This is a genomic window from Pseudoalteromonas sp. SWN166 (assembly GCF_015864485.1).
Classification (GTDB): domain Bacteria; phylum Pseudomonadota; class Gammaproteobacteria; order Enterobacterales; family Alteromonadaceae; genus Pseudoalteromonas.
Map to the genome: position 1 here is coordinate 1 of NZ_JADYXB010000031.1, position 47,822 is coordinate 47,822.

Sequence of the window (47,822 nt, forward strand, 5' to 3'; positions counted from 1 at the left end):
TTGTTTGCCTCGCTACCTAAGTAGGTTGGCTGTTAGAACTCAATCTGTACGAGTGCCCACACAGATGATTGCTTTATATTGTTAAAGAACGTTTTGAGTCGCTTTAGCGTCTCAAGGGATGAGAATAATACACCCTTTATTTCTCGAGTCAACACTTAGTTTTAAACTTTCTTTCGACAATTTAAAACCGAAGTTTTATTTAACTCTCTGAGTAGTTCGTGCCTCGCTATGCGTTGGCGTTTCCCGTCTCAGTGGGGTCGCATTATAGGGAGATTCGAGCGGGGGTCAATGTTTTATTTCAGCTTTTTGACAATTAAATGAATTTAGTATGAAAGCTATACAAATAAAGGGNAATTTAGTATGAAAGCTATACAAATAAAGGGCTGCAGGATACTTTTAGTTTAAAAAACACTCATAATTTATGTATCCATTGATGATGTATTAGTAAGGTTTAAACTAAGCTGTATGTTAAACAAACAACACACAGCTTTATTTAAAATTTAAGCCTTATTTAGGTGCTATTTCCCATACGGCAATAGAGCCTGATAGTTCATTTCCAACAATTAAGAGTGGGTTTCCTGTAGCACTTTGCTCTGCTGGAACGAATACCATTCCTTCAGGCGCTAAATCGCCTGTAATATTAGCTCCTTTAATTAAGCCTCTATTATAGAAGTAGTCTTCAAATTGCACATTGTATGGATTAGTAATGTCGTAAGCCATAATACCGCCCATACGTTCTAATCCAACAAAAGCAAATGTACGATCGTCAATTTTACCAATAGTCAGCGCTTCAGGCTCTGCGCCTTTATCATCTGAACGTGAGTCACCTTTGTTTTCATCTTCATTATTGTTAAATGATTCACCATGCACAGATGCTGTTATACGTGCTATATCATCACCTGAATCAAAAACCACCAGCCCATTACTGTCCCAAATGGTAAACGAACGTGCACCATAACCATAAAGTGATTCGTATTGGCCATCGTTATTAGTATCGCCTTTTATTGTTGTTACTTTTAAGCGACCAATATCGTTATCGTCGTTATTTAAGTAATCAAAATTAGCAGCAAGCGCTAAGTCTTCAACGCGGCTCTCATCTATATAAGCTAAGCAACCATCGTCTTTATCGTAATCAAGTCCGCCCTTTGCTATACAGTCTGCTTCATCTGTAGTATCAAAAAAGTATTCTCTTGCGTCACCTTCGTTGGCAGTGACTATAAAATTAGCGCCTTTCCAACTAAAGCTTGAGATAGTATCGGGCTGGTACATACCATAGAGCCCTGGGTATGATTTAAAATTAACGCCGCCATCTTTATCTGAGGCATCAAGTTGTAAGCTTGACCAATCTTTAAAGCCTAAGCCTTTTAGCTCAAGGCTGTTGTCCTCTAAGTTAACAATTGCGAGTGCATTGTTTTCTTGAATAGATACATAGGCGTATTTGTTATTTTTAGAAATACTGACGTATTCAGGCTCTAAGTCCATAGCCACGGTGGTATTTATTAGGTTGCCATTAATAGTACGCCCATTTGGGTTAGCAAAAACTATCCCTTGTGCCTCTAGTTCAATTTGTTTGTTGTTATAGGCCTTAAAATCAATATTTATTGCTGTATCGGCTATTACATTATTTGTTATATCGATAATACTAATAGAACCTTCAGGATCTACGCTGTAGTCGTCACTTGGTTCGCCTTCGTTAGCAACCACTACTTTTGCACCATTGTGGGTGAACGTCACCATGTCTGGTAAAAAACCGACCGTTACGTTTTTAATAAATACAGGTGAGTCGCCACTTATGTCGTAAAACGCAATTTGCCCTGTATCACCCGTGCTTTCAGCAGCCATTGCCACTGCAAGTAGATTGTTATTTTCATCAATAGCAATGCTGTTTGCATCGCCTTGGGTGTGCTCGCTTAAAGACAACGTAATGGCCGAGGTTAAGTTAGTAACGTTTATAACCCCTTCGTTATCTTTAACTAGAGCTGCGGTATCAAAGGTGTCGGCGGGTAGAATATTAACAACAGCGTCATCGCCTGAACTGTTAATAGCGTAAATCCATTTTTTAGACGCTTGATATGCAACTATTTCAGCCGCTCCTTCTGGGCTTTGTGCATTTAGTACACCTCTACCCGCAAGGCTAATATTTAATGCTGAGTTTGCATTTATACCATTTAGCCCATTAGTTCCATCTGTGCCTTGCTCTCCCTGTAATCCTTGAGAGCCGTTTTGACCATCGTCACCATCAAATGAGCAGGCAGTAAGAACAGATATAAGTGACAGCGCAATAATTGATTTTTTAAACATGTGATTTTCCTTAGTATTGTATTTGCTAAATATCAACACACAGGCATGACAAGATTATGGCAGTTTTAATACAGCCCTTAGCCTAAGTAATTAGCTTATACGCTAGCGGAGTTATTAAAATTAAAGCGGCCGTATAGCCAATCGTTTTTACAGTCGAGGAATACTCTTGTTTAATTGCAACCCCTAGCAAAGGTCTAAGTACATCAATACGTGTAATACCCCATGTAAAAACACCACAGAAAAACCAAGTCCCTAAAATAATGATGAATGGTTCAACAACAGCCCCTAAACTTAAAGGCTGTAGTAAAAAACACAAAATAATCAAAATGCTTTGATGCAATAAATAAAAGGGAAACACCCATACATTGAGCTGTTTTAAATAGTAAGTATTAAAATTTAAAAATCGGTGAGCGAACGCGAGTACAAAAAATACACCTACAACACGTTGAATATTGTAGCTAGCGCTTAAAATAAAATGAGGAAGAGTAAACACCTTCTGATAACTTAATATTATAAGTACAAACAAAACCGCAAAACTCAAAGCTAGTAATACCAAGTTTTTATTTAAGCAGTTCCAAAAGTAAGTGTTTTTGGCAAGTATGTATCCTGCGAGTAGCAGTATTAAGCCGTTAGTCTCTCTGATTGAATCGCCAGTTAAGTAATGGCTTGTAAATAGTACGGCAATAGTGAGCAAGGTAATTAAAAGCCCAAATGACATATCCCCTTTAACAAATGTTTTTAAAGGCGTAAGAAAAAGCAGGCGTGCAAAAAGAGTTAAAACGATAATGATCAGCATAAATTGCCACAACGAGCGCAAATACCATAAGTGATTTACATCCACATTCGGCCACACTCCAGACTGATAATTAATAAAAAGCGTATTGTTTGTCTCTATAAAAGCTAAATAAAATTGCCAATAGCTAATATCAATAACACCGTGCTGCGACATTTCTGCAAACAGCTGTAAAGGCACTATTAGCCATAGTTCCACCAGCAAGGGTAATAGTAAAAAAATAGAACGGTATAAGGTGAAATGTAACCAAGATTTCAAGCTGCTTACTTTATCAATCATAAAACGCAGTGCTACGCCCGAAATAAACCAAATGAGCAACATGCGCCAAGGTGAAAACACCAACATTAAATATTCAACATACTGTGATGTATAATTACTTTTAAAATGAAATCCCCAGTTTTCGCTATACAACATGCCAATGTGATAAAAAATTAGCGACGCAAATGCGATTACCCTAAGCCAATCAAGATAATATTTACGCGAATTAACTAATAAAGGGTGTTGTGTTTGAGCGCTCATGCTTTTACTACTTAATAAATGTTATGCGCTATTGATACCTAAAGCTCTCGCTAAAACTATCGATAAGTGCTTATATTACAAGCAATAGTGATAAAAGGTGGTATACAGGGATAAGCGTGCCACATCAGCAATAAGCATACATTTATGAACCTACAGCACTTTCAACGTTTTCAAAGCATTTACGCATCAGTATTACTGTGTGCTTACGTATTAATTAATAATACAGTAAACGCTACAACCCAAATAATGGAAGCCCAAAGAGAAGGGGCTTTAACTTTTTTAATGTGGGAGCCATTTGTTTGGGAGTATTCAAGTGCCTTGAGTACTTTGCTTATATTCCCTATTTTAATTTGGTTTTTAAGACACTTATCTTTTAATTGGCAAAATATTACGGCTTCATTAGGTATGTACTTTGGTGCCTCTATTATATTTAGCGTGTTACACGTTGGTATTATGGTAGGGGTTCGTAAATTCATATATTTGTTGAATGATGGGTCTTACAACTTTGGACTTAGCTGGTTTGAGCTTATTTATGAATACCAGAAAGACGCTATAAGCTTTGTCTTTTTCATCGTACTTATCAAAGTATATCAATATGTGGTGCAGCAGTTACTAGGTGAAGCCTCTTCAATTGAAGAAAGTGAGCAGCAAACAACATCGACCATAAACCGCCTATTAGTTAAAAAGCTCGGAAAAGAATTCATTATAAAAATAGAGGATGTTGATTGGCTTGAATCGTCGGGTAATTATGTAAACCTACATATAGGCTCACGCATATATCCGTTAAGGGCAACGCTTACAGCATTGAGCAAACAACTTGAAGTACAGGGATTTTGTAGAATTCACCGCAGCCATGGCGTAAAACTCGATAAAGTGGAGTCCATTACAGCACTCCCCAGTGGCGACAGTGAAATAAAACTAACAACAGGTAAAGTACTTAACTTGTCTAGACGCTATAAAGAGCAATTTAAACTTCAACTAAAATAAAAAAGGCTACCTAAGTAGCCTCTATTGTTATTTTTTAACTGGGCGTTTCCAACCCGTTAAATTACGCTGTTTAGAGCGTGCAATTGCTAATTGGTCATCTTCAACGGTACTGGTGATCACAGAGCCTGCACCAATTGTTGCAGTTGCGCCTATATTTACTGGGGCAACGAGTGATGAATTAGAACCAATAAAGGCATTATCGCCAATAATAGTTTTTGCTTTGTTAACACCATCGTAGTTACAGGTAATAGTGCCAGCGCCAATATTCACTTTTTCGCCAATTTCAGCATCACCTAAATAACTTAAGTGGTTGGCTTTAGAGCCTTTACCTAGTCGGGTTTTTTTCATCTCAACAAAGTTACCAATGTGTGAGTCTTCTTCCATTACAGCGCCTGGGCGAAGGCGAGCATAAGGACCCAGCGTACACTTATCTGCAACTGTGGCATCGTCAATCAGTGTATTAGCTTTAATGACAACGTTATCGCCAATGCTACAGTTTTTAAGTACGCAGTTTGGACCTATTTGTACATTGTTACCAAGCGTGACTGTGCCTTCAAAAATAACATTTATGTCGATAAGTACATCTTCACCGGTGGTCACTGTTCCACGCACATCAATACGCGCAGGGTCGGCAAGTGTTGCACCATTTAACATTAGCTCTTCTGCTTGCCATGCTTGGTAAGCACGCTCTAAGCCTGCAAGTTGTACGCGGTTGTTTGCGCCTTCAACTTCCATTGCATGGTCTGGCTGAGCTGAAGTAATTTCTACGCCTTCACTATGAGCCATTGCAACTATATCTGTAAGGTAGTATTCGCCTTGTGCATTATTGTTAGATAAGTTGCCTAACCATGTTTTTAATAGCTTACCGTTAACAGCCATAATGCCTGTATTTACTTCGTTAATTAGTAACTGCTCTGAGCTTGCATCTTTTTGCTCAACAATACCGACTAACTTACCACCGGCACGAAGCATGCGACCATAGCCATTTGGGTTTACCAAATTTACCGTTAATACAGCTAAACCATTTTTAGGTGTTGCAGCTAATAAACGCTCTAACGTTGATTGTTTTGTTAGTGGTACATCGCCGTATAAAATTAATACCGTGTCTTCATCATTAACATGAGAGTTAGCTTGTGCTACTGCGTGGCCAGTACCAAGTTGTTCTGCTTGAAGTACCCAATTTACATTGTTATCGGCAAGTTGTTGTTGTAATAGTTCGCCGCCGTGTCCGTAAACTAGGTTTGTAGTAGTTGCACCTAATGCCATCGCATTATCAATAACGTGCTGTACCATTGGTTTACCTGCAACGTTGTGCAGAACTTTAGGCAGAGCAGAGCGCATACGAGTACCTTTACCCGCAGCAAGAATAACAGTTGTTAGAGCCATTAAAACAATTTCCTTTTTTCGTTGTTTTAGCTAAATAAGTTTTATGTTTGATCAGAAGATTACGTAAACCACTTCTTGTGCAAATACTCAGTAGCTTATTTTACTAGCACTGAATCTTGACTGAAAAAATAGACTTAATTGAATGGCGTTATTGTAGCGAGGATTGGTTAAGGATATAAGTGTAAATGTGTAGATAATAATCGGACTATGGTATTTAGTGTAAATACAAAAGTAACAGGCACAAAAAAGCCCACTTAAAGTGGGCTTTTTAAAAACCGGATAGGCTTACTTGTGACGTAATTGCTGAATTACGCGTAACTGAGCAACTGCTTCTGCCAGTCGCGTAGCCGCTTGCTGATAATCAAACTCAACAGCTGACGAATTCGCCATATGTTCTTCAGCTTCACGTTTAGCTTTTTGTACAGAATCTTCATCTAAATCTTCACCACGAACTGCAGTATCTGCAAGAATCGTGATGTGATTTGGTTGAACTTCTAATGTACCGCCAGCAACATATATCACATCTTCGTGACCAAATTGCTTAACTAAACGTACCATACCAGGTTTAAGGGCAGTTAGTAGTGGAGCATGACCTAGGTTTACACCCAGCTCGCCTTCACTACCAGATACTTGAATCGATTCAACAAGACCAGAGAACAAACTCTGTTCTGCGCTTACTACGTCAAGATGTACAGTCATCGCTGTCATACTACCCTCCTAGTTACATGCCTTTGGCTTTTTCTTGAGCTTCTTCGATAGAGCCAACCATGTAGAACGCTTGCTCTGGAAGGTCATCAAACTCGCCGTTTAAAATGCCTTTAAAGCCAGCAATTGTATCTTTTAGTGATACGTATTTACCAGACGCGCCTGTAAACACCTCTGCCACGAAGAATGGCTGAGATAGGAAACGTTGGATTTTACGTGCACGAGATACAAGTTGCTTATCTTCGTCAGAAAGCTCGTCCATACCTAGGATTGCAATGATGTCTTTAAGTTCTTTATAACGCTGAAGAACTGTTTGAACGCCACGTGCAATACCATAGTGCTCTTCACCAATTACTTGTGGATCAAGCTGACGTGAAGATGAATCAAGTGGGTCTACCGCTGGGTAGATACCAAGTGACGCGATATCACGTGAAAGTACTACTGTTGCATCTAAGTGAGCAAAGGTAGTTGCTGGAGATGGATCTGTTAAATCATCCGCAGGTACGTATACCGCTTGGATTGAAGTAATTGAACCCGTCTTAGTAGACGCGATACGCTCTTGAAGCACACCCATTTCTTCAGCAAGTGTAGGCTGGTAACCTACCGCTGATGGCATACGACCAAGTAGTGCAGATACTTCTGTACCAGCAAGTGTATAACGGTAGATGTTATCTACGAAGAAAAGTACATCGCGACCTTCATCACGGAACTTTTCAGCCATAGTAAGACCTGTTAACGCTACGCGTAAACGGTTACCTGGAGGCTCGTTCATCTGACCGTATACAAGCGATACTTTATCAAGTACGTTTGAATCGTTCATCTCATGGTAGAAATCGTTACCTTCACGTGTACGCTCACCAACACCTGCGAATACTGAGTAGCCGCTGTGCTCGATTGCGATGTTACGGATAAGTTCCATCATGTTTACGGTTTTACCAACACCGGCACCACCGAATAAACCAACCTTACCACCTTTAGCAAACGGACATACAAGGTCGATAACCTTGATACCAGTTTCTAAAAGTTCAACTGAACTTGATTGCTCTTCGTAAGAAGGCGCTGCACGGTGAATAGACATACGGTCTTCTTCGCCGATTGGACCCGCTTCATCGATTGGCTCACCAAGTACGTTCATGATACGACCAAGTGTTGCAGTACCAACTGGAACTTGAATCGATTCACCTGTATTCATAACTAAAGCACTACGACGTAAACCATCAGTAGTACCCATAGCGATAGTACGCACTACACCGCCACCTAGCTGTTGTTGGACTTCTAAAGTCAAACCAGCTAAATCGCCATCTGTAACTCTTAGTGCGTGGTATACCGCTGGCACGCTATCTTGTGGAAATTCAATATCCACAACGGCGCCGATAATTTGGACGACCTTACCTAAACTCATGTCTATTCCTCTCGTTAATCTTTACCCGAAGCATTAAACTGCTGCTGAGCCAGAACAAATCTCACTAATTTCTTGTGTGATTGCTGCTTGGCGAGCCTTGTTATAAACAAGCTGTAGCTCATCCATAAGGTCACCTGCGTTATCAGTTGCAGCTTTCATTGCAACCATACGAGCAGCTTGTTCAGAGGCAGCATTTTCTACTACACCTTGGTATGCTTGAGACTCAATAAAGCGTACTAACAAAGACTCTAAAATAGCCTCTGGATTTGGCTCGTATAAGTAATCCCATGTGTGAGCAGATACTTCTTCTTCAGCTTTTGGCAAAGGGAGTAACTGATCTATAATTGGCTCTTGCTTCATGGTATTAACGAACTTGTTATATACCAAGAATAAACGGTCTATTTTGCCTTCAGAAAATGCATCAAGCATTATTTTTACAGGACCAATAACGTCTTGTACTGAAGGTTTATCTCCTAGGCCCGCTTTTTTAGCGAGTAGTTGACCACCAAAACGTTGGAAGAAACCAGCTGCTTTACTACCTAAAGTAGCAAACTCAGCATCAACACCTTTTTCTTTCCACGCTTTAACATCAAGTGCAACTTTCTTAAACTCGTTTGAGTTTAGGCCGCCACACAGACCACGGTCTGTAGAGATAACAATATAACCAACTCGTTTTACTTCACGATCTTTTAAGAACGGGTGAGTAAAATCAAGATTTGCTTGAGCAACACGACCAATTACTTCACGTAATTTGTCAGCGTATGGACGGCTTGAAGCAACGCGTTCTTGCGCCCTTTTCATTTTAGACGCAGCAACCATTTCCATTGCGCTAGTGATCTTTTGAGTATTTTTAATACTCCCGATCTTGCTTTTAATCTCTTTTCCGCTGGCCATGACTCTCTCTCCGAATCAAGGTGTGCTTTAGTTTCCTAAAGCGCACCATTAATAACTAAATTACCAAGTTTGCGTAGACTTGAACTTCGTTAGAAGTTCTTTAAGCTGCGCTTCGATCTCGGCATTTAAGTTACCAGTTTCATTGATTTGAGCCACAAGCTCTGCGTATGTGCTACTTGCATAAGAAAGTAAAGCAGCTTCAAAGTCACCGATTTTCGCGATTTCGATATCTTTAAGGTAGCCTTTTTCAGCAGCAAATAACGACAAAGACATATCAGCAACAGACATTGGCGCGTACTGTTTCTGCTTCATTAGCTCTGTTACACGCTCACCATGCTCAAGTTGAGCACGAGTTGCATCATCAAGGTCAGACGCGAACTGCGAGAACGCAGCTAATTCACGGTACTGAGCTAGGGCTAGACGAATACCGCCACCTAGTTTCTTAACGATTTTAGTTTGTGCAGCACCACCAACACGCGATACCGAAATACCAGCATTTACTGCCGGACGGATACCTGAGTTGAATAAGTCAGTTTCTAAGAAGATCTGACCATCGGTGATAGAGATAACGTTAGTCGGTACGAACGCAGAAACGTCGCCGCCTTGAGTTTCAATGATTGGCAATGCCGTCAATGAACCAGTTTTACCTTTCACTTCACCATTAGTGAACTTTTCAACGTAATCTGCGTTTACACGCGATGCACGTTCTAAAAGACGAGAGTGAAGGTAGAATACGTCACCTGGGTATGCTTCACGGCCTGGTGGACGCTTAAGTAGTAATGAAATTTGACGGTAAGCAACTGCTTGCTTAGACAAATCATCATATACGATTAATGCGTTTTCACCACGGTCACGGAAGTATTCACCCATAGTACAGCCCGCGAACGGTGCTAAGTACTGAAGTGCCGCAGATTCAGAAGCAGATGCAACAACTACGATAGTATTTGCTAGTGCACCATGCTCTTCTAATTTACGAACTACGTTTGCAATAGTAGATGCTTTTTGACCAATCGCAACGTACACACACTTAACGCCTGTGTCTTTTTGATTGATGATTGCATCGATTGCTAGTGCAGTTTTACCTGTTTGGCGGTCACCAATGATAAGTTCACGTTGACCACGACCAACTGGAATCATCGCATCAATAGATTTATAACCAGTTTGAACTGGCTCATCTACAGATTTACGCTCGATTACACCTGGTGCAATTTTTTCTACAGGTTCAAACCCGTCGTTATCTAGAGCGCCTTTACCATCGATTGGTGCACCTAGTGTGTTTACAACACGACCAAGTAGACCAGGACCAACAGGAACTTCTAAAATACGACCAGTTGTATATACTTTTACGCCTTCAGTAAGGTCAGCGTACGGACCCATTACTACTGCACCAATTGAGTCGCGCTCAAGGTTTAGTGCGATAGCATAACGGCTGCCAGGAAGCTCAATCATTTCACCTTGCATACAGTCAGCAAGACCGTGGATGCGGATGATACCGTCAGTAACAGATACAATAGTACCTTCGTTACGAGCTTCACTTACAACTTCGAACTTCTCAATACGTTGTTTGATCAGATCTGAAATTTCAGTGGAATTAAGTTGCATGCTCTTTTTCCCAATTACGATTGTAGTGTTGTAGCTAAGCGGTTTAATTTACCGCGAATAGTACCGTCGATTACAGTGTCGCCAGACCTAATAATAAGTCCACCAACCACTGACGCGTCTTCACTACAATTCAGCTTAACTTTGCGTGCGAAACGTTTTTCAAGTGCCGCTACCAATGACTCTTGTTGCGCAGCAACAAGAGGAGTTGCAGAAATCACATCTACTTCGATTTCTTTATCGTATTCTGCTTTAAAATCAGCAAATAACTGTGCAACTTCAGGTAGAGCTGTCAAACGTCCATTTTCAGCCATCACCTTAACTAGGTTCTGACCTTGTTCGTTGAGCTGCTCAGCACAAAGTTGAATAAATAATTCAGCTTGTGCAGTAGCTGTAGGCATACCTGCTAAAGCAGATGATGCTTGTTCATTGCTGGCTACGTGGCCTGCAAAGAACAACATATCGTTCCAGCTTTCAAGAGTGCCTTTCTCAACGGCAAGTTCAAAAGCCGCTTTAGCGTATGGGCGAGCGATAGTAGTCAAATTAGACATGCTCATACCCTCCTAATTACAGCTCAGCGACAAGTTTTTCAACGATGTCACTATGTGCGGCTTGATTAATTTCACGCTCTAAAATACGTTCTGCACCAATCACTGCCAGAGTTGCTACTTGCTTACGTAGCTCTTCTGTTATGCGATTACGTTCAGACTCAACTTCAGAGTGCCCTTGAGCAATGATACTTTCACGCTCTTGCTGACCACGAAGTGTTTCTTCGTCAACAATTAGCACTGCACGCTTTTTAGCTTGATCAATGATATCAGCCGCTTGAGCTTTTGCATCTTTAAGCTGTTCAGCAGCTTTCTTTTGCGCAAGTTCTAAGTCTTTTTCGGCTCTATCAGAGGCAGCTAAACCATCTTCGATTTTTTTCTGGCGAGCTTCAATTGCACCGTTTAGTGGTGGCCATACGTATTTCATACAAAATAATACGAACACCGTAAACGCAATCAATTCACCGATAAGAGTGGCGTTTAAATTCACAACCGCTCCTCCTTAAATAGTAAGCTGTTCAAAAAATAAAATTAAAGTACGAACAACAATACCATAGCGATACCAACACCAATCATTGCTACAGCATCGATTAGACCAGCAAGGATAAACATTTTAACTTGTAGCGAAGGTGCAAGCTCAGGTTGACGCGCACATGCTTCAAGGAATTTACCGCCCATGTTACCAAAACCGATTGCTGTGCCGATTGCACCAAAACCAATTAGTAAAGCTACTGCGATGTACTTAATTGCTTCAGGCATTGATAATACTTGTTCCATTTTTTTCTCCAAAGTTTCAATTGTAAATTAAAGTTAAATATTAAAAGTTATAAAAATTAAAGTTGTAAATTAGTGATTATCTGAGCTTGCCATGCTTAGGTATACAATCGTTAGCATCATAAATAAGAATGCTTGTAATGTAATAACTAAGATGTGGAATACTGCCCAAACAAAATGCAATGGTAATTGCATAAAACCGATAGCGCCGATCAAGATGAAAATCAACTCACCCGCATATAAGTTACCAAACAAACGTAATGCTAATGAAAACGGTTTAGAAACGAGTGCAATCAGTTCAAGTAATAAGTTAAATGGTATCAAAATAATTTGAACAAACATGTTATTTGAGCTGAACGGATGAAGCGTTAACTCTTTAATAAACCCGCCAATGCCTTTTATTTTGATTGAGTAACCAATCATCAAAATAAATACACCTAGCGCTAGCGCTGAAGTCATATTGATATCAGTAGTAGGTACAATTTTCATGTACACATCGTGTGAATCCATACCAAATGCAGTTTCACCAACGAAACCTGCAAATGCTGGTAAAAAGTCAACTGGGATTAAATCCATTAAGTTCATTAAGAACACCCAAACGAAAATCGTTAAGGCTAATGGTGCAATAAGCTTGCTTCTACCATGGAAAGTATCGCGTACGTTATCACCAACGAATTCTACGATTATTTCAATAAAACACTGAAACTTACCAGGTACACCTAGTGTTGATTTTTTAGCGGCACTACGGAAGATCCATAAAAATAATAGACCTAATCCGATAGACCATGCGAGGGTATCTATATGCCATGTCCAGAAACCACTATCCGTACATGCTTTGTTGAAGGCGAGACCTGTATCGGTCGAACACATCTTAGCATTGGTCAAATGGTGCTGGATATGGCCAGATAGAGTAACTTCTTCTGCTGCCATGTTATATCCCAAAAGTTAATGTTTAAAAAAAACGGGGGCGAACAATCCAGTAAATAGCGCCAGTATATAAGTACTAAAAAAAGGTAATAAAATTACCGGAAAATGCTTCAGTACTAGCGCAAACAATACGATTGTTAGCATAAACTTTAATCCGTTGCCGCGTTTCAACGAGGCATACGCTTGATTTGCTCGGCTTGCACCCATATATCTGAATGCATAAAGCGCAAATACAAAGTGCGGAAGTACTGCTACAGCTCCACCAACAAGTGATGAAAGCCCTGCATTGACTCCCGAACTAAAAAAAATAATTACAGCAGCAACTAATGCTACAACACCCTGAAGGAAAATTAACTTTAATACGGCAAGTCGATATGGACTTGCTAACTTGTCAGTCACGTTTAGTTAACCTTTATTGCGTTCTAATTGTTAGGGTGTGAAAACTGGCGAAATTATACTTAATCCTGCCAGTTTTGCAACTTGAGTAGACGCTTTGTAACACGAAATAGCTACAAATGTCCCTTTTCAGACATGTAATAAATTAATGGTGGGTATTGTCGTGATTGATATGATTTAAAATGCCGTCAAGTTCATCTAAATTAGTATAAGAAATAACAAGCTTACCTTTGCCTTTTTTATTGTAGTTAATCTCAACTTTGGCACCTAGGTTTTCAGCGAGTTGTTGCTCTAACTGCTTAACATCAGGATCTTTTTCGGTTACTTCTTTAGCAGGTACAGGCTCTAAGATAGAACGTACGAGCTTTTCAGTTTCTCGAACGGTTAGTGCTTTAGCAACCGCTAAACGAGCAGCATCTGACTGCGCTTCACCTTCAAGAGCTAACAGACAACGAGCATGGCCCATTTCGATATCGCCATGTTCTAACAGAATTTTTACATCGTTATTTAAATTATTTAAACGCAGTAAATTAGTTACTGTTGTACGTGATTTACCAACGGCATCGGCTACTTGCTGATGTGTTAGTTCAAATTCTATAAGTAAACGATTAAGTGCAACCGCTTCTTCCATAGCATTTAAATCTTCACGCTGAATATTTTCTATCAGTGCAATCGCAACGGCAGCTTCATCAGGTACATCTTTAATAATACAAGGCACTGTTTCAAGCTTAGCTATTTGCGCAGCGCGCCAACGACGCTCACCAGCAATAATTTCGAAGCTATTGTGTGCAATAGGGCGCACAACAATGGGTTGAATAATACCTTGTGAGCGAATAGAACTAGCAAGCTCTTCTAACGCCTCTTCAGACATGTCTTTACGAGGTTGGTATTTACCCGAGTGTAAAAACTCTATTGGGAGTTTTTGTAATTCACTATTATTAGCCGCAGCATTTTGCACAGCCTCAGAAACGTTTGATGTGTCTTGTTCCTTGCTTGGGCTTGGTGCAGGCTTTGACGAACTTAAAAGTGCATCGAGTCCTCGGCCTAAACCTCGTTTTTTAGCAGACATGTTATTTTTTTACCTCAAAGTTAGGCGACAACGGACGCTGTTTTTTCTTTTCTGCGTAACATTTCACCAGCGAGTGCTAAATATGCTTTAGCACCACTTGATGCCCGGTCATAGTACATAGCAGGAGTACCAAAACTAGGTGCCTCCGCTAAACGAACATTACGCGGGATCACCGTACGGTACACCTTATCGCCAAAATGTTGTTTTAATTGTTCTGATACATCATTTGCCAAACGGTTACGCGGGTCGTACATAGTACGAAGTATACCTTCAATTTGTAAGCTAGGATTCACTAACTTAGCAAGTTGCGTAATCGTATCCATTAATGCGGTTAACCCTTCTAGTGCATAATACTCACACTGCATTGGCACTAAAATAGAATCAGCTGCGGCCATTGCGTTAACAGTTAACATATTTAGAGAGGGCGGACAGTCGATAAAAATAAATTCGTACTGGTCCTGAATTTTTTCAAGTGCGTTACGTAAACGCACTTCACGGGCAAATAATTCCATAAGTTTAACTTCTGCAGCGGTAACATCACCGTTTGCAGCAATCATATGGTATTCACCAGACGTTTCTTTGATGATAACGTCTTCTATAGGTTTATCTTCAATAAGTAAGTCGTAAATAGTTGGCACGTCGCCATACTTATCTACGCCACTACCCATAGTCGCATTACCTTGCGGATCGAGATCAATTAACAGCACTTTACGTTTCGTTGCAGCCATAGACGCAGCGAGGTTAACAGCGGTTGTAGTTTTACCCACTCCACCTTTTTGATTTGCTAATGCGATGACTTTTGCCACGGTGTCTCTGATCCCTAGTCTTTAGAAAGAATAATTAAATGTCGTTGTGCATCTAAATTAGGTACTTCTAATGCAATTTTTTGCTCAAACTTAACGCCTGCAGGTAGTGACTCTAGCTCTTCGCTAGGGAACACGCCTTTAAGTGCTATAAATTTACCCGAATGATCGATTAAGTGCGAACACCAGTCAACCATATCTTGTAATGAAGCAAAAGCACGACTTAGTACGCCGTCTAATTTAACACTTGGTTGATATTCTTCAACTCTTGACTGAACCGGGGTTACATTATCAAGACCAAGCTCATGTTTAACATGCATTAAAAATCGTACACGTTTACCTAAGCTATCTAATAACACAAAATGTGTATTAGGCAATGCAATTGCTAATACGATACCCGGTAAGCCTGGACCCGTTCCAACATCAATATAATGATGACCGGGTAAGTGAGGCGCAACTACTAAGCTATCCATAATATGCTTAATCATCATTTCTTCAGGTAAGCGTACTGAGGTTAAGTTATAAGCCTTATTCCACTTATTCAATAACTCGACGTAACGAACTAGCTGTTGCTGTTGTTTTTCTGTTAGCGCAATATCAGTTTGCGCTAACAATGTAGTTAATTGTTGCTGTAACACTATGTACCCTTACCGTTACGCGGATTTGCGTAATAAGCCTTGCTTCTTCAGATACACTAATAATAGCGAAATCGCCGCTGGGGTGATACCAGAAATACGCGATGCTTGACCAATAGTGTCAGGACGCGACTCAATAAGCTTGGCAACTACCTCATTTGACAAACCAGATACGGTTTTATAATCAAACTCTTTTGGTAAAATTGTTTGCTCATGACGAAGCTGTTTGTTGATCTCATCTTGTTGACGCGCAATGTAACCTGCGTACTTAGTATGGATCTCAACTTGTTCAAGTGCTGCTTTGTTTGTAAATTCAGATCCTAATCCTTCTATAGCCATAAGATCGTTATAACGAATCTCTGGGCGACGAAGTAATTCTTCTAAACTTGCTTCACGTGTAAGCGCTGTTTTCAGTAATGCATTTACTTGATCTACAACGGCGTGATCTTTATGAATCCACGTATCTTTAATGCGTTGCTTCTCTTTTTCGATTACTTCCATTTTTTCGTTAAATGCCTGCCAGCGCTCGTCATTAACTAAACCTAATTCACGGCCTTTTTCAGTTAAACGAATATCTGCATTATCTTCACGAAGTAATAAACGGTATTCGGCACGACTGGTAAACATGCGGTATGGTTCTTTTGTACCCAGTGTTGCTAAGTCGTCGATTAATACGCCAACGTAAGCTTCATCACGACGTGGTGTCCAAGAATCTTTGCCTTGCACTTTTAGTGCAGCATTCATCCCTGCAATTAAGCCTTGTGCACCGGCTTCTTCATAACCAGTTGTACCGTTAATTTGACCCGCAAAAAATAAACCTTCAATAAATTTAGTTTCTAAAGATTGTTTTAAATCACGTGGATCAAAGTAATCATATTCAATTGCGTAACCAGGTCGACAAATATGTGCATTTTCAAAACCTGTAATCGATTGCACAATTTCAAGTTGTACATCAAACGGTAAACTAGTCGAAATACCATTTGGGTATAATTCGTATGATGTTAAACCTTCAGGCTCAACAAATATTTGATGTTTATCTTTATCTGCAAAACGAACAATTTTATCTTCAATTGAAGGGCAGTATCGTGGACCAATACCTTCAATAACACCTGAGTACATAGGTGAGCGATGTAAGTTTTTACGAATAACATCATGTGTTTTTTCGTTTGTGTAAGTTATGTAACACGGTATCTGTTGTGGGTGATCTGATTGTTTACCCATAAACGAAAACACAGGAGTTGGTGTATCACCTGGCTGTGCTTCCATTTTTGTAAAATCAACAGTACGTGCATCAATACGTGGAGGTGTACCTGTTTTTAAACGATCCACTCTAAATGGATGTTCACGTAAGCGATCAGCTAAAGCGATTGAAGGAGGATCGCCTGCACGACCGCCTTTATAATTTTCTAAACCAATATGAATTAAGCCGCCTAAAAAAGTACCCACGGTTAAAACAACACTTGGTGCACTAAAACGTAAACCCATTTGAGTTACTACGCCAGTAACACGATCGTTTTCAACAATAAGATCATCACATGATTGTTGAAAAATCTTAAGGTTATCTTGGTTTTGTAATGTTGTTTGAATAGCCGCTTTGTACAAAGCGCGATCTGCTTGTGCTCGAGTAGCACGAACAGCAGGTCCTTTTGAAGAATTTAGTGTACGAAATTGGATCCCGCCTTTATCAATGGCCTGTGCCATTGCACCACCAAGAGCGTCGATCTCTTTTACCAAATGACCTTTGCCAATCCCACCAATTGCTGGGTTGCAAGACATTTGACCAAGGGTATCCATATTGTGAGTCAGTAGCAGGGTATTCATCCCCATACGGGCAGCTGCTAATGCGGCTTCAGTGCCAGCATGTCCACCACCTACTACGATAACGTCAAAATTTTCGTGAAAAATCATTAATGGGATCCTACTTAAATCAAACCGGTAAACTTCAAAAGGGAGCGTATTCTACCTAGAAATTGGCAGAAGATAAATGATTAAACAAAGGGCAAGATCTAAGTATGTGATCTCTAATAATATAAAGGATCTTTTAAAGAGATCTTTTATTACTATTACTACTACTGATCGACTTTTCTGTTGATAAGGTTTAGATCTTCATTTAAAACATGAAATTAGATCAGATCTAAAGGTGTTAATATGATCGGATCATCCAGCAAATAAGCTCTGATCAAAAAGGCACTTTATGCACAGGGTTGAATCAGTTGGATCTTATCCAATGGATAAGCATGCTTTAAAACGCAGTTTATTCAATCTTTATCCACAAAACCTAGTAAATTATTAGTAAATTGTGGGTAACTTTATATATAACTTTTTACTTGATCTATCTATTTTATGCCTGTTTGAGCTATCCAAGAGTCTAACCATGTTAATGCAGTGTCTTCTGGTAGTGCTTCATCGAGAATATTAAGCTCTAAACGTTCTGCTACTTTTATAGCGCCTTTTTGAGTTAATAAGGCATCTATATTACGTCCTGCTAGGTTATAAGTGTCATAACTAGTGTCGCCTAAAGCTATTACTGAATATTTTAATTCAGATAAATCATCTGCTTGAGTTACATCTTCAACAAAATTAATAAGATTTTCAGGGTAATCACCTGCACCATAAGTTGATGTGCAGATTAACCAAATGGTATTTTGCTGATCAATATCGCTAAATTCAGGTTGATCATGTAGTTGCGTAGTAATACCAAGGTTATTAAGCGCGTCGCTTAATTGCTCTGCAACATACTCGGCTGATCCCATTTGGCTGCCGACAATAAGATTTACTGAACTCATGAATATTAGTGATCACATTGGTTTTAATTGCCGCCTATGATAACTGAGTGAGGATAACAGTAAAGTTAAGAGTGCTTTTTTGTATAACTATTTTTGCGGTAATTTTACACTCATTCAGAATTGTGTCTTTAAGTTGTTGATAATATAGTGTTTAACAAATTATCTTTAAATGTAATCTTCTTATCAAGTTGTTGATAACGGTGGGGAAAGCTCTGCTTAAACTGGTTTTTAGGTTGTTTTATATTCGCTAAGTTATTGATATTACTTGTCAGTAAAGAATTAAATTGTAAATATCTCAATTAAAAATACATGTTGATCATAATGTGGATATAAAGCCTGTTGATAACCTTAAATTTAGATCGAAAATAATTTTTAAAAATGATCTAATAAAGGGGATCTAATGAAATTAATTAAAAATAAGTTCATAAATAGATAAATTACAATTGATCATGAGGTTTTTGCAGCTGATTTACCTAGTTTTGGTATTTATTTGAGCTGAAAATTAGGTATTGTGGATAAGTGATCTCGGTATTTTTAATTTTATGCGAATTTAGAGCTGCTATTTTTATTAATTTTGCTGGTGGAGTAAGCAGATCAAAAGTTTTGAATACTTAGCAGTTGAGTTATTTTATTTAAAAATCACAGTGATTATCAAATTATATGTTGTCAAAAGTAAGCTTTTTAGAGTACTAATCAGTGTTTTTTAGCTCTTTAATTGAGCGAATAGCATCATCTTTTGCGTGTATGAGGTGTGTTTTAGTGCATTTTTGTGAGCCAAAGTAAGTATAAGGAAGCCATTTATAACTACTTTTTGTATGACATATAACGCTATTAAAGCGCGCGGTTGTTTGAAAAGGCATTGGTTTTAGTCTTAATAATAGGTGTAATTTGTGCTATTAATTCCCCCAATAAGCACTCTCAGTATTGCCTACTCTATATAATCTGACCTCTCTTAGCACGTAACAAAGGTAGTTTTGGATATGATTTTATTGGCAGTAATTTGCAGGCATCAGGTGTATAAATACATATTTTACAGCAGAATATTTTACATAAAAAAGAGCACCTAAGTGCTCTTATAATAAAAATATATCTGTAATAGGGTGTTTATTTACCAATACAAAACGAGCTAAATATTTTGCCAAGTAGGTCATCTGAGGTAAATTCGCCTGTAATTTCATTTAAATGCTGTTGTGTTAAACGCAGTTCTTCAGCGAGTATTTCACCAGCAATGTGCATTTCTAACTGTGTTTTACCCGTTTCTAAATGATACGCAGCACTTTCTAGTGCATCTAAATGACGACGGCGCGCCATAAAGCCACCTTCTGTTGCGCCTTGAAAGCCTATACACGCTTTTAAATGCTCGCGAACAAGTTCAATACCGTCAGCATTTTTAGCACTTAAGCTGATTACCGGGTATTGTTGCTCTTGCTCCATTCCGACTATGTCGCCCGATAAATCAGCTTTATTTCTGATGACCGTAACTCCCATACCTTCTGGTAATTTTGCCATAAATTCAGGCCAAATTTTGTGCGGGTCAGTATCTATAGTGTCAGTGCCATCAAGCATAAATAAAACGCGGTCGGCTTGGTTTATTTCATCCCATGCACGCTCAATACCTATTTGTTCTACTCTGTCTGGGCTTTCACGTAGGCCTGCTGTATCTATAATATGCAGTGGCATACCATCTATATGTATATGCTCTCTTAGTACGTCGCGAGTGGTACCGGCTATTTCTGTTACGATTGCGGCTTCACGACCGGCTAGAGCGTTAAGCAGGCTTGATTTACCCGCATTAGGGCGACCTGCAATAACAACACGCATACCTTCGCGCATGATGCTACCTTGCTTGGCTTGGTTGGTTACAGTGTTAAGCTGAGTAATAATCGCGTCTAAGTCGCCTGACACTTTACCATCTGATAAAAAATCAATTTCTTCATCAGGAAAATCTATTGCCGCTTCTACATACATGCGTAAGTGAATTACTTTTTCTACGAGTGTTTCTATGTGCTTAGAAAATTCACCTTGGAGAGACTGTAGGGCGCTTTTAGCGGCTTGCTCGCTCGTAGCATTAATTAAGTCGGCGATGGCTTCAGCTTGTGTTAAATCAAGCTTGTCGTTCATAAATGCGCGCTCAGAAAACTCACCAGGCTTTGCTAAACGAACGCCCTCTATTTTACTAATTTCTTTAAGTAACATATCCAGTACTACAGGACCGCCGTGGCCTTGTAATTCAAGTACGTCTTCACCAGTAAATGAGTTAGGACCTGCAAAGTAAATGGCAATACCTTGATCAAGTTGCTCGCCAGCAAGGCTTTTAAATGGCACATAATCCGCGTAGCGAACTTTAGGTATTTTACCTACTACTTTTTCGGCGACACTTTTAGCAAGGCTACCTGAAACGCGAATAATACCAACACCACCACGTCCAGGTGCTGTTGCTTGTGCTGCAATTGTATCTTGATTGATCATGCTATTAATTTGCCAACGATGAGTAACTTTATGCCCGTATTGTAACCTATCGATTTATTTGTAGCGAATAGCTGTGGTGAAAAACAGGCAATAAAAAAGGCGCCCGAAGTCGCCTTTATATAAGTAGGAGCTTAGTTAGCCTCTTACTTTAATTCCTTTCTTTTCCATGCCACGGTAGATGATTAACATCTGGACAATAGAAATAAGGTTAGACACTAACCAGTAAAGAACTAAACCAGATGGGAACCATAAGAAGAATACAGAGAAGATAACCGGCATAAAGGTCATCATTTTTTGCTGCATTGGATCAGTAACCGTCATAGGTTGTAGCTTTTGCGTCACAAACATACTCGCACCAAATAATATTGGTAGTACGTAGTACGGGTCTTGTGCAGAAAGGTCATTTAACCAAAAAATAAATTCAGCATGGCGAAGTTCAGTAGACTCTAAGAATACGTAAAACAAGGCTAAGAAAATTGGCATTTGTAGCAAAATAGGGAAACAGCCACCCATTGGGTTAACTTTTTCTTTTTTGTACATTTCCATAGTTGCTTGGCCGAACTTTTGACGGTCATCACCAAACTTTTCTTTAAGTGCTGCCATTTTAGGCTGTAGGGCACGCATTTTTGCCATTGAAGTGTATTGCGCTTTTGTAAGTGGGTACATTAACGATTTAACGATAATAGTGATGGCAATAATTGCTACACCCCAGTTACCTAAAATGCTGTGTAGCCATTTTAGCAATACAAATAAAGGTTGCGAAATAAACCATAACCAACCGTAATCTACAGTTAGGTCTAGGTCTGGGTGAATAGCTTCAAGAATATCTGACTCTTTAGGGCCCATATAATAAGTAGCAGTTAGTGTTTTTTCACTACCAGCTTGAATATTAACAGCAGGGTCTTTAGCACCAATAATAGCGGCATTACTTTTTGTAATTAAGCTATAAATTGTATTTGATTGATCTTGCATTGGAACCCAAGCACTTACAAAGTAATGCTGAATAAAGGCAACATAACCACCTTGTGTACTTTTATTTAGGTTTTTGTCAGCCATATCAGAAAAACTATACTTTTCGTAAGGTTCTTCATCAGTACCGTATGCAGCACCTAAATAGTTTTGATCAACCATGCTGCCTTTTTCTTGTACGGTACGCTTAATTTGCGTGTATAGCTGTACTTGAAGTGGTGTGCTTGTTGTATTGTTAACTTTGTATTCTAAACCAACATCATATTGACCTTTTTTGAATACGTACGTCTTAGTAAAGTTAACACCATTACTATCAGTAAACTGAAGTGGAACGCGAAGCTCATCACCCGTTAAGGTATATGTTTTTTGTTCGGTACTATAAGTAGGGCGACCATTAGCTGATGCATCAGGGCCATTTAAGCCAATTAAGCCACTTTGTGAAAAGTATTGTCTACCTTCAATAAGCTCACCAAGAAGCATATAAGGTGTGTCGCTACCTTTGGTATCTTCATACTGAAGAAGATCTGCTTCAACAATATCACCGCCTTTGGTGTCAATTTTAACTTTAAAAACGTCAGTAGTGATATTAATTACAGAACGTTTAGCTAAAGTTGCTGAAGCGGGTAAACCTGAATCTGACGATGAAGGAATATAATCATCTGACTCTGGTGAATTTGCTTGTAGTGTTTGTGTTGTGGCACTTGGATCGACTTTAGGCTTGTTGTAATCATTATCCCATTCTTGGAACAATAAAAACGACACTAGCATTAGGCCAATTAATAAAAACGTGCGTTGCGATTCCATAACAGCTCTTATTTCTCGTGTTGGTGGTTAATATGGGTTAATTTTTCAGGAACGGGGTCGTCTCCGCCTGAATGTAAAGGATGGCATTTTAATATGCGTTTTAAAGCTAACCAACTACCTTTTACCGATCCATGCAATTTAATTGCTTGAATAGCATAACTAGAACAGGTTGGATTAAAACGACAATGCGGACCTAACAGCGGGCTAATCCACTTTTGATAACCGCGGATAAATAACACTAAACAAAAAGTTGGTAAAGCAACAAGTGGTTTAAGTAACCTCATGATGTTTATGCCCCTACTTAAGTTTAGTGAGATAGATATCATGTATTTAAAGACTCAATTAGAAATTTTAAATGCATGATTAAAAGGTGAGCTAAAGATACATTAATTAACCCTGCAATTCTATTGCAATTAGGGTTGTTTGTTAGATTTAGCTGATTTGTTTGGGCGTTTCTTAAAAGGTGGCGGTTTTGGTGCACCTGGTTTACAGCGTTCGTTAATTTTTCGCCATAATTTAGTAAGTTGTTTGGTTATTTCTTCATTAGACTGCTCATCAATACCATTTTTAACCATAAGCACAATATCAATATTATCGATGCTGTGTTGATTTAAACGAAAACTTTCGCGAGCGAGACGTTTAATACGGTTTCGTTGGCATGCCTTTTTTACACGTTTTTTAGCAACAGTAAGACCTAACCGAGGTTTTTCTTGGTCATTTGGTTTAGCTAATAGAGTAAAGAAAGGAGTTGCAGCCCGAGCGGGTTCATTAAATATGCGAGAGTAATGCGAGGGAGTTAACAGACGTAACTCCCTGCCAAAGCTAAAGTCTTCCACTTATAAATTAAGCAGAAAGAACTTTGCGGCCTTTAGCGCGGCGACGTGCTAATACTTTACGGCCATTTACAGTTGCCATGCGAGCACGGAAGCCGTGTGCACGTTTGCGTTTTAAAACGCTAGGTTGAAAAGTTCTTTTCATAACAATCTCATCCGATCGGTTAAAGTTAAAACATCCTATACAGGTCGCGATCCTGGCATAGGTGCCATTGCGAGCGCGAGATATTATAGAGTAAGTAATGTAAAGTCAATCATAATTACGTTAAGGGTATATAACCCACCTACTACTATATAAGAGATCATATAAGGCGATCTGTTAGGATCATCATAAATAAGAAGTTTTCCACAGCCCCTGTATAAAAAGTGAATAAAAGCAGGGGAAAAGTAAATTGGATCGTAAATTTGGTTCGCGATCTTGGTGTTATTTTGTTATGATCTCCTCTCAGGATCTAAAATAAAAACTGTTTTAAATCAGCTTGTTAATGATTTTATACATCGATATCAACAATTTTATAAAAATCAATCTTTTACTTGTGGATAAAGTGTCTTCATAATACGCGGTCTTGGGTCGCTTATTGGACCATTTGAACGCAATAAATGTATGATTTATAATCATTAATGATGTGCGGGAATAAAAATTATATCTCTGGGAGTTTAACTGTGTATCTGTCGGTTTGGCAAAGTTGTTTATATGTATTGCAAGATGAGCTGCCTTCGCAGCAATTCAGTATGTGGGTAAGACCGCTACAAGCAGAAAGTACCGAAGATACCTTGACGATTTATGCACCTAATCGCTTTGTGCTTGATTGGGTGAGAGAAAAGTACCTAAATAGAATTAACGAATTATTAGTAGAGATTTGTGGTGTTGAAGCACCAAAACTACGTTTTGATGTAGGTAGTAAACCTTTATTAAATGCACAAGCTGCACCGGTTATAGAAACTCAATCGGCACCAAGTGCACACGCTTCTGCAAAACAACAGCCTCGCGAGCAAAAGCCAGTTGTTGAACCTGCACCTAAGTCAGGTTACAAATCTAACATTAAAGAAAATTATACTTTTGACAGCTTTGTTGAAGGTAAATCTAACCAATTAGCAAAAGCTGCGGCCACACAAGTTGCCGACAATCCTGGCTCTGCTTTTAACCCTGTATTTATATACGGCGGTACTGGTTTAGGTAAAACTCATTTATTACATGCGGTAGGTAATGGCATTATGGCAAATAAGCCAGATGCTAAAATTGTTTACATGCATTCAGAACGCTTTGTCCAAGACATGGTAAAGGCACTACAAAATAATGCGATAGAAGAATTTAAGCGTTATTACCGCAGTGTTGATGCATTAATGATTGATGATATTCAATTTTTTGCTAACAAAGAGCGTTCACAAGAAGAGTTTTTTCATACCTTTAATGCATTGCTCGAAGGTAACCAACAAATCATTTTAACCTCTGACCGTTATCCTAAAGAGATTGAAGGCGTTGAAGATAGGCTTAAATCACGTTTTGGTTGGGGATTAACAATCGCGATAGAGCCACCAGAGCTTGAAACGCGCGTTGCTATTTTGATGAAAAAAGCCCAGCAAAGTAAGATTAACTTACCACACGAAGTTGCTTTTTTTATTGCCAAAAAATTACGCTCGAACGTACGTGAATTAGAAGGTGCACTTAACCGTGTAATTGCTAACGCTAACTTTACCGGTCGTCCAATTTCTATCGATTTTGTAAAAGAAGCGCTTCGCGATTTACTTGCCTTGCAAGATAAACTGGTTACCATAGACAATATTCAGCGCACCGTTGCTGAGTACTATCGAATTCGTATATCAGATCTGTTATCTAAGCGCCGCAGCCGCTCTATAGCGAGGCCGCGCCAAGTAGCTATGGCATTATCTAAAGAATTAACTAATCACAGCTTACCTGAGATTGGTGACGCATTTGGTGGACGCGATCATACGACCGTATTACATGCATGTCGTAAGATAAAATCACTACGTGACGAAAGCCACGAAATTAAAGAAGATTACCAAAACTTAATAAGAACATTGTCATCTTAGGGCTGACTTTATTATGCAAATAACAATATCAAGACAACAATTTTTAAAGCCATTGGTGCAAGTGTCGGGCGCAATAGAGCGCAAACACACGTTGCCAATTTTATCTAACGTTTTGTTAGTGGTAGAAAACGGACAACTTTCAATGACGGGTACTGACCTTGAAATTGAATTAGTTTCTGGCGTATTTGTAGGTGATGATATTGCCGATACAAAACTAACGTTACCCGCTAAAAAGTTACTCGATATTTGTAAAAGTCTACCAGATGGTTCGGACATTACTTTAAGCTTGCAAGAGCACCAATTACTTTTAACTAGTGGTAAAAGCCGTTTTTCATTAACGACTTTATCTGCTGATGATTTTCCAAATTTAGAAGAGTGGGATGGAGAAGTTGAATTTCAACTTACTCGTTTAGAGTTACGTAAGTTACTCGAAAGCACGCATTTTTCAATGGCCAATCAGGACGTACGTTATTACCTAAATGGTATGTCGTTTGAAGTAGATAATACCGATATAAAAACAGTAGCAACAGATGGTCACCGTTTAGCTATAGCGCAAAAGCAATTAACGCAATCGCTTAATACTCAACGCCAATTAATTATACCTCGCAAAGGTGTGCAAGAAATTATGCGTCTTATGGTCGCTGATGATGAATTGGTAACAATTCAGTTTGGTGCCAACCATATTCGTATTATCGATCTTGAGTTTACATTTACAAGTAAACTAGTTGATGGACGTTTTCCTGATTACCGTCGTGTATTACCGCGCGGTGGCGACAAAGTAATTACAGCTAACCGCGAATGGTTACGAAATGCGTTTCAACGTGTGTCTATTTTATCTAATGAAAAGTTTCGTGGTGTACGCTTAAACTTATCAAACGGCTTATTAAAAATTACGGCTAACAACCCAGAGCAAGAACAAGCTGAAGAAGTTGTTGAAGTAAGTTACGAAGGCGCAGACCTAGAAATAGGGTTTAACGTGTCTTACGTATTAGACGTACTTAACACTCTAAAAACAGAAGACGTACTATTTACATTAGCCGACTCAAATAGCAGTGCCTTAATTGAAGGCGCTGGTGATGAAGAAGCAATGTATGTTGTTATGCCTATGCGTTTATAAGATTATAAATACATAATGAGCTTAAGTCATTTGAGCCTCAAATATTTTCGTAATATTGAGGCGCTGACGTTAGAACCAGTCAACGGCGTTAATATAATTTATGGTGAAAATGGCAGCGGAAAAACCAGCCTTTTAGAGGCTATTTATTACCTTTCTCACGGCAAATCTTTTCGTACTCCAAAACACAAATGTATTATTGCGCATCAGCAAGAGCAGTTTGTAATTCACGGACGAAAAACGATACACGACTTATCTATTCCAATTGGTATTAGTAAAACCCAAACGGGTGAAACTAATTTAAAAATTCAAGGTAAGGCGAGCCGTAAAATATCTGAGCTAGCTCAGCTTATGCCTGTACAAATTATCACACCAGAGAGTTACTCCTTATTTTTTGGTGGGCCGAAAGAGCGCAGAAAGTTTTTAGATTTAGGTTTGTTCCACGTGGAACATGAGTTCTTTTTTTTATGGCAGTCATTTAATAAAGTACTTAAACAACGCAATGCGTTGTTAAAAACTAAGCCAAAGAATTATTTTGACCAAATTAAGTTTTGGGACAAAGAATTTGTTAGACTGGCTGAAGAAATAAATAAATTAAGATTGGCGTATATAAGTAGGTTTAAGCAGCAATTTTTTGATAAAATGTGTGCAGAATTAACGCTTGTACGTGATTTAGAAATGACCTTTAACGCAGGTTGGAAAGAGACTGAATCTCTTGCAGATGCGTTAGAGCAAAACTTTGAGCGAGATGCTCGCCAAGGGTTTACAAGTAAAGGCCCTCATAAGGCTGATTTTAGTTTTAGTGTCGCTGGCAACAGTGTAGAGAATACGTTCTCACGCGGTCAATTAAAGTTACTATTGTATGCGTTAAAAGTTACGCAAAATAGCTTAATTGAGTCAGAGACAGATAAGCAATCTATATTGCTAATAGATGATCTACCTTCAGAGTTAGGCGAAGATACAAAAGAGAAAGTGGGTCAATTACTTGCTCACTGCAGTTCTCAAATTTTTATCTCTTCAATTTTGTCTGAAAGTATTTCTGCTGTGGTGGAACCCATGCAACGAGAACTACAAATGTTCCACGTGAAACATGGCAACCTAATAACAAGATAAGTGGGATTAACCATGTCTGAGAATTATGACTCGTCGAGTATTAAAGTACTTAAAGGATTAGACGCAGTAAGAAAGCGTCCTGGAATGTATATTGGGGACACCGATGATGGCACAGGCTTACACCACATGGTGTTTGAGGTCGTTGATAACTCGATCGATGAAGCCTTAGCAGGTCATTGTGATGATATTTACGTAACGATTCACTTAGACGGTTCTGTCTCAGTACGAGATAACGGTCGTGGTATTCCAACTTCTATCCATGAAGAAGAAGGCGTATCAGCAGCCGAAGTTATTATGACGGTACTTCATGCCGGTGGTAAGTTTGATGATAACTCTTATAAAGTATCAGGTGGCTTACACGGTGTTGGTGTTTCTGTTGTAAATGCACTTTCAGAAAAGCTAAAACTTACAGTTCGCCGTGAAGGTAAACTTCATGAGCAGTTTTACACTATGGGCGTTCCAGATGCACCTCTAGCTGTTATTGGTGAATCGGACACGACTGGTACAGAACTACGTTTTTGGCCAAGTGGTGAAACATTCACAAACTTAGATTTTCATTACGAAATTTTAGCTAAGCGTTTACGCGAGCTTTCATTCCTAAATTCAGGTGTGAGCATCATTTTAAATGATGAACGTGAAGAAAATAAATCTGACCACTTTAAATACGAAGGCGGTATTCAAGCTTTCGTTGAATACTTAAACCGTAATAAAACACCTATACATAAAGGTGTATTCCATTTTACTCACGAGCGTGAAGAAGATGGTATTAGCGTTGAAGTATCAATGCAGTGGAATGATGCATACCAAGAAAACATTTACTGTTTTACAAATAATATTCCACAACGTGATGGTGGTACTCACTTAGCCGGTTTTAGATCAGCGCTAACACGTACACTTAATAACTACATGGAAAAAGAAGGCTTTAACAAAAAAGCTAAAACAACCAGCAATGCTACCGGTGATGATGCCCGTGAAGGCTTAACGGCTGTTGTAAGCGTTAAAGTTCCTGATCCTAAGTTCTCATCGCAAACTAAAGACAAGCTTGTTTCAAGTGAAGTTAAGTCTGCAGTTGAACAAGCAATGGCTGAAAAATTCACTGAGTTTTTATTAGAAAACCCAACTGATGCCAAAATTGTCGTAGGTAAGATTATTGATGCCTCACGTGCTCGTGAAGCGGCGCGTAAAGCCCGTGAAATGACACGTCGTAAAGGTGCAATGGACTTAGCAGGTTTACCAGGTAAGCTAGCTGATTGCCAAGAAAAAGATCCTGCCCAATCTGAACTATATATAGTGGAAGGGGACTCTGCTGGCGGATCAGCCAAGCAGGGACGTAACCGTAAAAACCAAGCTATTCTTCCGCTTAAAGGTAAAATCTTAAACGTAGAAAAAGCACGTTTTGATAAAATGTTATCTTCGCAAGAAGTAGCAACACTAATTACTGCATTAGGGTGTGGTATTGGTCGTGACGAATATAATCCTGAGAAATTACGTTATCATCGCATTATAATCATGACCGATGCGGACGTGGATGGTTCTCACATTCGTACGTTACTATTAACATTCTTCTATCGCCAAATGCCTGAAATTGTAGAGCGCGGCTATATTTACATTGCTCAACCACCACTTTATAAAGTGAAAAAAGGTAAGCAAGAGCGTTATATTAAAGATGACCCTGCATTAGTTGAATACCTAACATCGCTTGCTCTTAATGGTGCAGCGTTGTATGCAAGTACAGATGCACCTGCTCTTGAAGGTGAAGCACTAGAGTCAATAGTTCACGATTATCAAAACACAGTTAAAGTAATTGAGCGTTTAAAGCGTAAATACCCTAACACGGTAATGGAACGCTTAATTTATCAAACAGAATTGAAAACTGATGACCTTTCAGACGAAGCTAAAGTAATTGCTTGGACTAAAGTGTTGGTTGACGACCTGATTGCACGTGATGAAGATGCGACTATTTTCCATGCTGGTACAGAGCATGATGCTGAGCGTAATATGTATTACCCGGTTGTGAATATTCGTCAGCACGGTGTTGATAAAGCGCACGTACTTCATTATGACTTTATTGCGTCACGTGACTACCAACGCATTGCTGTGACTGGTACTAACATCGCAAACATCCTTAGCGAAGGTGCATATATTCAACGTGGTGAGAAAACAAAACCTGTTGATAACTTTGTGGATGCTTTGGAATGGTTGATCACAGAATCGAAGCGCGGGATCTATATTCAACGCTATAAAGGACTGGGCGAAATGAACCCTAGCCAGCTGTGGGAAACTACAATGGATCCTAGTGCTCGTCGTATGTTACAAGTAACTATTGAAGATGCTGTTGGTGCGGATCAATTGTTTGCAACCTTAATGGGCGATCAAGTAGAGCCTCGTCGTGAGTTTATTGAAAATAACGCACTACGTGTAGTTAACCTAGACGTGTAAAAATATTACTTACATTGAAAAAGGAGCCTAATGGCTCCTTTTTTATTTTCTACACAAACTGCTTAAAACCTGAGTGTACACACGGTATACTAAGGGTAATTTTCACGCTACTTCTTAGATAGTAAAAAGCCAAATATGCAAAAATATGACGTAAAAACCTTTCAGGGTTTGATCCTGGCTTTACAGGATTATTGGGCGCAGCAAGGCTGTGTCATTATTCAACCACTTGATATGGAAGTGGGCGCAGGGACATTTCACCCGCAAACTTTTTTAAAGTCTATTGGTCCAGAGCCAATGGCGAGTGCATACGTGCAACCGTGTCGTCGTCCTACCGATGGTCGTTACGGTGAAAATCCAAATCGCTTACAACACTACTACCAATTTCAAGTAGTTTTAAAGCCATCGCCAGATAACATCCAAGAGCTTTACTTAGGCTCTTTAGCGGCTATGGGTATAGATACGCTAACTCACGAAGTTCGCTTTGTAGAAGATAACTGGGAATCACCTACGTTAGGTGCGTGGGGCCTAGGTTGGGAAATTTGGTTAAACGGCATGGAAGTAACGCAGTTTACCTACTTCCAACAAGTTGGCGGTATTGAGTGTTCACCAGTAACGGGTGAGATCACTTACGGCCTAGAGCGTTTAGCAATGTACATTCAAGGCGTAGATAGTATTTACGACTTAGTATGGGCAGACGGTCCACTAGGGCGCGTAACCTACGGCGACGTGTTCCATCAAAATGAAGTAGAGCAGTCTACTTATAATTTTGAACACGCAAACGTAGAAGACTTATTTGCTCAGTTTGATAAATGTGAAGCAGAGAGCCAAAAGTTAATTGAAGCAAACTTACCACTACCGGCTTACGAGCAAGTAATGAAAGCATCGCACGCATTTAACTTACTAGACGCACGCCACGCTATTTCGGTAACCGAACGTCAACGTTATATTTTACGCGTTCGTGCGTTATCAAAAGCGTGTGCACAAAGTTACTATGACAAACGCGAAGCGCTTGGTTTCCCGCTGTGTAAGGATAAGTAAGTATGTCAGCACAAAATTTATTAGTAGAAATTGGCACAGAAGAGTTGCCACCAAAAGCGCTGCGTAAATTAGCAGAAGCTTTTGCTGCAAACTTAACTGCAGAGCTAGAAACACTAGAGTTAGCACATCAAGGCGTAAGCTGGTATGCATCGCCTCGTCGTTTAGGTTTACAAGTAAAAGCGCTTGAAGCTAAGCAACAAGACAAAGAAGTTGAAAAACGTGGTCCAGCTACTAAAGCCGCATTTGACGGTGACGGTAATCCAACAAAAGCAGCAATGGGTTGGGCGCGTGGTTGTGGTATTGAAGTAAAAGATGCACAAACACTTGAGACTGATAAAGGCGCATGGTTATTGCACATTGCTAAAGTAGCAGGGCAAGAAACCAAATCGCTAATGACAGGTGCAATTACTAAAGCGTTAGCTAAATTACCAATTCCTAAGCCAATGCGTTGGGGCGCGAATAAAACACAATTTATTCGTCCTGTGCATACAGTTACTATTTTATTTGGTGATGAGCTACTTGAAGGCGAGATCCTTGGTAAGAAAATAACTAACCAGCTTCAAGGTCATCGTTTTCATCACCCAGAAAAAATTAGTATTAACCATGCAGACGACGTTTTTGACGTACTTAAATCGGCTTACGTTATTGCCGATTACGAACAACGTAAAGCGCAAATTCGTGCACAAATAGAAGAGGCTGCAAAAGCAGTTAACGCTGTTGTTGCAATGGATGAAGATTTACTAGAAGAAGTAACATCACTTGTAGAGTGGCCAGTTACTTTAACGGCAACATTTGAAGAAGCATTTTTAGATGTACCAGCCGAAGCGTTAATTTACACCATGAAAGACGATCAAAAATATTTCCCGTTATTAGATCAAAACGGCAAACTTTTAAATAAGTTTTTGTTTGTATCTAACATCGAAAGTAAAGATCCTAGCGTCGTTATATCAGGTAACGAAAAAGTAGTACGCCCACGTTTAGCTGATGCACAGTTTTTCTTTGAAACAGATAAAAAGAAAACTCTAGAAAGCCGACTAGAATCGCTTGATAGCGTATTGTTCCAAAAGCAACTTGGTACGCTTAAAGATAAGTCTGCGCGTATTAGTGAGCTTGCAGGTTATATTGCTGAGCAATTAGGTGCTGATAAAGCATTAGCAGAGCGTGCTGGTCTATTAAGTAAAACAGACTTAATGACTGAAATGGTAATGGAATTTACCGACGTGCAAGGTGTAATGGGAATGCATTACGCTCGCCATGACGGTGAAGCCGAAGATGTAGCCATAGCGCAAAACGAGCAGTACATGCCACGCTTTGCAGGCGACAACTTACCTACAAATTTAATTAGCTGCGCAGTAGCGATTGCTGATAAGTTTGACACGCTGGTGGGTATTTTTGGTATAGGCCAAGCACCAAAAGGTGACAAAGACCCATTTGCTCTTCGTCGTGCCGCTATTGGTGCTCTTCGCATCATGGTAGAAAAAGAATTACCACTTGATATTTTAGACCTAGTAGCTAAATCGCAAACATTGTTTGGCGACAAGTTAACTAACTTAAATGTATCAGCTGATGTATTTGAATTTATGCTAGGGCGCTTCCGTGCGTGGTATCAAGACGAAGGTATTGAAGTAGACGTAATTCAAGCAGTGCTTGCACGTCGTCCAACTAAACCTGTTGATTTTGATCGCCGTGTTAAAGCCGTAAGCCATTTCCGCACATTAGACGCAGCAGAAGCGCTTGCAGCCGCTAATAAGCGCGTAAGTAATATTCTGGCTAAAAACGACATTACCAGCCAAGGTAACGTTGATGAGAGCTTATTAAGCGACGACGCCGAAAAAGTATTGGCATCACAAGTAGCAAAATTTGCAACTGACCTTGCACCACTTTACGCAGACGGTAACTACCAAGAAGCATTAAGCCAATTGGCGGGTATTCGTGAAAGTGTTGATAACTTTTTTGACAACGTAATGGTTATGGCCGACGATGAAGCAGTTAAGCAAAATCGTCTTGCGCTATTAAGCCAGTTAAGCGGATTGTTTTTAGGTATTGCAGATATTTCTGTTTTACAAAAATAACACCGATTAGCAATTTTAAAAGCCAGCGTTTTGCTGGCTTTTTAGTTTTCACTGTACGCAAAGGATACCCATTGATGATTTCTATGAAACGAATTTTAACCTTAGCAATTGCTGGTTTACTTACCGCATGTACTAGTCAAATTTCGATTAACGATGTATTGCCACAACAAGATCTAGATAAAACAATTTACCTAAGAGGCGACTTTACGCTTTGGGATGCTGAACCGCAGTATCAATTTATGCCAGTAGGCACTGCGCTTTATCAAGCCGAAGTAAAGTTTTCTAGCCCTGGTAAAGTGTACGAATTTAAAATAGCAGATGCCGATTTTAGCGAAGGTTACAACTGCGGTTACAGCGATGCACAACCTGCAGGGCAAAAACTAACACTCGGCCAACCTGCAGTTGCCGATTGTAATACTATTTATAATTACTTTAGCTACACGCCAGCAATAAAAGGCACATACATAGTAAGTATTGATTACAGTGACTATGATAAGCCACAAGTGACGATAACGAAGAAGTAACAGCTATAAATGGAAAGTTATCAGCCGATTTAATTTAGAAACACGTTAGATAAGAGTTAGTACAAATTCCTGATAGTTGATAGTTGATAGTTGATAGTTGATAGTTGATAGTGGTTACAACCCTTTCTTGACGACATATCTATATGGTGTTTCGTCCGCATCTTTAGCTACCAGAGTGTGGTCCATAAACGTACAAAAACTTGGAATATCTCGAGTAGTTGATGGATCATCAGCGGTTACTAATAGCGTCTCACCATCACTCATTTTACGGATGGCAGCACGTACCATCATCACAGGTTCTGGGCAACGAAGGCCTATGGCATTTAATTGATGATCGGTGTTATCAAAGCTCATGGTTAGCCTATTAGTGAAAGTAACGAATAATATGGCGTCTATTCTAGCTTTGATATATAAATAAATAAAGCTGTACTAGAATTGTTCCTAATATAAACTTTGCTTTTAATCTACTAAGAGCAGTGTAGATAATTTAGAAAAGAATTGAGATTTATGTTCCAGATTACTGATGAAGAGGACTTACAGGCACTTTCTGAGTCTGAAGAGTTAGAGTTTAAATTAGCTCAGGGTAAAGATGGTAAAGGAAAATTACCAGATGACTTTTGGCCGACTTATAGTGCAATGGCTAATAGTCGCGGTGGCTATGTTGTATTAGGGGTAAGAGAGAAAAAAGGCTTATTGTCCATCGCTGGTATCCAAGATATAGCTCTTGTTCAAAAACAGTTATTTGATATTGCAAATAATAAAGCGAAAGTTAATATTAATTTATTATCAAACGATGATACCCAACAAATTACAATAAATAATAAAAATCTATTAATAGTAAAAATACCCTCGGCAAAACGAGAGAGTAAGCCTATTTTCTTGAATAATCAGCCAATGAAAGAAACTTATGTTCGATTACACGAAGGTGATCATCGTTGTGATGAAGAGCAAGTTAAAAGAATGATGGCTGAACAGGTTGAGAGTTGTAGAGATGATAAAATTTTAAAAGGGTTTAACTTCGATGATATAGATTTAGATAGCTTGAAGGCTTATAAAAATTTATTTTCAGTAGCCAAGCCACAACATACTTGGTTGGAGTTAGATCTTTTTGAAATGTTTAAGAAGTTAGGTGGTTGGAGAAAAGATAGATCGTCAGAAGAGGAAGGTATAACCCTAGCTGGGATTTTAATGTTTGGCACGTGGGAAGCTATTCAGGAAGCGATGCCAAACTACTTTGTTGATTACCGTGAGCGAGATGAAGCAAATACAGAGCGCTGGATAGATAGGCTTTATCCTGATGGCTCTTGGTCAGGCAATATTTTTGACTTTTACAGACGAACTTATAGAAAGCTAACTACTGAACTTAAAGTTCCCTTCGACCTTCAAGGTGGAGTTCGTCTTGATGATTCTAAAGCGCATGAAGCAATTCGGGAAGCCTTGGTAAATACACTTGTTCATGCCGATTATACTGGTAGAAGCTCTATTTTAATTGTTAAACGCCCCGATTTATTTGGTTTTCGTAATCCAGGTCTAATGCGTGTACCTCCTGAGTTGGCTGTGAAAGGTGGTGAGAGTGACTGCCGAAATCGTAGGATGCATCAAATGTTCTTAATGATAGGTGCAGGCGAACGTGCCGGTTCAGGTGTTCCAAAAATATATAGTGGGTGGAAATGGGCTAATTGGAGAACACCAAAACTTTATGAGAAGCATATTCCATCAGAACAAACTCTGCTGGAACTATCTACGGTCAGTTTGATTCCAAAAGAAATAACAGAGCTCTTAGCTTCTTTGTTTGGAGATGCATTTTATTCTCTTAATGAATTAGAGCAAATGATTGTAACAACAGCTGCTATTGAAGGTTGGGTGAACCATGAACGCTCCTGTCAACTCACAAGCAAACATTCAAGAGATGTAACTTTAGCATTACCGCGACTGGTAGATAAAGGTTTCTTAGTTTCAAGCGGAGAAAAGAAAGATAAATCCTATAGCTTACCGGGAATGGAGCTACCATCACCAGAAGATGTATTCACAAATACGTTAACCCAGTTTAATAGGTTAACGCATACCGTAGATAACTTAACGCATAATAGTTCTAGCTTAACGCATAAGGATTCCGAATTAGATAAGAACCCTGTTAAGAGAGATGAAAAAGGAAGATTTATCAGTGAGATGATAGATAAGCCATTTGTTGATAAGTTAGATACTTTAACAGAGTTTTATAGGGCTGAGCTTAACGCATTAGGGGCTACAGCTAGAGAGCAGAGGCGTTTAGATGTCGATACTATGAAGCAGATAATATGTAGGTTATGCAAAGGGCACTATATATCAGTCTCAGTATTAGAAGCTTTACTTGATCGCAAACCTCAAAGTTTAAGACAGAACTATTTAAAATCTATGGTTTCAGATGGAGTTCTCAATATGGCATTTCCATATAAGCCTAACTCTCCAATGCAGGGATATACAACAAGCTAGCTAATAAAAAAGGCGAACTGAATAAAATCAGTCCGCCTTTTTAATCACCAAGATGGTTTTACATGTTCAAACTAATTAGTCTTGAACACGTTCAAATACAGTTGCAATGCCTTGGCCTAAACCAATACACATAGTTGCTAAACCGTATCGTACATTTTTGTCTTCCATTAAGTGAATAAGCGATGTGCTAATACGCGAACCCGAACAACCCAGAGGGTGACCAAGTGCGATTGCGCCGCCATTTAAATTCACTTTTTCGTCAACAACATCCATTAACCCTAAATCTTTCATTACAGGTAATGATTGAGCTGCAAAGGCTTCGTTAAGCTCTACTACGCCTAAGTCATCAATTGTAATACCGGCTTGTGCAAGTGCTTTTTTACTTGCTGGTACTGGGCCGTAACCCATAATTGATGGATCGCAACCAGCGACTGCCATTGCTTTAATGCGCGCACGAATTGGTAAGCCAAGTTCTTTTGCTTTTTCTTCGCTCATTACTAACATTGCAGATGCGCCGTCAGAAAGTGCAGAAGACGTACCGGCTGTTACCGTACCCGATGTAGGATTAAACACAGGGCGAAGCTTTGATAGGCCTTCTACTGTTGTTTCTGGACGAATTACTTCGTCGTCTTCAACTAATATAAGCGAACCATCTGCTGCGTGGCCTTCCATTGCTAATATTTCGCGGCGGAAACGGCCTTCAACAGTTGCAGCTTGTGCACGTTGATGTGAGCGATAAGCAAATTCATCTTGTTGCTCACGGCTAATGCCATGAAGCGTTGCAAGGTATTCTGCTGTTAAGCCCATTGAGCCCGATGCTTGTGCAATCGTTGTTGCTAAGCCTGGGTGAAAGTCGTTGCCGTGAGTCATAGGTACGTGACCCATGTGCTCAACACCACCAATTAGGTAAGTGTCGCCAGCGCCGGTCATTATTGCGCGTGCAGCGTCATGCAATGCTTGCATTGACGAGCCACATAAACGGTTAACCGTTACAGCAGGTACGCTGTGCGGAATACCGGCAAGTAATGCTGCGTTACGTGCTACGTTAAAGCCTTGCTCTAATGTTTGTTGTACACAACCCCAATAAATATCGTCAATTGATGCTGGATCAACTGCTGGGTTGCGATCAAGTAAGCCTTTCATTAAATGTGCGCTTAAGTCTTCAGCACGTTTATGTTTGAATACACCACTTTTAGAGCGACCCATTGGTGTGCGGATACAATCTACAATTACTGGATTATTCATGATATTAACCTTCCACCTTATAGAAAACACGACCTTCTTCGGCCCACTTGCGAGTTTGCTCAGATACTTGGTAAATCGCACCTAGGTGAGCGTATTTGTCTGCTGCTGCAACAAAGTTAGCTAAACCAGTTTGATCTAAGTAACGGAACGCGCCGCCTCTAAATGGAGGGAAACCAACACCATAAACTAATGCCATATCTGCTTCTTGCGGAGAGGCAACAATGCCTTCTTGCAAACACAGTAGCACTTCGTTAATCATTGGAATCATACAACGGTCGATGATTTCTTGTTTATCAAATTCTTTTGGTGCGTCTGTAATTGGGCTTAATAGCTCAACTGCTGTCTCGTCATGAGACTTTTTGAGACGACCGCGACGATCTGTTTCGTATTTGTAAAAACCGGCTTTGTTCTTTTGACCAAAACGTTTTTCGTTGGCAAAAATAGTCACAGGGTCTTTATCAGCACGAGCCATACGCTCAGGGAAACCGTCAGCCATTACGCCAGTACAATGGAACGCTGTATCAATACCTACAACATCAAGTAAGTAAGCCGGACCCATAGGCCAGCCAAATACGTTTTCCATTACTTTATCTACTTTTGCAAAGTTAGCGCCTTCAACCACTAATTTGCTAAAACCTGCAAAGTAAGGGAATAAAACACGGTTTACAAAAAAGCCTGGGCAATCGTTAACAACAATTGGTGATTTACCTAATTTAAGCGCGTAATCAACTACTGCATTAATTGTTTTATCTGAGGTTTTTGCACCACGGATAATTTCTACTAATGGCATTTTTGGCACTGGATTAAAGAAGTGCATACCACAGAAGTTTTCTGGCTTATCTAGCGCTTCTGCTAGTAAATCAATACAAATAGTCGATGTGTTTGAAGTAAGTACAGTGCCTTCTGGCATGTTCTTTTCAAGATCAGCGAGTACTGCTTGCTTAACTTTAGGGTTTTCTACTACCGCTTCAACAATAATGTTGGCGCTTTGTAGGTCTGAATCGTTAAGTGTTGGTTTGATTTTGCTAAGAGTTGCCAACATTTTTTCCATTGGCATGTGGCCACGCTTAACTTTTGCACCTAATAACTTAGACGCTTCACCCATACCTAAATCAAGCGCATCTTGTTGGATGTCTTTCATTATAATAGGTGTGCCTTTATAAGCAGACTGGTATGCAATACCGCCGCCCATAATACCTGCACCTAGTACAGCTGCTTGTTTAATTTCTACATCGCTGTGCTTAGCAAATTTACGTGCTTTACCTTTAATGTATTGGTCAGCTAGGAATATACCTGTTTGAGCTGCTGCTTCTGGTGTACGTGCTAATTTAGCAAAGTTGGCATTTTCGATTGCCATTGCTTCATCGCGAGTACAGTTTGCCGCTGCTTTAATAGTACGTACAGCCATAACCGGTGCAGGATAGTGGCCTTTGGTTTTACCCATTACCATACCTTCTGCCATTGCAAAGCTCATGCCTTGCTCAACACGGTTTAATTTAAGTGGCTGTAGTTTTACGTTACGTTTTGCTTGCCAATCTAGCTTGCCAGCAATCGCAAGTTCAAGCGTTGATACACTTGACTCTAAAAGTTTGTCAGTACTAACTACCGCGTCAAATGCACCTACTTTAAGGGCATCTGCTGCGCGATTTTCTGCGCCAGAGGTAATCCACATCATTGCGTTATCGGCGCCAATGATACGTGGTAAGCGCACTGTGCCACCGAACCCTGGCATTATGCCAAGCTTAACTTCTGGTAGGCCCATTTTAGCTGTTTCGCTTGCTATACGATAATCGGTAGCAAGTGCCCACTCACAACCACCGCCAAGTGCCATACCGTTTATAGCGGTTAGGGTTGGGAATGGTAAATCTTCGATTGCATCAAAAACGTCTGTTGCGTTTTTGATCCACGTTACTAGTTCTGCTTCTGGTTTAGTAAACGTTGGTAAAAATTCGAAGATATCGGCACCAATAATAAAGTGCTCTTTATCACTGGTAAAAATCATGCCTTTGATATCAGTATTAGCGGCTAATTCTTTTAATGCTGCCGCGCAATCTGAAAGAGTTTTTTGAGATAATGTGTTTACAGAACCTGCAACACAAAACTTAAACTCGGCGATGCTTTCCTTTAGGAAGCTAACTTCAAAGGAATCGCTTTTATATAACATTATTATTCTCCCTAGTTGACGAACTAAGACTGGTACGATGAGTTTGCATTTCAATCAGTGTGCTTGCTTTAAATTAAAAATGCAACGAAAAATTTAACTCGGTTACAATCGACTGGTTAAAATATAGCTGGTTTGGTGCTAAGGTGGTTGAAAAGTTTTTATTCACTACTTTAATTTTTTATTAAAGGACATTATGAAAAAATATTTATTAAGTGTTGCGGCAGCTGCATTCATTTTCCCTCTTTATTCTGCCGAGGCAAGTATCAACAACGAGGCATTTTTAGATGCCGAAAAAAAAGTAAGGTACGGAAGCTACCAAGACTTTAAAGAAGCGGTTAGTGGCTTAAATCATCCGTTGAAACCTTACGTTGAAAAAACATATTGGCAGCGCCATCCAAATATTAAGTATCAAGCAGAGATAGAAGACTATTTAAACATATATCAACATACTCCGCTTGAGTGGCCGGTACGTAAAGCATGGTTAGAGTATTTAAAAAAGCAAAATAAAAAAGCAGCTTATATTCGTAATTACCGTGAAACGTCTAATACTGGGCTTACCTGTACTTATTTAGATTTTCAGCTTGATTTGGGCGCACCTGAAAAAGCAATATTTAATCAGGTAACCGACCTATGGGCTGTGGGTAAGTCGCAGCCAAATGAGTGCGATAGTTTATTTTCACAGTGGCGTAAAAAAGGCTACATGAAAGAAGAAACCGTTTGGAAGCGCGTTACACTTGCTGCTGATGGCGGTACGCAAAGCTTACTACCTTATTTAAAAACGCTGTTACCTAAAAATGAAAGCTACTTAGCAGATTTATATTTAAAAGTACGTAAAGATCCAAGCGCTGCAGCTGGATTATATAGATATAAAAATAAGTCAGCTAAAGAAGGCCAAATAGCACTTTATGGTGTTAAGCGTTTAATATGGCGCGATAAAGAGCTTGCTTTGAAGGCGTGGGAAAAGTTAGAAAAAATATTTAAGTACAGTGATGAGGAAAAAGCGGGTGTGTATTACACTTTTGCATTGTCGCTTGCTTCAAGCGGGCATAAACAAGCGAGCTTTTGGCTAAATAAAGTGCCAAAAGAGCGACTAGACAGCAAGCTTATTCAATGGCAACTGGGCAATATGCTCAAAACCCAAGATTGGGAAGGTATCGCTGCGTTTTTTACAGGTAAAGAAAACTTAAGCCTTGGCCAACAATATTGGTTAGCTTACAGCTATGCAAAACGTGGTGAGCAACAAAAAGCCGACGACATTTGGAAAACCGTAGCGGCTAATCGTGATTATTACGGCTTTTTAGCAGCTGCGCGTTTGGGTTTACCTGTTGATTTAAATAATCAACCTTTAGCTGTTGATAAGGTACTTGTAGATAAAGTAAGGAATGCACCAGGTTATAAGCGCGCAAAAGCACTTTACGATATTGAGCGCTTTACGTCGGCGCGCCGTGAGTGGAATTATTTAACGGATACGTCTAGCGACGAAGAAAAACTAGCTGCATCACAACTATCTACCGATTTAGGTTGGCACGACAGTACTATTTTTACTTTAGCAAAAATTAAAGCGTGGGATAACGTAGAGCAACGTTTTCCGTTTGCGTTTCAAGATGTTTTTGAGCGCTACAGTAAACGTAGCAAGATAGATGTTGCCTGGAGTATTGCTATTGCAAGGCGCGAAAGCTCTTTTGCGCCAGATGCACGCTCGCATGCTAATGCACGTGGTTTAATGCAGTTATTACCTAGTACTGCTGAGTATGTAAATAAAGGCAGCGTTACGAGTAGTCGTTTATATCAACCTAAAACAAATATTAGGTTGGGTACGAGTTACTTACAATACTTAAAAAAGAAAAACCATGGCAATGAAGTGCTGGCAACAGCTTCTTATAATGCGGGTTATCACCGTATAAAGCGTTGGTTACCTGATGACGCTATTCCGGCTGAGTTATGGGTAGAGCTTATTCCGTATCGCGAAACCCGTGATTACGTAAAAAATGTATTTGCGTACAGACAGGTTTACCATACAAGAATGGGCCGAGAAGGTAATGTATTAGCGCCGCTACTCGAAATGAAAATGGGCGGTTGAATATATGATACCAATCGACCAATAACTTAACACGATAGGTATAGGTATTAATAAGGGGGATGTTTACATGTTAAATATCCCCCCTTTTTTGAGCGCTTAGTGTTTAAGTGGTAGACTCAGAGCAAGTTAAATTTAACAGATGGATTAACAATGGATAAATTAGCCGTTTTATACGCCGAACATATTGCAACACTGCAACAGCGTACTCGTACAATTTGTAATAGCGAAGGGTTAGAAGGATTAGTAATTCATTCAGGCCAAGCTAAGCGCCAGTTTTTAGATGATATGTATTATCCATTTAAAGTTAATCCACAGTTTAAAGCGTGGTTACCGGTTATTGATAATCCTCATTGCTGGATTGTGGTAAATGGCAGCGACAAACCAAAACTAATATTTTATCGTCCAGTAGATTTTTGGCATAAAGTACCAGACGAGCCTCGTGACTTTTGGGCTGAGTACTTTGATATAGAGCTATTACTTCAGCCTGATCAAGTTGAAAAGTTATTACCATACGACAAAGCTAAATACGCTTACATGGGCGAATATATTGAAGTAGCGCAAGCACTTGGTTTTAGTATTATGAACCCTGAGCCTGTACTTAACTATTTTCATTACCACCGCGCTTATAAAACGCAGTACGAGCTTGAATGTTTACGCAACGCTAACCGCATTGCAGTAGATGGGCATAAAGCTGCGCGCGATACATTTTTTAATGGCGGCAGTGAGTTCGATATTCAACAAGCGTACTTAATGGCTACACGTCAAAGCGAAAATGAAATGCCGTACGGCAACATTGTTGCGCTTAACGAAAACTGCGCTATTTTGCATTACACGCATTTTGATCCAAAAGCGCCACACACGCATAACTCATTTTTAATTGACGCCGGTGCAAACTTTAATGGTTACGCTGCTGATATTACCCGAACTTATGATTTTAAAAAGCAGGGTGAGTTTGCTGAGCTTGTGCAAGCTATGACGGTTCAACAAATTGAATTAGGTAAAGGTTTAAAGCCGGGTATGCTTTATGGTGATTTACACGTTGAATGCCATAACCGTATAGCACAAATTCTAAGTGATTTTAAAATTGTTAATTTACCAGCGACAGAAATTGTTGAGCGTAAAATTACCTCTACTTTCTTCCCGCATGGTCTAGGGCATCACCTTGGTTTACAAGTGCATGATATGGGCGGCTTTATGAGTGACGAAAAAGGCACTCATCAGCCATCGCCAGAAGGGCATCCGTTCTTGCGTTGTACTCGTCGAATAGAGAAAAACCAAGTGTTTACTATTGAACCGGGTTTATACTTCATTGATTCACTGCTTGGTGATTTAGCGCAAACCGATAATAAGCAGTTTATTAATTGGGAAAAGGTTGAGTCATTTAAACCATTTGGCGGTATTCGTATTGAAGATAACATTATTGTTCACGAAGATAGCTTAGAAAATATGACACGAGATTTAGCGCTCGATTAATTCTAGTTAACACTAATTAGTTTATACACGTTAAAATACGTACATTATTTAAAGGGGCCTTTTGGCCCCCTTTTTACAAGTTTAAAATATGTCTGAATATAAATATCCCGCTGCTGACGTTTTTCATCAAGAAGAAATTAAAAAAAGTACGTTTATAGTTCACATTGCACATACCCCCGATTTAAATTCAGCTAAAGCATTTATTAAAAGCATTGAAGAAAAGTATAGCGATGCGCGTCATAACTGCTGGGCACATGTGGCAGGTAACCCCGGGGGAAGCCATGTTTATGGTTTTTCGGATGATGGTGAACCAAATGGCACGGCAGGAAAGCCTATGTTAAATGTGCTGGTGGGTTCGGGCCTTGGCGAAATAACAGCTGTAGTTACACGTTACTTTGGCGGAATAAAATTAGGCACGGGCGGATTAGTACGAGCTTATGGTGGCTCATTAAATAATGCATTAGTAAAATTGCAAACGGTACTTAAAGTTCCCAGTGTTGAAATTACTGGGAGTAGTGAATACAGCATGCAAGGTGCTATTGAGCAGTCATTAAAAACAAAGTATCAAGTGCTTAATATTGATAAGCAATTTACTGCTAATATTGAATGGGTGATTACAATAGATAGCCGCGAAGCTCAGCAAGCAATCAAAGATATTTTTGATTTAAGTCACGGCGCAGTTGAGTTAACTATTAAAGAGTAATAACCTACACAAATTGCATGTAATGCATACTGACCCTATTTAATTTGGCTGATACTACTCAGCCTGAATTTACTAATAATAAAAGCGACAAGCTAAATGCAATTTCGTACCATCATAAAAATTCTTGGCCAACTTGTTGCGCTGTTTAGTATTACCATGGTGCCTCCGGCACTGGTGTCTTTAATATATAAAGACGGTGGTGGTGTTCCTTTTGTTTTAGCATTTATCTTTAGTGTTGTTATTGGCATGATGGCTTATTACCCAAACCGCCATGAAAACGGTGACTTAAAAGCACGTGAAGGCTTTTTAATTGTTGTTTTGTTTTGGCTGGTACTTGGGGCGTTTGCGTCCTTGCCGCTTATATTTTTACAAGAACCTAATTTATCGCTCGCCGATGCGGTGTTTGAAGCATTCTCTGGCTTAACAACCACCGGCGCTACAGTACTTACCGGTATTGAGTACTTACCTAAGTCGGTGTTATTTTATCGCCAGCAACTCCAGTGGTTTGGCGGTATGGGTATAATCGTACTCGCTGTCGCTATACTACCTATGCTTGGTGTTGGTGGTATGCAGTTATATCGTGCTGAAATACCAGGGCCTGTAAAAGACTCCAAAATGACCCCGCGAATTGCCGATACAGCAAAGCATCTTTGGTATATTTATGTGTCGCTTACTATTGCTTGTATGCTGGCTTATTGGGCTGCAGGAATGGAGTGGTTTGATGCTATATGTCATGCATTCTCAACGGTGGCTATTGGTGGTTTCTCTACTTACGATGCCTCTATGGGGCACTTTGATAGCCCTGTAATTAACTTTATTTGTGTGTTCTTTTTAATTATAGCCGCCGTTAACTTCTCCCTGCATTACGCCGCTGTGGCGAGCCGAAACGTACAAGTTTATATTCGAGACCCTGAGTTTAAGGTGTTTTTGTGTATTCAATTAGCGCTGGTGGTTATTTGTTTTACCGTACTTTCCTCTAATGAAATATTTGCTAATGGCGATGAAACCCTCGATCAGGCGTTATTTCAAGCTGTTTCTATGAGTACAACGGCAGGCTTTGCTACTGATAACTTTTCAACTTGGCCTTTGTTTTTACCTATTTTACTTATATTTTCGAGCTTTATTGGTGGCTGTGCAGGCTCTACCGGTGGTGGTATGAAAGTAGTGCGCGTATTCCTACTTTATTTGCAGGGTGTGCGTGAGCTCAATCGTTTGGTTCATCCTCGTGCTATATATTCAATCAAGCTGGGTAGAAAGGCGCTGCCAGATAAAGTAGTAGAAGCTGTGTGGGGATTTTTCTCTGCTTATGCGTTGGTGTTTATTATTATAATGTTAGCGCTTATGGGCACGGGTATGGATAATATAACGGCGTTTTCAGCCACTGCTGCTTGTTTAAATAACTTAGGCCCCGGCTTGGGTGATGTAGCCTCGCACTATGGTGCCATAACCGATGGTGCTAAATGGTTACTGACCATTGCAATGGTGTTTGGTCGCCTAGAAATATTTACCTTATTAGTGCTATTTACGCCTACATTTTGGCGTGGTTAAACGAGTCGTTTAAATTTTAAAATACAAGTTAGTGGGAAAGGGATATGCCAACTTCAAATCTAGATAAATTACATCAACTAACTACAAGTGGTTTGGTCGATTTAGAAATATTAACCCCAACCGACAGTAAACGTGTAAAAACCGAGTTTGTTGGTTTGCTTGAAAATAAATTTATTATTTTAAATTACCCAAACTCTAGACGTTTACCTGCTAGTAGTGACTATTTACGTGATGGTGTAATGGTTGTTGTTAGAGCATTAATTGAAGGTGGCGGCGGGCAAGTTATAGCGTTTCGCCAACAAATAATGTCGGTTGCGTCTCACCCGGCTAAGCTTATATTTATTAACTACCCTAAGCAGGTACAGTTATTTGCACTACGCTCGCAAACGCGTATACCTACCTTATTACCTGCAAAGCTAAAACTAAGTGACGACAGAGTACTTGAAGGCCTCATTAAAGATATTTCGCTAACAGGAGTAATGTTTGATATTAGAGGCGATCAGCAAGATGAAAATATTAAAGATATGCAATGCACAGTAATACTCAATAGCAGTGATAAAAGTTTTGAAGGCGAAATTTGCAGTGTTAAAGAACATGTCGCAGGCGTGCGTTGTGGAATTAAGTTACTAGCAAGCGAGGATGAAATGAAAACTTTTATGAAAGAGCATTTTATAGACCCTTCAGCGCTCGAACCTACCGTTGAATAAATAGCTTTTCGCTTATTTGCAACAAAAAGGTGTTTGACGTCAGTATTTATAAAATACTTTTTATTGTTTTTATAATTAAAATTATTATTTAAATAAAACAGTGCATTACGTATTATTTGTTGTGGTTTTTTTTGTGTTATTAAATCTACCTCGTTAAAATTTATCTGAATTATTCTATAAATCCCCTTCTTTAATTTCCATACATTTAAAAATGTATCTTTTTATCTAAACATAACTATATGTTTTTAATAGTTTTAATATATCCACTTTGAAGTGCGTTGCTAAAAGGCAACAGTAATTACTTTAAAATCCTTTCTTTTTATGAGTTTTACATTTAACTATCTGAAATTTAATAGCTTTTAAATGTTGGCATCTAAGTTGTAATAGTCTAGGTGTACTGAACGAAATCGTGATTCAAAGTGAAATACTTAATCGCACACATAAATTTGAAGGATACATATTATGAAAAGCATTAATAAAACTTTAGCACTTATCGCTATTGCATCTTCTTCAGCCGCTTTTGCTGCAACAGACTTTGACACACTTGATGTGGATGGCAGTGGCACAATTAGCCAAGCAGAAGCATCAGTAGACGCAAAATTAATGAGCATGTTCTCTGAACTTGATACTGACCAAAATGGTGAGTTATCAAAAGAAGAATTTTCAGAAGCTTAATTTAAAGTATTTATCCTGAGTTGCCAAAGACAACCTAAGTAGGCAAGGGAGCTTACGAAAGAGGATAACAAGGAAGTGAAAAATTACGTTTTAAGTTAAACGAAGCAATTTTTTTGATAGAACATTGAAGGATTAAGTTATGAAACATTTAAATAAAGCATTAGCACTTATAGCACTAGCGTCTTCTTCAGCTGCATTAGCAGCATCAGATTTTGACAGCCTTGATATCGATGGTAGCGGCACAATTAGCCCAAGCGAAGCGGCAGTTGATACGGATTTAATGGCTGAGTTTATTGAGCTAGACACAGATGGTAGCGGCGAGCTTTCTAAAGAAGAGTTTGCTAATTACTAATTAACCTCTTTAGGTTAAACATTTTTCACAGTCAGGGATCTTTGAAAAGGACTTCCCATTTTACTAGGAATATTATTATGAAAACATTAAATACAACACTTGCAGTTATCGTTTTAGCATCTTCATCAGCAGCATACGCAGCAGTAGACTTTGCCTCTTTTGATGCAGATGGCGACGGCGCGATTTCGATGGAAGAAGCGAAGGTTAATCCTCAGCTTGTAAAGATTTTTGATGATTTAGATGTTGATGGAAACGGTGAGATCTCCAAAGAAGAGTTTTCAAAAGTACAGTAATCAATATTTAAGCATACTCCACTAAAGCCGCCTTAGTCAGCTAACACCATTCAGTTAAGCATGTTTTGACTTAATGGTGTACCGAGTTTTTGAAATTCGAACGGTCCTACTTTTGGGCCGTTTTCTTTTTTCTGGAAGAATATAACGTTTCACTCGTTC

Annotated in this window: 42 protein-coding genes; 17 read left to right on the forward strand and 25 right to left on the reverse strand. The window is 39.4% G+C overall.

The annotated features are described in order from the left end of the window. Positions 1 to 507: 507 nt before the first annotated feature. Both I6F49_RS15600 and I6F49_RS15605 read right to left on the reverse strand, forming a co-directional pair. Positions 508 to 2,301, reverse strand: coding sequence for a choice-of-anchor I family protein (locus I6F49_RS15600; RefSeq protein ID WP_197181263.1), 1,794 nt, complete (start codon positions 2,299 to 2,301; stop codon positions 508 to 510). Between the two features lie 82 nt (positions 2,302 to 2,383). Beyond that, a complete protein-coding gene (locus tag I6F49_RS15605) occupies positions 2,384 to 3,613 on the reverse strand; it encodes an acyltransferase family protein (protein ID WP_197181264.1) in 1,230 nt (409 codons plus the stop codon). A 144-nt stretch (positions 3,614 to 3,757) separates the two neighbouring features. Between I6F49_RS15605 and I6F49_RS15610 the strand changes: the two genes are divergently transcribed. Next, the gene (locus I6F49_RS15610; protein ID WP_165722850.1) at positions 3,758 to 4,600 is read left to right on the forward strand and encodes a LytR/AlgR family response regulator transcription factor; all 843 of its coding nucleotides are present in this window, start codon (positions 3,758 to 3,760) and stop codon (positions 4,598 to 4,600) included. A 27-nt stretch (positions 4,601 to 4,627) separates the two neighbouring features. Here the strand turns inward: I6F49_RS15610 and glmU are convergent, their stop codons facing one another. The 20 genes from glmU to rpmH all read right to left on the reverse strand — a co-directional run bounded on the left by glmU (position 4,628) and on the right by rpmH (position 23,744). Further along, positions 4,628 to 5,986, reverse strand: coding sequence for a bifunctional UDP-N-acetylglucosamine diphosphorylase/glucosamine-1-phosphate N-acetyltransferase GlmU (glmU, locus tag I6F49_RS15615; protein WP_197181265.1), 1,359 nt, complete (start codon positions 5,984 to 5,986; stop codon positions 4,628 to 4,630). 285 nt (positions 5,987 to 6,271) lie between these two features. Beyond that, the gene (locus I6F49_RS15620) at positions 6,272 to 6,694 is read right to left on the reverse strand and encodes a F0F1 ATP synthase subunit epsilon (RefSeq protein ID WP_007377666.1); all 423 of its coding nucleotides are present in this window, start codon (positions 6,692 to 6,694) and stop codon (positions 6,272 to 6,274) included. Between the two features lie 13 nt (positions 6,695 to 6,707). Further along, positions 6,708 to 8,093 carry a F0F1 ATP synthase subunit beta gene (gene atpD, locus I6F49_RS15625; RefSeq protein ID WP_024599969.1) on the reverse strand — a complete coding sequence of 462 codons (1,386 nt, stop codon included), beginning with the start codon at positions 8,091 to 8,093 and terminating at the stop codon, positions 6,708 to 6,710. A 33-nt stretch (positions 8,094 to 8,126) separates the two neighbouring features. After that, positions 8,127 to 8,987, reverse strand: coding sequence for a F0F1 ATP synthase subunit gamma (gene atpG / locus I6F49_RS15630; protein ID WP_008172041.1), 861 nt, complete (start codon positions 8,985 to 8,987; stop codon positions 8,127 to 8,129). Between the two features lie 60 nt (positions 8,988 to 9,047). Then, positions 9,048 to 10,589, reverse strand: a complete 1,542-nt coding sequence (gene atpA, locus I6F49_RS15635; protein WP_197181266.1) for a F0F1 ATP synthase subunit alpha — start codon at positions 10,587 to 10,589, stop codon at positions 9,048 to 9,050. 14 nt (positions 10,590 to 10,603) lie between these two features. Continuing rightward, entirely contained in the window at positions 10,604 to 11,137 is a 534-nt protein-coding gene (atpH, locus tag I6F49_RS15640) for a F0F1 ATP synthase subunit delta (protein WP_197181267.1), read from the reverse strand. A 16-nt stretch (positions 11,138 to 11,153) separates the two neighbouring features. Further along, positions 11,154 to 11,624: a F0F1 ATP synthase subunit B gene (atpF, locus tag I6F49_RS15645; protein WP_004335264.1), complete on the reverse strand. Its 471-nt coding sequence runs from the start codon at positions 11,622 to 11,624 to the stop codon at positions 11,154 to 11,156. A gap of 41 nt (positions 11,625 to 11,665) precedes the next feature. Then, a complete protein-coding gene (atpE, locus tag I6F49_RS15650; RefSeq protein ID WP_442960991.1) occupies positions 11,666 to 11,911 on the reverse strand; it encodes a F0F1 ATP synthase subunit C in 246 nt (81 codons plus the stop codon). A 69-nt stretch (positions 11,912 to 11,980) separates the two neighbouring features. After that, on the reverse strand, positions 11,981 to 12,838 hold the full coding sequence (gene atpB / locus I6F49_RS15655; RefSeq protein WP_197120030.1) for a F0F1 ATP synthase subunit A: 858 nt from the start codon (positions 12,836 to 12,838) through the stop codon (positions 11,981 to 11,983). A gap of 15 nt (positions 12,839 to 12,853) precedes the next feature. After that, positions 12,854 to 13,234, reverse strand: a complete 381-nt coding sequence (locus I6F49_RS15660) for an ATP synthase subunit I (protein ID WP_197181268.1) — start codon at positions 13,232 to 13,234, stop codon at positions 12,854 to 12,856. Positions 13,235 to 13,376: 142 nt separating this feature from the next. Next, on the reverse strand, positions 13,377 to 14,300 hold the full coding sequence (locus I6F49_RS15665; RefSeq protein ID WP_197181269.1) for a ParB/RepB/Spo0J family partition protein: 924 nt from the start codon (positions 14,298 to 14,300) through the stop codon (positions 13,377 to 13,379). A 20-nt stretch (positions 14,301 to 14,320) separates the two neighbouring features. After that, positions 14,321 to 15,106 (reverse strand): ParA family protein, encoded by a 786-nt coding sequence (locus tag I6F49_RS15670; protein WP_004335235.1) that lies wholly within the window; start codon positions 15,104 to 15,106, stop codon positions 14,321 to 14,323. A gap of 14 nt (positions 15,107 to 15,120) precedes the next feature. Continuing rightward, a complete protein-coding gene (rsmG, locus tag I6F49_RS15675) occupies positions 15,121 to 15,741 on the reverse strand; it encodes a 16S rRNA (guanine(527)-N(7))-methyltransferase RsmG (protein ID WP_007585988.1) in 621 nt (206 codons plus the stop codon). Between the two features lie 15 nt (positions 15,742 to 15,756). Then, a complete protein-coding gene (mnmG, locus tag I6F49_RS15680) occupies positions 15,757 to 17,646 on the reverse strand; it encodes a tRNA uridine-5-carboxymethylaminomethyl(34) synthesis enzyme MnmG (RefSeq protein WP_197181270.1) in 1,890 nt (629 codons plus the stop codon). A gap of 428 nt (positions 17,647 to 18,074) precedes the next feature. Further along, a complete protein-coding gene (mioC, locus tag I6F49_RS15685) occupies positions 18,075 to 18,524 on the reverse strand; it encodes an FMN-binding protein MioC (RefSeq protein WP_197181271.1) in 450 nt (149 codons plus the stop codon). A gap of 1,104 nt (positions 18,525 to 19,628) precedes the next feature. Beyond that, entirely contained in the window at positions 19,629 to 20,993 is a 1,365-nt protein-coding gene (gene mnmE, locus I6F49_RS15690; protein WP_165729271.1) for a tRNA uridine-5-carboxymethylaminomethyl(34) synthesis GTPase MnmE, read from the reverse strand. A gap of 135 nt (positions 20,994 to 21,128) precedes the next feature. After that, positions 21,129 to 22,766 (reverse strand): membrane protein insertase YidC, encoded by a 1,638-nt coding sequence (gene yidC, locus I6F49_RS15695; RefSeq protein WP_197181272.1) that lies wholly within the window; start codon positions 22,764 to 22,766, stop codon positions 21,129 to 21,131. A gap of 8 nt (positions 22,767 to 22,774) precedes the next feature. Further along, positions 22,775 to 23,050: a membrane protein insertion efficiency factor YidD gene (gene yidD / locus I6F49_RS15700; protein WP_008138026.1), complete on the reverse strand. Its 276-nt coding sequence runs from the start codon at positions 23,048 to 23,050 to the stop codon at positions 22,775 to 22,777. A 129-nt stretch (positions 23,051 to 23,179) separates the two neighbouring features. Continuing rightward, complete coding sequence (rnpA, locus tag I6F49_RS15705) at positions 23,180 to 23,602, reverse strand: ribonuclease P protein component (RefSeq protein WP_197181273.1); 423 nt, start codon at positions 23,600 to 23,602, stop codon at positions 23,180 to 23,182. Positions 23,603 to 23,609: 7 nt separating this feature from the next. Next, entirely contained in the window at positions 23,610 to 23,744 is a 135-nt protein-coding gene (gene rpmH / locus I6F49_RS15710; protein ID WP_004335215.1) for a 50S ribosomal protein L34, read from the reverse strand. A 518-nt stretch (positions 23,745 to 24,262) separates the two neighbouring features. Here rpmH and dnaA point away from each other — a divergent pair. From dnaA to I6F49_RS15745, 7 genes are all read left to right on the forward strand, one after another. Then, the gene (gene dnaA, locus I6F49_RS15715) at positions 24,263 to 25,651 is read left to right on the forward strand and encodes a chromosomal replication initiator protein DnaA (RefSeq protein WP_010555148.1); all 1,389 of its coding nucleotides are present in this window, start codon (positions 24,263 to 24,265) and stop codon (positions 25,649 to 25,651) included. 13 nt (positions 25,652 to 25,664) lie between these two features. Then, a complete protein-coding gene (dnaN, locus tag I6F49_RS15720) occupies positions 25,665 to 26,768 on the forward strand; it encodes a DNA polymerase III subunit beta (protein WP_024599960.1) in 1,104 nt (367 codons plus the stop codon). Positions 26,769 to 26,783: 15 nt separating this feature from the next. Continuing rightward, entirely contained in the window at positions 26,784 to 27,878 is a 1,095-nt protein-coding gene (gene recF, locus I6F49_RS15725; protein ID WP_197181274.1) for a DNA replication/repair protein RecF, read from the forward strand. Between the two features lie 12 nt (positions 27,879 to 27,890). Continuing rightward, positions 27,891 to 30,317 (forward strand): DNA topoisomerase (ATP-hydrolyzing) subunit B, encoded by a 2,427-nt coding sequence (gene gyrB, locus I6F49_RS15730; RefSeq protein WP_166421266.1) that lies wholly within the window; start codon positions 27,891 to 27,893, stop codon positions 30,315 to 30,317. A gap of 135 nt (positions 30,318 to 30,452) precedes the next feature. After that, complete coding sequence (gene glyQ, locus I6F49_RS15735) at positions 30,453 to 31,355, forward strand: glycine--tRNA ligase subunit alpha (protein ID WP_007584197.1); 903 nt, start codon at positions 30,453 to 30,455, stop codon at positions 31,353 to 31,355. 2 nt (positions 31,356 to 31,357) lie between these two features. After that, complete coding sequence (glyS, locus tag I6F49_RS15740; protein ID WP_166421267.1) at positions 31,358 to 33,427, forward strand: glycine--tRNA ligase subunit beta; 2,070 nt, start codon at positions 31,358 to 31,360, stop codon at positions 33,425 to 33,427. 74 nt (positions 33,428 to 33,501) lie between these two features. Further along, positions 33,502 to 33,951 (forward strand): hypothetical protein, encoded by a 450-nt coding sequence (locus tag I6F49_RS15745; protein WP_197181275.1) that lies wholly within the window; start codon positions 33,502 to 33,504, stop codon positions 33,949 to 33,951. A gap of 114 nt (positions 33,952 to 34,065) precedes the next feature. Here I6F49_RS15745 and tusA read toward each other — a convergent pair whose 3' ends face one another. Beyond that, complete coding sequence (gene tusA, locus I6F49_RS15750) at positions 34,066 to 34,305, reverse strand: sulfurtransferase TusA (protein WP_024591281.1); 240 nt, start codon at positions 34,303 to 34,305, stop codon at positions 34,066 to 34,068. A gap of 153 nt (positions 34,306 to 34,458) precedes the next feature. Between tusA and I6F49_RS15755 the strand changes: the two genes are divergently transcribed. Further along, positions 34,459 to 36,423, forward strand: coding sequence for an RNA-binding domain-containing protein (locus tag I6F49_RS15755; RefSeq protein WP_197181283.1), 1,965 nt, complete (start codon positions 34,459 to 34,461; stop codon positions 36,421 to 36,423). 75 nt (positions 36,424 to 36,498) lie between these two features. Here the strand turns inward: I6F49_RS15755 and fadA are convergent, their stop codons facing one another. Further along, positions 36,499 to 37,668, reverse strand: coding sequence for an acetyl-CoA C-acyltransferase FadA (gene fadA / locus I6F49_RS15760; RefSeq protein WP_197181276.1), 1,170 nt, complete (start codon positions 37,666 to 37,668; stop codon positions 36,499 to 36,501). A 4-nt stretch (positions 37,669 to 37,672) separates the two neighbouring features. Next, positions 37,673 to 39,832, reverse strand: a complete 2,160-nt coding sequence (fadB, locus tag I6F49_RS15765) for a fatty acid oxidation complex subunit alpha FadB (RefSeq protein WP_197181277.1) — start codon at positions 39,830 to 39,832, stop codon at positions 37,673 to 37,675. Between the two features lie 193 nt (positions 39,833 to 40,025). Between fadB and I6F49_RS15770 the strand changes: the two genes are divergently transcribed. From I6F49_RS15770 to I6F49_RS15805, 8 genes are all read left to right on the forward strand, one after another. After that, a complete protein-coding gene (locus I6F49_RS15770; RefSeq protein WP_197181278.1) occupies positions 40,026 to 41,912 on the forward strand; it encodes a transglycosylase SLT domain-containing protein in 1,887 nt (628 codons plus the stop codon). 150 nt (positions 41,913 to 42,062) lie between these two features. Then, the gene (gene pepQ, locus I6F49_RS15775) at positions 42,063 to 43,385 is read left to right on the forward strand and encodes a Xaa-Pro dipeptidase (RefSeq protein ID WP_197181279.1); all 1,323 of its coding nucleotides are present in this window, start codon (positions 42,063 to 42,065) and stop codon (positions 43,383 to 43,385) included. An 88-nt stretch (positions 43,386 to 43,473) separates the two neighbouring features. After that, the gene (locus I6F49_RS15780) at positions 43,474 to 44,088 is read left to right on the forward strand and encodes a YigZ family protein (RefSeq protein ID WP_166421564.1); all 615 of its coding nucleotides are present in this window, start codon (positions 43,474 to 43,476) and stop codon (positions 44,086 to 44,088) included. A 96-nt stretch (positions 44,089 to 44,184) separates the two neighbouring features. Next, positions 44,185 to 45,636 (forward strand): TrkH family potassium uptake protein, encoded by a 1,452-nt coding sequence (locus tag I6F49_RS15785; RefSeq protein WP_121953916.1) that lies wholly within the window; start codon positions 44,185 to 44,187, stop codon positions 45,634 to 45,636. 44 nt (positions 45,637 to 45,680) lie between these two features. Beyond that, positions 45,681 to 46,343: a flagellar brake domain-containing protein gene (locus I6F49_RS15790; protein WP_197181280.1), complete on the forward strand. Its 663-nt coding sequence runs from the start codon at positions 45,681 to 45,683 to the stop codon at positions 46,341 to 46,343. Between the two features lie 462 nt (positions 46,344 to 46,805). Next, on the forward strand, positions 46,806 to 47,018 hold the full coding sequence (locus tag I6F49_RS15795) for an EF-hand domain-containing protein (RefSeq protein WP_004335175.1): 213 nt from the start codon (positions 46,806 to 46,808) through the stop codon (positions 47,016 to 47,018). Between the two features lie 139 nt (positions 47,019 to 47,157). Next, a complete protein-coding gene (locus I6F49_RS15800; protein WP_197181281.1) occupies positions 47,158 to 47,370 on the forward strand; it encodes a calmodulin in 213 nt (70 codons plus the stop codon). Between the two features lie 77 nt (positions 47,371 to 47,447). Next, positions 47,448 to 47,663, forward strand: a complete 216-nt coding sequence (locus tag I6F49_RS15805; RefSeq protein ID WP_197181282.1) for a calmodulin — start codon at positions 47,448 to 47,450, stop codon at positions 47,661 to 47,663. Positions 47,664 to 47,822: the final 159 nt, after the last annotated feature.

Coding starts and splice junctions, on each gene's coding strand:
- I6F49_RS15785 (WP_121953916.1), top strand. CDS start 44,185: ATGCAATTTCGTACCATCATAAAAATTCTTGGCCAACTTGTTGCGCTG.
- I6F49_RS15745 (WP_197181275.1), top strand. CDS start 33,502: ATGATTTCTATGAAACGAATTTTAACCTTAGCAATTGCTGGTTTACTT.
- atpG (WP_008172041.1), bottom strand. CDS start 8,987: ATGGCCAGCGGAAAAGAGATTAAAAGCAAGATCGGGAGTATTAAAAAT.
- glmU (WP_197181265.1), bottom strand. CDS start 5,986: ATGGCTCTAACAACTGTTATTCTTGCTGCGGGTAAAGGTACTCGTATG.
- yidC (WP_197181272.1), bottom strand. CDS start 22,766: ATGGAATCGCAACGCACGTTTTTATTAATTGGCCTAATGCTAGTGTCG.
- I6F49_RS15665 (WP_197181269.1), bottom strand. CDS start 14,300: ATGTCTGCTAAAAAACGAGGTTTAGGCCGAGGACTCGATGCACTTTTA.
- I6F49_RS15620 (WP_007377666.1), bottom strand. CDS start 6,694: ATGACAGCGATGACTGTACATCTTGACGTAGTAAGCGCAGAACAGAGT.
- pepQ (WP_197181279.1), top strand. CDS start 42,063: ATGGATAAATTAGCCGTTTTATACGCCGAACATATTGCAACACTGCAA.
- atpH (WP_197181267.1), bottom strand. CDS start 11,137: ATGTCTAATTTGACTACTATCGCTCGCCCATACGCTAAAGCGGCTTTT.
- I6F49_RS15755 (WP_197181283.1), top strand. CDS start 34,459: ATGTTCCAGATTACTGATGAAGAGGACTTACAGGCACTTTCTGAGTCT.
- rpmH (WP_004335215.1), bottom strand. CDS start 23,744: ATGAAAAGAACTTTTCAACCTAGCGTTTTAAAACGCAAACGTGCACAC.
- I6F49_RS15770 (WP_197181278.1), top strand. CDS start 40,026: ATGAAAAAATATTTATTAAGTGTTGCGGCAGCTGCATTCATTTTCCCT.
- fadB (WP_197181277.1), bottom strand. CDS start 39,832: ATGTTATATAAAAGCGATTCCTTTGAAGTTAGCTTCCTAAAGGAAAGC.
- glyQ (WP_007584197.1), top strand. CDS start 30,453: ATGCAAAAATATGACGTAAAAACCTTTCAGGGTTTGATCCTGGCTTTA.
- atpB (WP_197120030.1), bottom strand. CDS start 12,838: ATGGCAGCAGAAGAAGTTACTCTATCTGGCCATATCCAGCACCATTTG.
- atpE (WP_442960991.1), bottom strand. CDS start 11,911: ATGGAACAAGTATTATCAATGCCTGAAGCAATTAAGTACATCGCAGTA.
- I6F49_RS15600 (WP_197181263.1), bottom strand. CDS start 2,301: ATGTTTAAAAAATCAATTATTGCGCTGTCACTTATATCTGTTCTTACT.
- mnmE (WP_165729271.1), bottom strand. CDS start 20,993: ATGATCAATCAAGATACAATTGCAGCACAAGCAACAGCACCTGGACGT.
- yidD (WP_008138026.1), bottom strand. CDS start 23,050: ATGAGGTTACTTAAACCACTTGTTGCTTTACCAACTTTTTGTTTAGTG.
- gyrB (WP_166421266.1), top strand. CDS start 27,891: ATGTCTGAGAATTATGACTCGTCGAGTATTAAAGTACTTAAAGGATTA.
- atpA (WP_197181266.1), bottom strand. CDS start 10,589: ATGCAACTTAATTCCACTGAAATTTCAGATCTGATCAAACAACGTATT.
- atpD (WP_024599969.1), bottom strand. CDS start 8,093: ATGAGTTTAGGTAAGGTCGTCCAAATTATCGGCGCCGTTGTGGATATT.
- I6F49_RS15795 (WP_004335175.1), top strand. CDS start 46,806: ATGAAAAGCATTAATAAAACTTTAGCACTTATCGCTATTGCATCTTCT.
- I6F49_RS15780 (WP_166421564.1), top strand. CDS start 43,474: ATGTCTGAATATAAATATCCCGCTGCTGACGTTTTTCATCAAGAAGAA.
- tusA (WP_024591281.1), bottom strand. CDS start 34,305: ATGAGCTTTGATAACACCGATCATCAATTAAATGCCATAGGCCTTCGT.
- I6F49_RS15800 (WP_197181281.1), top strand. CDS start 47,158: ATGAAACATTTAAATAAAGCATTAGCACTTATAGCACTAGCGTCTTCT.
- I6F49_RS15805 (WP_197181282.1), top strand. CDS start 47,448: ATGAAAACATTAAATACAACACTTGCAGTTATCGTTTTAGCATCTTCA.
- I6F49_RS15605 (WP_197181264.1), bottom strand. CDS start 3,613: ATGAGCGCTCAAACACAACACCCTTTATTAGTTAATTCGCGTAAATAT.
- mnmG (WP_197181270.1), bottom strand. CDS start 17,646: ATGATTTTTCACGAAAATTTTGACGTTATCGTAGTAGGTGGTGGACAT.
- dnaN (WP_024599960.1), top strand. CDS start 25,665: ATGCAAATAACAATATCAAGACAACAATTTTTAAAGCCATTGGTGCAA.
- I6F49_RS15790 (WP_197181280.1), top strand. CDS start 45,681: ATGCCAACTTCAAATCTAGATAAATTACATCAACTAACTACAAGTGGT.
- I6F49_RS15610 (WP_165722850.1), top strand. CDS start 3,758: ATGAACCTACAGCACTTTCAACGTTTTCAAAGCATTTACGCATCAGTA.
- recF (WP_197181274.1), top strand. CDS start 26,784: ATGAGCTTAAGTCATTTGAGCCTCAAATATTTTCGTAATATTGAGGCG.
- glyS (WP_166421267.1), top strand. CDS start 31,358: ATGTCAGCACAAAATTTATTAGTAGAAATTGGCACAGAAGAGTTGCCA.
- fadA (WP_197181276.1), bottom strand. CDS start 37,668: ATGAATAATCCAGTAATTGTAGATTGTATCCGCACACCAATGGGTCGC.
- mioC (WP_197181271.1), bottom strand. CDS start 18,524: ATGAGTTCAGTAAATCTTATTGTCGGCAGCCAAATGGGATCAGCCGAG.